This window comes from Streptomyces zagrosensis (assembly GCF_014203645.1).
Lineage (GTDB): Bacteria > Actinomycetota > Actinomycetes > Streptomycetales > Streptomycetaceae > Streptomyces > Streptomyces zagrosensis.
Genome location: NZ_JACHJL010000016.1, coordinates 57,672 through 115,342, shown reverse-complemented (window position 1 = coordinate 115,342; position 57,671 = coordinate 57,672). Strand labels below are relative to the sequence as shown.

General features: G+C 69.9%; 43 protein-coding genes and 5 pseudogenes (1 of these 48 only partly in view). 28 read left to right on the top strand and 20 right to left on the bottom strand.

Features of this window, described 5'->3' with window-relative positions; all coding sequences use genetic code 11:
* Positions 1-2,995: the 3' portion of a TIGR02680 family protein gene (locus FHS42_RS26480; protein WP_184576206.1), read on the top strand. It extends 1,250 nt beyond the left edge of the window; only the last 2,995 of its 4,245 coding nucleotides appear in the window; its start codon lies off the left edge, out of view; the stop codon is at positions 2,993-2,995.
* On the top strand, positions 2,992-4,260 hold the full coding sequence (locus FHS42_RS26475) for a TIGR02679 family protein (protein ID WP_246495432.1): 1,269 nt from the start codon (positions 2,992-2,994) through the stop codon (positions 4,258-4,260). Before FHS42_RS26480 ends, FHS42_RS26475 begins: the two co-directional genes overlap by 4 nt.
* An 88-nt stretch (positions 4,261-4,348) precedes the next feature.
* Here FHS42_RS26475 and FHS42_RS26470 read toward each other — a convergent pair whose 3' ends face one another.
* The 3 genes from FHS42_RS26470 to FHS42_RS26460 all read right to left on the bottom strand — a co-directional run bounded on the left by FHS42_RS26470 (position 4,349) and on the right by FHS42_RS26460 (position 7,090).
* Positions 4,349-5,617 (bottom strand): NAD(P)/FAD-dependent oxidoreductase, encoded by a 1,269-nt coding sequence (locus tag FHS42_RS26470; protein WP_184576202.1) that lies wholly within the window; start codon positions 5,615-5,617, stop codon positions 4,349-4,351.
* Positions 5,617-5,940, bottom strand: coding sequence for a 2Fe-2S iron-sulfur cluster-binding protein (locus FHS42_RS26465; protein ID WP_184576200.1), 324 nt, complete (start codon positions 5,938-5,940; stop codon positions 5,617-5,619). The genes FHS42_RS26470 and FHS42_RS26465 overlap by 1 nt, the downstream gene beginning before the upstream one ends.
* Positions 5,941-6,160: 220 nt before the next feature.
* Positions 6,161-7,090, bottom strand: a complete 930-nt coding sequence (locus FHS42_RS26460; protein WP_184576198.1) for a LysR family transcriptional regulator — start codon at positions 7,088-7,090, stop codon at positions 6,161-6,163.
* Positions 7,091-7,325: 235 nt separating this feature from the next.
* Here FHS42_RS26460 and FHS42_RS26455 point away from each other — a divergent pair, with 235 nt between their 5' ends.
* The 4 genes from FHS42_RS26455 (at position 7,326) to cydC (ending at position 13,225) form a co-directional block, all read left to right on the top strand.
* Positions 7,326-8,618, top strand: a complete 1,293-nt coding sequence (locus FHS42_RS26455) for a cytochrome ubiquinol oxidase subunit I (protein WP_184576196.1) — start codon at positions 7,326-7,328, stop codon at positions 8,616-8,618.
* Positions 8,619-8,706: 88 nt separating this feature from the next.
* Positions 8,707-9,738: a cytochrome d ubiquinol oxidase subunit II gene (gene cydB / locus FHS42_RS26450; protein WP_184576194.1), complete on the top strand. Its 1,032-nt coding sequence runs from the start codon at positions 8,707-8,709 to the stop codon at positions 9,736-9,738.
* Positions 9,739-9,767: 29 nt separating this feature from the next.
* The gene (gene cydD, locus FHS42_RS26445) at positions 9,768-11,519 is read left to right on the top strand and encodes a thiol reductant ABC exporter subunit CydD (RefSeq protein WP_184576192.1); all 1,752 of its coding nucleotides are present in this window, start codon (positions 9,768-9,770) and stop codon (positions 11,517-11,519) included.
* Complete coding sequence (gene cydC / locus FHS42_RS26440; RefSeq protein ID WP_184576190.1) at positions 11,516-13,225, top strand: thiol reductant ABC exporter subunit CydC; 1,710 nt, start codon at positions 11,516-11,518, stop codon at positions 13,223-13,225. Before cydD ends, cydC begins: the two co-directional genes overlap by 4 nt.
* Before the next feature lie 84 nt (positions 13,226-13,309).
* Here cydC and FHS42_RS38305 read toward each other — a convergent pair whose 3' ends face one another.
* A complete protein-coding gene (locus tag FHS42_RS38305) occupies positions 13,310-13,444 on the bottom strand; it encodes a hypothetical protein (protein ID WP_281392870.1) in 135 nt (44 codons plus the stop codon).
* 89 nt (positions 13,445-13,533) lie between these two features.
* Here FHS42_RS38305 and FHS42_RS39410 point away from each other — a divergent pair.
* A pseudogene (locus FHS42_RS39410) lies at positions 13,534-13,759 on the top strand (IS110 family transposase); the annotation flags it as partial.
* Between the two features lie 113 nt (positions 13,760-13,872).
* On the opposite strand, the gene FHS42_RS26435 reads toward FHS42_RS39410, so the two are convergent.
* The gene (locus tag FHS42_RS26435; RefSeq protein ID WP_184576188.1) at positions 13,873-14,364 is read right to left on the bottom strand and encodes a hypothetical protein; all 492 of its coding nucleotides are present in this window, start codon (positions 14,362-14,364) and stop codon (positions 13,873-13,875) included.
* A 260-nt stretch (positions 14,365-14,624) separates the two neighbouring features.
* On the bottom strand, positions 14,625-15,095 hold the full coding sequence (locus FHS42_RS26430; RefSeq protein ID WP_184576186.1) for a hypothetical protein: 471 nt from the start codon (positions 15,093-15,095) through the stop codon (positions 14,625-14,627).
* A gap of 278 nt (positions 15,096-15,373) precedes the next feature.
* Between FHS42_RS26430 and FHS42_RS38730 the strand changes: the two genes are divergently transcribed.
* Complete coding sequence (locus FHS42_RS38730; RefSeq protein WP_184576184.1) at positions 15,374-16,357, top strand: ArsR/SmtB family transcription factor; 984 nt, start codon at positions 15,374-15,376, stop codon at positions 16,355-16,357.
* A gap of 41 nt (positions 16,358-16,398) precedes the next feature.
* Here FHS42_RS38730 and FHS42_RS26420 read toward each other — a convergent pair whose 3' ends face one another.
* Positions 16,399-16,548: a hypothetical protein gene (locus FHS42_RS26420; protein ID WP_184576182.1), complete on the bottom strand. Its 150-nt coding sequence runs from the start codon at positions 16,546-16,548 to the stop codon at positions 16,399-16,401.
* Positions 16,549-16,563: 15 nt separating this feature from the next.
* On the opposite strand from FHS42_RS26420, the gene FHS42_RS26415 reads away from it, so the two are divergent.
* Positions 16,564-16,800, top strand: coding sequence for a hypothetical protein (locus tag FHS42_RS26415; RefSeq protein ID WP_184576180.1), 237 nt, complete (start codon positions 16,564-16,566; stop codon positions 16,798-16,800).
* A 360-nt stretch (positions 16,801-17,160) separates the two neighbouring features.
* Here FHS42_RS26415 and FHS42_RS26410 read toward each other — a convergent pair whose 3' ends face one another.
* Positions 17,161-24,729, bottom strand: a complete 7,569-nt coding sequence (locus tag FHS42_RS26410) for a type I polyketide synthase (RefSeq protein WP_184576178.1) — start codon at positions 24,727-24,729, stop codon at positions 17,161-17,163.
* A 259-nt stretch (positions 24,730-24,988) separates the two neighbouring features.
* On the opposite strand from FHS42_RS26410, the gene FHS42_RS26405 reads away from it, so the two are divergent.
* The gene (locus FHS42_RS26405; RefSeq protein WP_184576176.1) at positions 24,989-26,137 is read left to right on the top strand and encodes an SDR family oxidoreductase; all 1,149 of its coding nucleotides are present in this window, start codon (positions 24,989-24,991) and stop codon (positions 26,135-26,137) included.
* Between the two features lie 79 nt (positions 26,138-26,216).
* Complete coding sequence (locus FHS42_RS26400; RefSeq protein WP_221476895.1) at positions 26,217-27,140, top strand: class I SAM-dependent methyltransferase; 924 nt, start codon at positions 26,217-26,219, stop codon at positions 27,138-27,140.
* A 476-nt stretch (positions 27,141-27,616) separates the two neighbouring features.
* Here FHS42_RS26400 and FHS42_RS26395 read toward each other — a convergent pair whose 3' ends face one another.
* The 3 genes from FHS42_RS26395 to pflB form a co-directional block, all read right to left on the bottom strand.
* Positions 27,617-28,477 carry a universal stress protein gene (locus FHS42_RS26395; protein WP_184576174.1) on the bottom strand — a complete coding sequence of 287 codons (861 nt, stop codon included), beginning with the start codon at positions 28,475-28,477 and terminating at the stop codon, positions 27,617-27,619.
* Between the two features lie 201 nt (positions 28,478-28,678).
* Positions 28,679-29,479: a pyruvate formate-lyase-activating protein gene (pflA, locus tag FHS42_RS26390; protein ID WP_184576172.1), complete on the bottom strand. Its 801-nt coding sequence runs from the start codon at positions 29,477-29,479 to the stop codon at positions 28,679-28,681.
* A complete protein-coding gene (gene pflB, locus FHS42_RS26385; RefSeq protein ID WP_184576170.1) occupies positions 29,476-31,737 on the bottom strand; it encodes a formate C-acetyltransferase in 2,262 nt (753 codons plus the stop codon). The genes pflA and pflB overlap by 4 nt, the downstream gene beginning before the upstream one ends.
* 477 nt (positions 31,738-32,214) lie before the next feature.
* Here pflB and FHS42_RS26380 point away from each other — a divergent pair, with 477 nt between their 5' ends.
* A complete protein-coding gene (locus FHS42_RS26380; RefSeq protein WP_184576168.1) occupies positions 32,215-33,114 on the top strand; it encodes a universal stress protein in 900 nt (299 codons plus the stop codon).
* A 213-nt stretch (positions 33,115-33,327) separates the two neighbouring features.
* Positions 33,328-34,332 (top strand): 2-hydroxyacid dehydrogenase, encoded by a 1,005-nt coding sequence (locus tag FHS42_RS26375; RefSeq protein ID WP_184576166.1) that lies wholly within the window; start codon positions 33,328-33,330, stop codon positions 34,330-34,332.
* Here FHS42_RS26375 and FHS42_RS38725 read toward each other — a convergent pair.
* From FHS42_RS38725 to FHS42_RS26360, 3 genes and pseudogenes are all read right to left on the bottom strand, one after another.
* A complete protein-coding gene (locus FHS42_RS38725) occupies positions 34,329-34,664 on the bottom strand; it encodes a universal stress protein (protein ID WP_184576164.1) in 336 nt (111 codons plus the stop codon). The genes FHS42_RS26375 and FHS42_RS38725 overlap by 4 nt on opposite strands.
* Positions 34,606-35,091: pseudogene (locus FHS42_RS26365) on the bottom strand (RNA-guided endonuclease InsQ/TnpB family protein); the annotation flags it as partial. The gene FHS42_RS38725 and the pseudogene FHS42_RS26365, both read right to left, overlap by 59 nt.
* 114 nt (positions 35,092-35,205) lie before the next feature.
* Complete coding sequence (locus tag FHS42_RS26360; protein WP_184576162.1) at positions 35,206-36,432, bottom strand: MFS transporter; 1,227 nt, start codon at positions 36,430-36,432, stop codon at positions 35,206-35,208.
* Positions 36,433-36,509: 77 nt separating this feature from the next.
* Here FHS42_RS26360 and FHS42_RS26355 point away from each other — a divergent pair, with 77 nt between their 5' ends.
* Both FHS42_RS26355 and tnpA read left to right on the top strand, forming a co-directional pair.
* On the top strand, positions 36,510-36,881 hold the full coding sequence (locus tag FHS42_RS26355; RefSeq protein ID WP_184576160.1) for a MerR family transcriptional regulator: 372 nt from the start codon (positions 36,510-36,512) through the stop codon (positions 36,879-36,881).
* Between the two features lie 861 nt (positions 36,882-37,742).
* A pseudogene (gene tnpA, locus FHS42_RS26350) lies at positions 37,743-38,021 on the top strand (IS200/IS605 family transposase); the annotation flags it as partial.
* 109 nt (positions 38,022-38,130) lie between these two features.
* Here the strand turns inward: tnpA and FHS42_RS37470 are convergent.
* Positions 38,131-38,262: pseudogene (locus tag FHS42_RS37470) on the bottom strand (universal stress protein); the annotation flags it as partial.
* 457 nt (positions 38,263-38,719) lie between these two features.
* Between FHS42_RS37470 and FHS42_RS26345 the strand changes: the two are divergent.
* The 5 genes from FHS42_RS26345 (at position 38,720) to FHS42_RS26325 (ending at position 44,764) form a co-directional block, all read left to right on the top strand.
* Positions 38,720-39,943 carry an arginine deiminase gene (locus tag FHS42_RS26345; RefSeq protein ID WP_184576157.1) on the top strand — a complete coding sequence of 408 codons (1,224 nt, stop codon included), beginning with the start codon at positions 38,720-38,722 and terminating at the stop codon, positions 39,941-39,943.
* A gap of 96 nt (positions 39,944-40,039) precedes the next feature.
* Positions 40,040-41,041 (top strand): ornithine carbamoyltransferase, encoded by a 1,002-nt coding sequence (argF, locus tag FHS42_RS26340; RefSeq protein ID WP_184576155.1) that lies wholly within the window; start codon positions 40,040-40,042, stop codon positions 41,039-41,041.
* A gap of 5 nt (positions 41,042-41,046) precedes the next feature.
* Positions 41,047-42,000: a carbamate kinase gene (gene arcC / locus FHS42_RS26335; protein ID WP_184576153.1), complete on the top strand. Its 954-nt coding sequence runs from the start codon at positions 41,047-41,049 to the stop codon at positions 41,998-42,000.
* Positions 41,997-43,550, top strand: a complete 1,554-nt coding sequence (locus FHS42_RS26330; protein WP_184576151.1) for a YfcC family protein — start codon at positions 41,997-41,999, stop codon at positions 43,548-43,550. The genes arcC and FHS42_RS26330 overlap by 4 nt, the downstream gene beginning before the upstream one ends.
* Before the next feature lie 341 nt (positions 43,551-43,891).
* On the top strand, positions 43,892-44,764 hold the full coding sequence (locus tag FHS42_RS26325) for a universal stress protein (RefSeq protein WP_184576149.1): 873 nt from the start codon (positions 43,892-43,894) through the stop codon (positions 44,762-44,764).
* Positions 44,765-44,965: 201 nt separating this feature from the next.
* Here FHS42_RS26325 and gap read toward each other — a convergent pair whose 3' ends face one another.
* Positions 44,966-45,994: a type I glyceraldehyde-3-phosphate dehydrogenase gene (gap, locus tag FHS42_RS26320; RefSeq protein WP_184576147.1), complete on the bottom strand. Its 1,029-nt coding sequence runs from the start codon at positions 45,992-45,994 to the stop codon at positions 44,966-44,968.
* Between the two features lie 336 nt (positions 45,995-46,330).
* Positions 46,331-46,954 carry a hypothetical protein gene (locus FHS42_RS26315; RefSeq protein ID WP_184576145.1) on the bottom strand — a complete coding sequence of 208 codons (624 nt, stop codon included), beginning with the start codon at positions 46,952-46,954 and terminating at the stop codon, positions 46,331-46,333.
* A 337-nt stretch (positions 46,955-47,291) separates the two neighbouring features.
* Here FHS42_RS26315 and FHS42_RS26310 point away from each other — a divergent pair, with 337 nt between their 5' ends.
* From FHS42_RS26310 to FHS42_RS26290, 5 genes are all read left to right on the top strand, one after another.
* On the top strand, positions 47,292-50,027 hold the full coding sequence (locus tag FHS42_RS26310; protein WP_184576143.1) for a bifunctional acetate--CoA ligase family protein/GNAT family N-acetyltransferase: 2,736 nt from the start codon (positions 47,292-47,294) through the stop codon (positions 50,025-50,027).
* 38 nt (positions 50,028-50,065) lie between these two features.
* Positions 50,066-50,794, top strand: a complete 729-nt coding sequence (locus FHS42_RS26305; RefSeq protein WP_184576141.1) for a CBS domain-containing protein — start codon at positions 50,066-50,068, stop codon at positions 50,792-50,794.
* A 185-nt stretch (positions 50,795-50,979) separates the two neighbouring features.
* Complete coding sequence (locus FHS42_RS26300; protein ID WP_184576139.1) at positions 50,980-51,438, top strand: cyclic nucleotide-binding domain-containing protein; 459 nt, start codon at positions 50,980-50,982, stop codon at positions 51,436-51,438.
* Positions 51,439-51,471: 33 nt separating this feature from the next.
* Complete coding sequence (locus FHS42_RS26295; RefSeq protein WP_184576314.1) at positions 51,472-51,615, top strand: respiratory nitrate reductase subunit gamma; 144 nt, start codon at positions 51,472-51,474, stop codon at positions 51,613-51,615.
* A 52-nt stretch (positions 51,616-51,667) separates the two neighbouring features.
* Positions 51,668-52,867 carry a globin domain-containing protein gene (locus FHS42_RS26290; protein WP_184576137.1) on the top strand — a complete coding sequence of 400 codons (1,200 nt, stop codon included), beginning with the start codon at positions 51,668-51,670 and terminating at the stop codon, positions 52,865-52,867.
* Between the two features lie 23 nt (positions 52,868-52,890).
* Here FHS42_RS26290 and FHS42_RS38300 read toward each other — a convergent pair whose 3' ends face one another.
* Positions 52,891-53,019: a hypothetical protein gene (locus FHS42_RS38300; RefSeq protein WP_281392869.1), complete on the bottom strand. Its 129-nt coding sequence runs from the start codon at positions 53,017-53,019 to the stop codon at positions 52,891-52,893.
* Between the two features lie 487 nt (positions 53,020-53,506).
* Here FHS42_RS38300 and FHS42_RS26285 point away from each other — a divergent pair.
* Positions 53,507-53,770: pseudogene (locus FHS42_RS26285) on the top strand (universal stress protein); the annotation flags it as partial.
* Positions 53,771-53,898: 128 nt separating this feature from the next.
* Here the strand turns inward: FHS42_RS26285 and FHS42_RS26280 are convergent.
* Positions 53,899-54,630: a response regulator gene (locus FHS42_RS26280; protein ID WP_184576133.1), complete on the bottom strand. Its 732-nt coding sequence runs from the start codon at positions 54,628-54,630 to the stop codon at positions 53,899-53,901.
* 345 nt (positions 54,631-54,975) lie between these two features.
* On the opposite strand from FHS42_RS26280, the gene FHS42_RS26275 reads away from it, so the two are divergent.
* Positions 54,976-55,305 (top strand): STAS domain-containing protein, encoded by a 330-nt coding sequence (locus FHS42_RS26275; protein ID WP_184576131.1) that lies wholly within the window; start codon positions 54,976-54,978, stop codon positions 55,303-55,305.
* 143 nt (positions 55,306-55,448) lie between these two features.
* Entirely contained in the window at positions 55,449-55,943 is a 495-nt protein-coding gene (locus FHS42_RS26270) for a pyridoxamine 5'-phosphate oxidase family protein (RefSeq protein WP_184576129.1), read from the top strand.
* Positions 55,944-55,960: 17 nt separating this feature from the next.
* Here the strand turns inward: FHS42_RS26270 and FHS42_RS26265 are convergent, their stop codons facing one another.
* A complete protein-coding gene (locus FHS42_RS26265; protein WP_246495450.1) occupies positions 55,961-57,652 on the bottom strand; it encodes a sensor histidine kinase in 1,692 nt (563 codons plus the stop codon).
* Positions 57,653-57,671 lie beyond the last annotated feature (19 nt).

Genomic DNA, 57,671 nt, shown 5'->3' with positions numbered 1-57,671 from the left:
CCATCTCGGGGACGGGGTGGCCCTTCAGCACAGCGATTTGTGCGGGGCGGCGGAGCTGGAGCTCCCCGGCCCGGCCGATGAGACACAGACCGTGCACCATCGGCGCGTGACCGTCCCGGATGTGGCGGCCACCGATTCGGGCCTGGGCGAGTGGTGCGGCCGGTTGGAGAACGCGCAGTCGGTGATGAAGCACCGCCTGCGCATGGCCCAGGAAGTGGAGGGCCTCGCCGCCGCGGCTCGTACGGCGCAGGCCGATGCTTCGCGCGCGGACGCCGAACGGGAGCGTCTGGAAGGAGAGGTGGAGGATGCGGCCGAACGTCGCGTCGTCAGCCGGGCCCGCGTTGTCGAGGAGAGCCAGACGTACGCCCATGAGGTGATCGCGTGGACGGAGCGTACGAGCACCGGCGTCGGACCGCACTGCCCGTCGCTGCACGCCGTCCAGGAGGCGGTCAGGTGTGACGCCTCCTTGGACGCGCCGTTCGCGGACCGCGTCTTGCCCGCGAGCGTCGATGGGCAGGCGCAGCAGGTTGCTCACGACGCTTTGGACCCGCACGCCGATGACCTCGGCCAACGGCGGGACGCCCTCGCGCTGGGGGTGAGCAGGCTCGTCGACGAGCGGGACCGGCTCATCACACAGCACAGTCAGTGGGAGCAGCGCACGGACCCGCAGCCGCCCGTTCCCTACCATCGCGTTGCGGAACGGTCGGCCGGCACGGGGGCGCCGCTGTTTCGACTGGTGGACTTCGCCGAAGGGCTCTCTGCCACCGAAAGAGCCGGCCTGGAAGCGGCGTTGGAGGCCAGTGGTCTGCTGGATGCCTGGGTCATGGCGGACGGCGCTGTGCTCGATGCCCACACGCGCGACACGCTGCTCGACCCGATGCTGCCGGTGCCACGCGGGCCCACGCTCGCCGATGCGCTGCGTCCCGTGCAGCATCCCGTGTCGCACCCAGCGAGCGCCGTCACAGCGGAGCAGGTCGAGCGAGTGCTGCGGGCCGTCGCGCTTGCACCGGCCGCGGCAGCCGCGGGGGTCAGCACCGTGTTCTACGACGGCAGTTGGCGGCTCGGCGCCATGCGCGGCCGGCATGCGAAGGACGGTGCCGAGTATGTGGGTGCCGCGGTGCGGGCCGAGACCAGGCGCCGGAAATTGGCCGAGTTGGAACACGCACGGCAGGAAGTGGAGCACCAACTCGTTATCGAGCGCGGAAGGCTGGAGGAAGTTGAAGCGTGGCGCCGGGCCCTTGGCACCGCCGTGCGGGAGTTTCCGCACGCCAGGCGGCTGGCGCGCGCCTGGTCCCAGCTCGATGACGTCGAGTCCGCCGTGCGGACGCTGACCGGCAAGGCGGCCCACGCCGCCCGAGCGGCCGAGGACGCGCGCACCCTTGCCGTTGCCGCCCGCGGTGAGGTGGAGGCCACCGCGACCGCCCACGACCTACCGACCACCCCCGACGCCCTTGCGCGGGTGCGCGCCGCGCTGGCCGCGCTGCAAAGCGGCACCGGGCACCTGATGCGGGCCATCCGCAACACAGCGCGGGACCTCGGCAGCAACCGGGCAGAGCGCACGGCGTATGAGCGCGCCCATGACGACCGGCTGGTGACGGAGCGCAACTACCAGCTCAGCCTGGACGCGCTGCGCCCCGCTCGGCAGGTCCTGCGCACGCTTGAGGAAACGATCGGCTCAGCCGAGGACGACATCTTGCGGCGCGACGCGCAGACCCAACACCGGGTCGCCGCCGCCCTACGGGCCCTACCGGAAGCGCGCCGCGCCCTGGAGGCGCTCCACGATGCGCGGGTGCGCGCAGAGGAGCAGGAGGCGAGCCAGCGCGAGCAGTTGGTGGTGCAGGAAGCCGCCGTCATCGCGGCCGGCAGCACCTTGCGCCGTGCGCTCGCCAGGCCCGAGGTGCTGCGGGGCGTGGGGTTGGAGCGCTCGGCGCTTCCCGAGCACCCCGCGGAGGAGGCCCTGACGGATGCCCGCAGCCGGATTCGGGCGCTGCGCGAACTCGCCGATGCGGTACGCGGTCGCCTCGAACGGTCGAAGAGCGAGGTATCCGATACGGCGCTCCTCAACCGACACACCGAGCTGCGTGACCAGCTCGCCGGCGGCTTCGACGCGCAGCTCGACGAGCTCGACGGAATCAAGGTTTGCCGGCTGCTCGACGACCACGGTTCCCATGACGTGGCCCTCGTCGGGGAGCGGATCGCCGACCAGGCAGCGGTGGCTCGCGGTCGGCTGACCGAGCGGGAGAGCGAGGTCTTCCAGCGGTTCCTCGCCGGTGAACTCGGCGACCATCTATCGACGCAGGTCATCGCCGCGGCGAACCTGGTTGCCGCGCTCAACGGCACGCTCAAGACCGTCCGCACCTCGCATGGGCTCGGTGTCGAGTTGCAGTGGAAGCTTGACGACGATGCCGACGCCGACGTGCGAGCAGCGGTCGAGTTGCTGCGCAGCCCCTCCGGGCTGCGCACCCGCGAGCAGACCGAGCAGCTTCGCGAGGTGCTGCAACGACGGGTCGAGGACGCCCGCAGGGCCGATCCGTCCGCCGGCTACGCCGCCCACCTGCGCACGGCTTTGGACTACCGAGGTTGGTTCCGCTTCCACACCTTCGTGGTGGACGACGCTGCCCCGGGCCGTAAACGTAAGCTCACCGGCCGCACCGGACTCAGCCAGGGCGAGCAGCGCGTACTGTCCTACCTCGTGCTCTTCGCCGCAGCCGCAGCCCACTTCACGACGCTCGGCGAGGCCACACCGCACGCGCCGCGGCTGATCCTTCTTGACGACGCCTTCGCCAAGGTGGACGAGCCCACCCACGGTCGGCTGGGCCGGATTCTCGTGGACCTGGATTTGGACTTCGTCCTCACCAGCGAGCGGCTCATGGGCAACTGGGCCGAGGTTCCCTCGCTGGAGATCTACGAATGCCTTCGCGACCCGCTCGTGCGTGGCGTAGCCACCCTGCACTACACATGGAACGGCCGCCATCGGCGGTTGGTGTCCGTATGAGCGCGCTTCGGGCCGAGACCCGGGACTGGCTGACGGGCCCGGGCCTGGATCGGCTGTGGGCCGCGGCCCGAAAGCGTCTGGAGTCCAACGGCCTGCAAGCCACCGGCACCCTGCGCATGCCAGACCTCGACGCGCAGGAGAAGACAGCACTGTCCCACCTGTTGGGCAAGGCCGTGACGGGTTCTACGGTGACCCTGCGACTTGACGCGCTCGATGCTCGGCTTCGCGCATCGGCGGCCGACCTTGGCCTGGTGGAGACCCTGTGCGCGCTCGGCCCCGCGCTCATCGACCGCCGTGCGGCCCGGGCAGGCGCCGAGGCGCGGCGCGAGCAGGTGTGGTCATCGCTCGCCGCCCACGTGGACGCCAGCGCCCTTCGTGCGGACCCGTGGGTGCACCAGTGGCAGGAGGTCGTACGCCGCGCGGGCACGCCCAGGGGAACCACCCCACAGGCCGCGGACCGAACGCTCCAACAGGCCGTGCAGGTACTCACCTTGCTGCTTGGTCCACAGCGGTCGGGCCCCCGTGGCCGGGGCGAGCTCGCCGTCGAAGCGACCGGATCTGCGCACGGACTAGACGATGGAACGTGGCTCGCACGCCTCGTGCAACGAGGCATCGCCCTCGCCCAGGGTGCCGAGTTCCCCGAGACCGCCGCCGGCCGGCGCGCTGTGTGGCGCCAGGCCGGCGTCACCCCGGACGAGGTGTCCAGCACCGTACTGTCCTACGGGCTGCGCCCATTGGGAGACGGTTGGCGCGAGCGCGCACTACGGGAACGGACAGAGCACCACGCGGAGGCTCAGCTGACCCTGCGCGACCTCCACACCCTGCAACTGAGGCTGCCGCCGGGCACGGTGATCCATGTCTGCGAGAACCCCCGCGTTGTGGAGGCCGCCGCCGACGCCGCCTGTGCGCAGCCGCTGGTGTGCACATCGGGCAGCGCAGCCACGGTGGTCCTCACCCTCCTAGATGCCCTCGCCGCCAGCGGCTGCCGCTTCGCCTATCACGGCGACTTCGACTGGCCCGGCATCACGCTGGCCAACCGCGTCATCCGCCGGTACGACGCCCGGCCCTGGCGGCTCACCGCCGAGGACTACGAACAACTCGCCGCCCGCACCCAGGCGCAGGGCATACCGCACCTGCCCCTGGCCGGCCTGCCCGTTGTGGCGGACTGGGACCCCGGCCTGACCCCCGCCATGCGCGCCCTGGGCATCGCCCTCCACGAGGAGGCCACGCTCGACCTCCTCGTAGCAGACCTCCATGGCACATGAGCTCAACGAGGCTGCTGAGCCCTGCCGTACGGGCCCGCCCATCGCCCAGCGGCAAGGCCGGGGTGGGTTCCTGTGGGCCGGGCCCTGCTCAGCCGATGGGCGCTCCTGCGCTGTGCCTCGCGAGGTGGCCCTTGAGCGTGAACCCCGGTGCGGTGACGTCGCTCGGGCTCAATGTTGCTTGGGTGGTGAGGAGTTGCCTGGCCGCCAGGTGGTCGGCGGGGCGGTTGATGGACTCGACCGCCACCAGGTCATCGCCACGAAAGAGAAGCACCGAGAACGCATCGGGGTGGTCACCGAGCACCACCTCGGCGTCGTGGCCCTCGTCCAGCCCAGCGATCTGTACGGTTGTGGCGAACTGATCGCTCCAAAACCAGGGCAGTTCCCCGTAGGCGTGGGCCGCCCCGGTCAGCCGCTCGGCGACCAGTCGGGCATGGCCCACGGTGTTTTGCACCGATTCGATGCGCCGCCGATTCCCCGAGCGCACCTGCGGGAAGGCCGCGCAGTCGCCGATGGCTGAGACGTGTGGATCAGCGGTCATCAGCCGAGAGTTCACGGTGATGCCGTCGCTGACCGGCAGGCCGGCCGCGGCGGCCAGTTCCGTGCGCGGGGTGACGCCGACGCCAATCAGGACCAGATCAGCCGGCACTCGCCGGCCATCGGCCAACTCCACTGCCGCCACGCCTCCGCGGCCATCGCCGTGCAGGGCCGCAACTCCCTGGCCGAACAGCAACCGGGTGCCCTCCCTTTGGTGCAGTTGCGTGAAGTGTTCGGCGGTCCGCGCCGTTACGACCCGGGCGAGCGGTCGGTCGAGAGCTTCGATGACCGTCACCTCACAGCCCGACGTCCGTGCCACGGCCGCGAATTCGAGGCCGATGAACCCGGCGCCCACTACCACCGCGCGCCGAGCGGCACGAAGGGAGACCCGTAGCGCGGTGGCGTCCTGCGCGGTACGCAGGGTGTGCACGCCGCGCAGCCCGGCTCCTGGCACGGCGAGCGTGCGCGGCCGGGCCCCGGTGGCCAGCACGAGATGGCCGTAGCCGTGCTCGGAACCATCGGCGAGGCGGACCGTGCGGGCGGCCGGGTCGATCTCGGTCACGGTTGCGCTGAACAGGTCGATCGACTGGCGTACGTAGTACGTCGCCGGCCGCAGCCACAGTGGTGCCGCACCCTGGAGGTACGCATCGCCCATGAGGTACGTCTTGGACAGCGGCGGACGCTCGTACGGGAGGGTGTCCTCGGCACTGATAAGCGTGATATGCCCCGCATAGCCGCGTTCGCGTAGCGACGCTGCCGTTTGGTAGCCGCCCTGTCCGGCCCCCACGATGGTGACGGAGGTGGGCGGTGTGTCATCGGCCATCAGTTCTGCCGCTCGGGGAGGTGGACGATCAGGCCATCCAGCGCGCTGGTCACCTTGAGCTGGCAGCTCAGCCGGCTGTTGGGCCGGCGCTGGCAGGCCGTGAAGTCGAGCATGTCGTCCTCGTTCGGCTGTGCGGGTTCCAGCTTGTCGATGGTGGCCTCATCTACGTAGACGTGGCAGGTGGCGCACTGCGCGTTGCCGCCGCACTGGGCGACGATGCCGTCGATGTCGTTGGATGTGGCGCCGCGCATGACGCTCGTGCCGGCGGGGACTTCGACCGAACGCGCGGCCCCATCGACGGTGACGTATGTGATGTTGGGCATGACGGAACTCCTCGATGGCGTCCGATTGCGCGCGAGAGTGCGCCGCAGCACGGAGGCCGGTCAAGTGGGAAACGGGAAGATGCAGATGGCGCCGCCGTGAGTGATGGGGGACGCGACACCCCTACCAACTCGCCATCAGATGCCGGCCGTACGGACACGCGATGTCCTTGGCCAGGGATCGGGCGGCGCGTCGGAACATACCAAAGGAGTGGCCTGCGCGCTAGGACGGATCGTGGGAGTGCTCGCGGCGCGGGTCGGGCAGGCGGTGTGTCATGAAGGGCCTGCTGGTGGTGAACTCCCGGAACTTCAGGGCGGCTTCGGAAAGATAGCTGTCCCGGTTCCACACCAAGGTGAGCACGCGGTGGCAGTCGGGTGCGCCCATGCGCACCCAGGCGACCGGGACGCGCACATGCGTACCGACCTGACGGGACACCACCGGGATGAGACCAATGCCAAGGCCCGCGCTGATCATGTCCTGGCTGGCGCCCGGTTCGTCGCCCTCACAGGACAGCAGCGGCGTGAGGCCCTCGGCGGCGAACAGTCGGTCGAGGAGAGTGCGCTGCCAGTGGCCGAGGCGCGTGGTGACAAAGGGCTCGTCGGCGATCTCGGGGATCGTCACGCTCTCCCGGCCGTCGAGCCAATGGCCATGCGGAACCGCGAGCAAAACCTCCTCGCGGGCGAGCTCGACCGACTCGAATGGCGTTCCGGTCAGCGGCTGCGACGCCACGCAGAAATCCACTTCCCTGGCGCGCAGTCGGCGGTCCATCTCCTCCGCAGTGGATTGGAAGAGACGCACGTCGGCACGGGGGTAGGCGGCGCGAAAGCCGCCAAGGAGTGGGATGACGGTCAGGAGGGTCTCGGAGGCCACACTGACCCGACCAAGCCCCGTATCGCGGGCCTCACGGACGGCCCGGCGGCCGTCGTCGAGCTCGCTTAGGGCGCGATCGACATGGCGCAGGAACATCGCGCCGTACTGGTTGAGCCGGACCCGGCGGCCCTGCCGGTCAAAGAGCGGGGAGCCCAAGTCGGCCTCCAGGCGCGCGATGGCGCGGCTGAGAGAAGGCTGGGCGACCCGCAACTCCTCCGCGGCCCGGCTGATGTGCTCGAAGCGGGCTACGGCCTGGAAGTAACGCAGTTGTAGAAGATCCACGGTCCACCTTCGCTTATGCCTTCTGAGTCATCTTCACATGACCAAACCGGTATTGGAATGCATAAGCAATTGTGCCTACGGTCTCCATCGAGGTCACCGCACGGGTGGCGGGCAACAGCGCCCGGCATCTGTACACGCGAAGCGGGGACCTCGCACCCACCCAACATCCACCGACCCGGACCCGGGCCGCATGTCGAATCCCGTCCAGAGCACCCGCCGCAAGAAAGGTCGCATCATGAGCGCTGCGGAGCTGGCTCGACTCCAGTTCGCGGCCACGACCGGCATCCACTGGCTGTTTGTGATCCTCACCATGGGACTCGTCCCGATCGTCGCGATCATGCACACCCGAGCCGCTTACACCCGTGATCCCGACAAGAGAGCCACCCGGGAGCGCATGACGCGCTTTTGGGGTCAGCTCTACGTCATCAACTACGCGGTCGGCATCGCCACCGGCCTCGTCATGGAGTTCCAATTCGGACTGAGTTGGAGCGGCCTGAGCAAGTTCGCGGGCAACGTCTTCGGCGCCCCGCTGGCGCTCGAAACCCTCATCGCCTTCTTCGCCGAGTCCACCTTCCTCGGCATGTGGATCTTCGGTTGGGGCCGCCTGCGCAGGGGCGTGCACGTCACGCTCATCTGGCTGGTCACGCTGACCGCGTACGCCTCCGCGTACTGGATCATGATCGCCAACGGCTTTATGCAGCACCCTGTCGGTTACGAAGTGCGCGGCGGCGAAGCCTACTTGACCGACTTCGGGGCGCTACTCACCAATCCCCATGCCCTGCTCGCGCTCGCCCACATCACGCTCGCCGCGCTGACGACCGGGGGCGTCTTCGTCACCGGCATCAGCGCCTTCCACTTCGCGCGGGGCACCAAGGAGATTGAACTCTTCCGCAGCTCCCTGCGCCTGGGCCTGTGGATCGGCGCGGTCGCCTCCTTTTTCGTCATCATCGTCGGCGACCTCCAGTTCCCCGTGCTCGAACGCACCCAGCCGATGAAGATGGCCGCCCTGGAGAACAGCGGCGTCGCCGAACTGCAAGCGCAACTCGTCACGGAGCACGGGCCCGCCGACTACGCGCCCCCACACGGCTGGCTACGCGTCTCGATGGACACGATGACGATCATCGGCAACACCGTGTCGACCGTGACCCTCATCGCCGTGTGCCTGCTGTGGAAGGACTGGCTGGTGCGCCGGCGCCCTCTCGCCTATCTGATGACAGCGATGATCCCGCTGCCCTTCATCGCCTCAGCGGGCGGCTGGGTATTTCGCGAGGTCGGGCGCCAACCCTGGCTCGTCTACGGCGAACTGACCGTCAATGACGCGCTCTCCCACGTCAGCCGCACCTCACTGGTCGTGTCCTGCACCGCGTTCATCACCGTCTTCGTCGCCCTGGCGGCGGTGAACTGGAGCCTGATCGCCCGCTTCGCCCGCCGCGGCCCGCACGCCACCCAACTCGGCGCCACCGAACCACTCCCCCATGACGTACCAGGTGACGGCGCCGACGAGAAACAGCCGGTCCCGACCTACTGAGCCGACCCTGCCGGTACGTACCGAGATCGCCTCCCCTGCGTGCGGGCTCCCCTGTGCAATCCCCTTCTGTGATGGAAAGTTGAGCAAGATGAGTTTGGAGACCTGCTGGGTGGCCCTCCTTGGCCTCCTTCTCGCCGGGTACTTCGTGCTCGGCGGTTACGACTACGGCGTACAAATGCTGCACCCCTTCCTCGGTGGCCAAGCCCAAGCCGGGCCCGCGGTCGAGCGCACCAGCCGCAACGCCGCCCTCGACGCCATCGCACCGTTCTTCTTGGGCAACGAGGTGTGGCTCGTGGCCTTCGCCGGCGTCATGTTCGGGGCCTTCCCGCACCTGGAAGGCGACCTGCTGCCCGGCCTTTACCCGCTCATCGTGGCGATCCTCGTCGGTTTGGTCCTGGGGAACGCCGCGGTCCAACTACGCGGTCGAGCCCATAGCGCCCGCGGTCGCCACTGGTGGGACATCCTGATCGTGTTCGGCGGCGCGCTGCCCGCCCTGTGTTGGGGGCTCGTCGTTGGCCTGCTGCTCCACGGCGTACCTCGCCGGACTGACGGGACCTTCCACATTGGACCCGGTGACGTGCTCACGCCGTTCGTGCTGGCTTGCGGAGTCACCACCGCACTGCTCTTCGCAGCACACGGGGCAGCCTTCATCGCCCTACGATCGGCTCCCGAACTCGCGCGTACTGCGTGCCAGTTGGGCTCCTCCCTACTGCGGGCTACTGGTGCCGTAGGTTCTCTCGCGCTGCTCCTGACACTCTTCGGGGCGGGCGCCTCCATGACCAACCGGGCGACCTCGGCGGCCCTCGCCGCCCTGCTGGCGGCGGCGCTCGCCGGCGCCTGGTGGCACCTGTCGCGCGGCCACCACATCCGGGCGTTTGCGGCCACCTGTTGCGCCACCGCGCTGCCGGTACTTCTGGTGGGGGCCGGCCACTACCCGTACGTCCTGATCAGCTCGTCGGGCGCGGGAATGACCCTCCACCAGGCCGTGACAGACGGTGCCACCTTGACCATCTTGACCGCCTTCGGGGTCGTGCTGATCCCGGTGATCCTCGCGTATCAGACGTGGAGCTGGTGGGCCTTTCGAGGGCGGACGGGCCGCCGTCACCCCAGCTACTTCTGAGACACACAGGCGAGGAGAGAGGCCCCAAGATGAAGCCGGTCGAACGCCGCCTGATACGAGAACTCCCGGCGCTGCGACGCCACCTGATGTGCTCCGCGGTGCTGGCCCTGGTGGGCGCTGGGCTCATCGTCGCCCAGGCGAGCCTGCTAGCGACGGTCCTCGCGAACGGCTTCGCCGGGCGCCCGCATCCCAGCACGCCGCTGGCCGCGTTGGCCGCCGTCATGGCGCTGCGCGCGCTGCTGACCTGGGCACGCGGGCTACTCGCTCAGCGCGCCGCGGCCGACGCCAAACACGCCCTGCGCGGCCGGATCACCGCCCGGCTCCAGCACACCAGTCCCCTGCGGCTGATGGCCCACCGCCACGGTGAGACGGCCACACTGCTCACTCGCGGCCTCGACGCCCTCGACCCGTACGTCGTCGGCTATCTGCCCACGATGGCGGCCACCGCGGTGGTGCCCCTCACGGTCGTCGCCTGGTTGGTGTGGACCGACTGGACCTCGGCACTGATCATCGTCGTCACGCTGCCGCTGATCCCCGTGTTCGGTGCGTTGGTCGGCCTGCACACCGCCAGGCGCACGGCCCACCAATGGCAGTTGCTGTCGCGGCTTGGTGGGCACTTCCTGGATGTGGTGGCCGGGCTGCCGACGCTGCGCGCTTTCGGCCGCGAGCAGCACCAGACCCGGGTGGTGGGCGAGATGGCGGAGGCCCATCGGCGGGCCACCATGCGCACGCTACGCGTAGCGTTCCTGTCCTCCTTCGTCCTGGAAACGGTCGCCACCCTCTCGGTGGCGCTGGTGGCCGTCCCGGTCGGGTTGCGGCTGCTTGGCGGCGAACTGGACCTCCGCACGGCCCTGACCGTTCTGTTCCTCGCCCCCGAGGCGTATCTGCCGCTGCGCGCCGCGGGCGCGGCCTTCCACGACAGCGCCGAGGGCATCGCGGTGGCCGAGCGGATCTTCACCGTGCTCGACGACAAGGACACGCCCGCCGCGCCCACAACGCCCACCGTGCCCGCCGTGCAGACAGCGCAGACAGCGCAGACAAAACAGCCAGCGCGCACCGGTCGCGTACCGGCTCCCGATGCCCGCACGGGGCAGCTACGCCTCGATGAGGTCACGGTCCACTACCCGGGTCGGGCCGCGCCCGCCCTGCGACAGGTGTCCCTCTCCGTACGTCCCGGCGAACACGTGGCCCTGGTCGGCCCGAGCGGCGCGGGCAAGTCCACCCTGTTGGCGCTGCTCCTGGGCTTTGTGGCGCCCGAGTCGGGCCGCGTCACCGTCGGCGCAACCGACCTCGCGGACCTCGACCCCGACCAGTGGCGCGCCCAGGTGGCGTGGGTGCCGCAGCGCCCGCACCTGTTCGCGCAGTCCGTTGCGGACAACATTCGCCTCGGGCGCCCCCGCGCGAGCGACGCCGAGGTACGGCAGGCGGCCCGCGCCGCGTCGGCGGACCTGTTCATCGAGGAGTTGCCGAAGGCGTACGGCACCGTGCTCGGCGAGCGCGGCACCGGGCTCTCCGCCGGTCAGCGCCAACGCATCGCCCTCGCCCGCGCGTTCCTCAAGGACGCCCCCGTACTCCTCCTGGACGAGCCGACCGCTCACCTCGACCCCGTGCACGAGGCCGCCGTCACCCGGGCCACGGTCAACCTCATGCACGGCCGAACCTCGCTCGTGGTCGCACACCGCACGAGCCTGCTCCCCCACGCGGATCGGATCATCACGGTACGAGCAGGCAGCCTCACCCTCCCCCGAACGCCCTTCACACAGGAACTGCCGGTCTCATGACGTCCCACGTCGAGGCCGCCGCAGCGGCCCGTACGCGTGGGCCGCGGCCCACGGTTCGCCTCCTGCGCCACCTCCTCCCCTACTGGCGCAGGCTGCTGCCCGCCGCGCTCGCCTCGGCCGGCAGCGAACTGGCCGCCGCCGCGTTGCTGGCCACCGCTGCGTGGCTGATCACCCGCGCCGCCGAACAGCCCCCGCTCGCCTCGGTGAGCGTGGCGATCGTCGCCGTACGCGCCCTGGCCCTGGGCCGCGGAGCGCTGCGCTATACCGATCGGCTCCTCGGTCACGACGGGGCACTGCGGGCCATCGCGGGCTTTCGCACCCGGGTGTACGAGGCGCTGGTGCCGCTCGCCCCCGCGGGCATTCCTGCCTTTCGCGACGGCGATTTGCTCACGCGCCTCGTCGATGACGTTGACGCCGCCCAGGACCTGCTACTGCGGGTCTTGATCCCATCCGCAGCCGCCTACGCGGTTGCCACGACCACCACCGCGGTAGCCGCACTGATGCTGCCGCAGGCAGGTCTCCTGCTCGCGCTGCTCCTGACCGTGGCGGGGCTTCTCCTGCCCGCTTTGGTGCTCGCGCTGTCCCGCCGTACGGGCCACGCGGAGAAGGCAGCGCGCGCCGAACTCGCCACGTACACCGTGGACTTACATCGGGGGGCGGCGGACCTGGCCGCTTACGGAGCCCGGGGCCGCGCCCACGAGCGGGCCCACCGCGTCGGCGCCCAGATCGCCGCGCTGGAGCACCGCAAGGCCCTGACGACCTCGCTCGCCTCGGCCGTGGTACTGCTACTCCAGAGCGGGGCGACGGTCGGCGTGAGCTGGCTCGCGCTGCACGCACATGAGGCCGGTGCGCTGCCTGCCGTGCACCTCACCGTCCTCGCGGTCCTTGCGCTGGTGTCCTTCGAGGCCCTCGCGCCGCTACCCGCCGCCGCCCGCCGCCTCGCTGAAGTACGGGCGTCGGCGCGCCGGTTGGCCGAACTGTTCGACACGCCGCCTCCTGTCGCTGACCCGCCAGCACCAGTCCCGCTCCCCACCGATGAGCCGATCGGCGTGGACATCACCGACCTGCGGGTGCGCCACCGCGCCGGCGATCCCCCAGCCCTGGACGGGGTGAACCTCCGACTGCCGCCCGGCCACCGGGTCGTACTGATCGGCGCCAGCGGCTCCGGCAAGTCCACGCTGATCGCAGCGCTCATGCGGTTCGTCCCGTACGAAGCCGGCAGCATTCGCGTCGGCGGACGCGAACTTCGCGACTGCGCAGCCGCCGATGTCCGCCGGGTGATCACCGGCGTGACTCAGGACGCGCACGTGTTCCACACCACGATCCGTGCCAACCTCCTGCTGGCCCGGCCCGAAGCCACGGCCGCCGACCTGCGCGAAGCGGCCCGCAGGGCCCGACTCCTGAACTGGATCGAGACGCTGCCCGACCGCTGGGACACCCTCATCGGAGGGGATGGCGCCACCATGTCCGGCGGCCAGCGCCAGCGCCTGTTCCTGACTCGCGCACTCCTCGCTGACCCGCCCGTACTCGTCCTGGACGAACCCACCGAGGGGCTCGACCCGGACACCGCCGCCGCCGTGCTAGCCGACATCCTCGACGCCACCCGTGGCCGCACCACGCTCCTGATCACCCACGATCGGGCGGGCCTCGCCGCCGCCGACGAGATCGTGACCCTCGACCGCGGCCGGATCGTCCCCGTCGCTTAGTGCTCGCCGCGGGGGCGGGTCGGGGGCGAAGGGCCGACATTCCCGCCAGGAATACCCACCCCGGCCTTGCCCTTGACGCTCATGTCAAGCCGCTCCCAGCGCCGTCGTCACGTCGCCGGACCACAGCAGATGCAACACCGCTGCCTTCACCAGCGGCCGGAGATACGGCGGCACCAGCTGGAATGCCTCGCCCAGCGACATCCCGTCCAACCCCACCAACCGCGGAGCGTTGACCAGTTCCGCGTCGAAGAGCCAGCCCCGGCGGTAGCCGGCCAGGAACCGGATGTTCTCCAGCAGGTGCGGGCCTCGGGTTCCAGACCCCGGCCGCGATCCACCGCTCGGGCGTCACCCATCTGACCAAGTGGCTGGCCAACCGCAACGTCCGCAACGCAAAGGCCCTTGCCGCAACGGCGGTTGAGGTCGCCGGGCGTCAGCACACCCCCCGTTCCCGGGGAGAAGACCATCGCGAAGCTGGTCCACACCCTTGCCGAGAAGATGATGACCCTCAACGAGCACATCGCCGAGATCGACGAGGAATGTGGCGTCGGCCTTGGTGTCGGTGCGGAGGGTGAAGCCGTTGTGGCCGCTCTTCTTCTCCAGGTCGGATTAGTCGGTGAGCACGTCCGGGTAGATGCTGGTGCCGTTTCTTATCGGGTGAACTCGCCAGTGGTCTCCAGTGCCAGTCGATTGCCGGTGTGACTGCTGTACATTTCACCCTTCGCGAGAAACGTGTAGCGACCGCTCAAGCCGGTGAACTTCGGCGTCCAGCAGACCCGCTGGTTCGGCATGACCTTCCCGTTTCCGCCACTGCTGTCACAGTTGATCGAGGTGGTGGTGCTACCGTCACGCTGGCGGTACAGCGTCGCCTGTGCCCACTGGCTGGCCGTGAGCTTTTCCGCGAATCCTACGTATCCCCAGTAGTTGTGCGCGTCGTCCCGGCAGACCGCGATCCTGCCGACAGAGCCGAGTTCGGGAGCGTCATTCCGATAGATATACGCGCTGGCCACAATTCTCCCGGTGTCGTTGCCGAACTGGCATGTGGATGCAACCAGCGTCTGCGCCGACGCCGATGGCGCGATGAGCGTGACTGCGGAGCACACGAGCGCGAGCACGGCCGAAGCTCCAGGGATGCACTTCATTCGTTTTTCATCCTCTCGAAGTTTTTAACTCAGATCTGAAGCGAGCTGACGGCATCGTTGAAACCGTAGCGAGGCGCGAGCGGGGCCCTGCCACTCGCCCGAAATACGCAACGGATACCCCACAAATTGTGCGTCCTTGAAGACACGCCACACGCGCTGCGATAGCGACCATGATCAATCTCAGCGCTGCATCCTGTACCGCAACTACTCAGGCCCGGTGCTGAAGTGTGCGGGGTTCAATCCATCTGATGGGGTGTGGTTCAGATGTTGGGTGACTGGCCGAGGTAGGTCTCTTTGAGCCATCCTACGGAGTACACCTTTACGGAGCTGGGCTGGCTGAGGGTTTTGCCGAAGCATACTGACCACGAGTTCGGCCCGACCCCCGATGACGCGCACTCCCAAGAGCCCAGGAAAAGGCCAGAGGAGGCGGTATACAGGTTCACGTATGCGCTCGCACTGTAGAGGCTGGATCGGTTGTTACGGACGATCACTGCCGCCTGGACGCTGCCCCCGCCTGACGACCTGATCGCACAGACCTGCGCGATTACGGAGGTGGCGACCGTCTTGCTGCCGGCGCATGCCCACGTGGCGGGGCTGGAGGTGATCGGGTTGGTGTTGCCGTAGGCACGCCAGGTGCCGGCATCGGTGGTGGTGGCGGGGCCGGCATCGGTCGCGGTGGCGGGGCCGGCGGTTGCCAGGCTCAGTCCGAGTACGGCAGTGATGGCGAGCATTGAGCCTGCACCGGTTCGCCTGAATCGCGAACTGGCCGCCTTCGTGCGGCTGTTGGCCCTGCTGGCGTCGTTCAGTGTCACGATGACAATCACTCCCAGGTTGTTGGGTTTTTGGAGTTACGGGGCACAACCTCACGTCGTACGGAGATGACCGTCTCCGGTCGGGCGCTAGCGGTGCCAGCGTTGTTTACCGCGCCGACTCAACCACGCGTGGGCCTCGCGGCGGAAAGTATTCAAGGCCGTTTGAATCCATCGCGGCGGCTGCTAGCGTCGGCATGGTGCTCTCTGTGCGTGTGGATGCCGACACCATGGCCAGGACGCGGTGGGCTCCTTCCCCCGCAGCGGAGTCCCTGGCGTGGCTGAGACTCACTGCCGCCTCAAGACGGCACCCGGTGTTCGGCGATCCCGGGCCGTTGGCCCGCGCCTGTCTTGCCCATCCGGATGTTGCCCTGCTCGCGGACCTGTTGCCGCGAGCCGGTGACACCTACACGCCTGACCTGCTCACCCCTCAGCCAGGTGCGTACGGGCAGGGTCGTGACCTGCTGGGCGAGCAGATCGCGCAGATCGAGGCCGCAGCGCAGGACGCCCTGGAAACCCAGGTCTTCACCTACACCCGGACCCACTGGAACAGGCCGCTGCTGGCCACGACCCGCCGGATCGCCGAGTCGGGGCGGATGCAGCGACGTCTCGCCAACGGTCTCGCCCGGTTCTGGCGTGATGCCCTCGCCGAAAGCTGGCCCGAGTTACGCTCGATCCTCGATCAGGACATCGCCCACCGCGCGACGGCCATCGCCACCCAAGGCATCGGCCGGGCGCTCGGAGCACTCCACCCCGACATGGGGTGGGCGGGCGACGCGGTCACCCTCGCCACCTCGTGGGAGGGTGAAATAGATGCCACCGGCCGGGACCTAGTCCTCGCCCCGGGCGTGCTGAACTGGCCCAACGTCATCGTCCAGGTCGACACCCCCGGACAGTTCGTCCTGTACTACCCGGCCCAGCGCATCGGCGCCGGCAGAGGCCACCGGCCTGGAATGATCGCGCAGGTGGTCGGCGACACCCGAGCGGCGTTGCTGGCGGACTTGGAAACCCCCCGATCCACCACGGAACTCGCCGCCCGGATCGGATGCGCACAGGGCAACGTCTCCTACCACCTCAGTGCCCTGCACCGCGCGCGCCTGGTCACCAAGGTCAGAGACGGCCGCTACGTGCTGTACCAGCGGACCGCACATGCGGCAGTTCTGCTGGAAGAAGCCCGCAACTGACATGGTGTCCCGCCCAGCGGAACGTCCGGGTGGACCAGTTGTCACGGACGCTGCCGCCAAGTCAGCTCCCCCACGCTGAGCTGGCGGTCCTCAAAGCCGTGGAAGGCGATACGGCCGGAGCCCAGCGCCTGTCCGAGGCTGCGCCGACGCGAGAGCAGCGAGCCGCAGCTCTGGCCGCTGTTGCCACTCATCTGGCAGGGGCACCTGTGGTGCTCGCCACCGACCGCGCGGCGCAGGGCGCCACAGTCCGCCTTTGCTTGGCGCTGGCCCACGCCGCAGGTGACGGCAACGCGCCCAACGAAGGGGCTGCCCGGTTGATCGTGCGGCAGCTGCTGACGGGCGAGGGATGGGCGTACGCGATCCCGCTGCTTCCCCAACTGGCCCCCAAGGCACTGGTTCCTGTCGGCGAGTTGGTATGGGCCCATGGCCCGGGCGAGCGGTGACGGGCCTCGCGCTGAGTGGTATCGCTTCGGTGCGGGATGTCCACGTTCGTGTCGCCGTACGGGCTTGGTTCTCACATGGTGAGCGACCGGCCCTGGTCAAGATGTGTTCATGAGCGTCGCACTCACAGTGGACGCGGTCGCGCTGTCCGTGCGGGGCGCGGCTCGAAGCAACGATCCGGCAAGGTGCTGCCGATCTGGGGATCGGTTTCAAGGTCTCGGACGCCGGCGGGCCTTCGGAGGTGTGACCTCGTCTGGCCGAGCGAGCCCGTCCGCGCTCTGGTGGTTGTTGAGTGAGGTCGTGAACGCGAACGCGGCCCCCGCCGGCCGGGGTGAGTGCGGCTGGCGGGGGCCCGCTTCGGTTCAGTCGATGGGTGCGTTGGTCGGATCGCCGTCTGGGCTCTTCGCCTGGTGCGGGATGGTTGCCTCGAAGGTGGCGTCGGCCGTGTGGACTCCGAGGCGCAAGTACACCGTCTGAGCGACGTCCGCGAGGGTTCCGGTGGAGCTGCGCAGCAGCTCCATGGGCGGAATATCGACGGCGAAGCGCTCGTTGAGGGTGACCAGGAGTTCGGTGGCCATCAGGGAGTCCAGCCCGTAGGTGTCTAGGCGGCGGTGGGGGTCGAACTGGCTGCTGTCCATGTGCAAAATGTCCGTCATGACAGTGACGAGGGCGTCGGTCAGGTAGACGAAGGAATCCTCGGTCTGCATCTCAGCCAGCGTGTGCACTAGTTCCTCCCTGTCAAAGCCCCCCTCGGTGTTCTTCGGCACCAGCGCGCTCAGCCGGGGAGTGGTCATGGACGCAGCCAGCATCTTCATGCCGCGGCTCCAGTTGCAGCGCAGGACGCCGGCCACTTCGATGTCGGTACCCATGAGCGTCGTGGCGGCGGCGAGGGCCTCTTGGGAGGTGAACGCTTCGAACCCGATGGCGGTCAGGGTCTTGTGCAGGTTGCTGCGGGCCACGTAACCGGTGTCCCCGATGGCGCCCCAGGCGACGGCCAGCCCCGCCAGTCCTTGCCGACGGCGGCGGCGCACGAGGGCTTCCAGATACACGTTGCCGGCCACATAGGCCGCCTGCTTGATGTTGCCGACGGTGGCTGCTGCTGAGGAGTACATCAGGAACAGGTCGCAGTCACTGTCTCGCAGGAGCAGGTCCAGCACGGCCGCGCCCGTGATCTTGGGCGCCAGCACTGCGGCGATCCGGTCTTCGTCCAGTTCGGTGAACAGGGCGTCGTCCAGGTGCATCGCGCAGTGCACGGCTCCGCGCAGCGGGTGCCCCGTCGCAGCGATGCGGGCGGCGACGGCCCGCATGGCTGCGAGGTCGGTGACGTCCGCCGAATAGGCCGTGGCCGTCACGTGGCGGGCGGTGAGTGCGGCCAGGACCTCGTCGGCCTCGGGTGACTGGGCACCGCGGCGGCTGACCAATGCCACATGACGGGCACCGTGGTCGGCGAGCCATCGGGCGGTGGCTGCGCCGAATCCGCCGGTGCCGCCAGTGACGAGATACGTGGCGGCCCCATCCAGCCGGAAAGGTGGGCTGATGGGTTCCACGAGGGGTGGTTCGTCCAGCGGGTCGAAGGCGACGACGACCTTGCCGATGTGGCGCGAGTGCTGCATGAGCTGGAATGCCTCAGCCACGCGCGCGGCGGGGTACACGGTGTGGAGCAGCGGACGAAAGCGATCCTCTTTGAGGTCCTCGAACAGGTCGGACAGCGCCGCTTGGGCCTGCTGCTTGTCCAACAGCAGCTTGGTGAGGTCCACGCCGAAGAAAGCGATGTTGTTACGGAACGGGCGCAGCGCCAGCGGCTTGTTCTCATAGATGTCCCGCTTGCCAAGTTCCAGGAATCGGCCGCCCGGCCGCAGCAGTTCCAGGCTGCGGCCGATGGCTTCACCTGCGAGCGAGTTGAGGACGATATCGACGCCGCGTCCTTCGGTGATTTCCTGCACGTGGACGGCGAAGTCCAAGGTGCGGGAGTCCAAGACGTGTTGCACCCCCAGACTGCGCAGCAGCTCGCGCTTGAGGTCGCTGCCGGCCGTGGCGATGACGTGAGCGCCATGAGCGTGTGCGTACTGGATCGCGGCGAGGCCAACACCACCTGCGGCACCGTGCACGAGGACGGTCTCACCGGGTTGCAGGCGAGCGAGATGTCCGAGGCTGTAGTGCACGGTGGTGAAGGCGACCGGCATGGTGGCCGCTGCGGCGAAGGGCACCTGGTCAGCCAGCGGCCAGACGGAATCGGCGTTGGTCACGGTGTGGGAAGCGAGCGAGGCTGGCGCCATCCCTGCCACGCGGTCGCCGGGCGACAGTTGGGTCACACCCTCCCCGCAGGCGATGACGACGCCTGCGCACTCCAGTCCGCAGCCTTTGGCGGACGGTGTGCCCTCGATGGCTTCTGTGGGGAGTAGGCCGACGGCCTGCATGAGGTCTCGGTAGTTGAGCGCTGCGGCGCGTACTTCGAGCAGGATCTCGCCGGGGCCGGGCTGTGGCGTCTCCTGCTGTTGCCAGGCAAGCCGGTAGGACAGGCCAGGGTTGTCCACTCGCAGGGTGAACGAGGCGTCCGCGTTGACAGGCCGGGCCGGACGCCGGTGGCTTTCCCGGGGGACGAAACGGTCCGCGGCGGTCAGCAGGACCTCGTCCTCCTCGGTGGCACGGAGCAGCTCCTCGGTAAGCCGGTCGGCGTCATGCTTGGTATCCGCGGTGCGTTCCAGGGCAATGCGGTGACTGGTCAGCCCGGGGATCTCGTTGACGAGGCTGCGGGTCATGCCCCAAAGGGCGGCGTCCAGTTCCTGCGGGGTGCCGGGGGCGGGCATGGTGCCACAGGGGCGCGTGACCAGCCACAGTTCCGGCGGGGTGCGCTGTGGGTCCGCGTTGACCGCGAGCATCAAGGCACGTAGGGCTGCGGCCCGTTGGCCGGCCACCGCGGTCAGCTCCTGTGGCGCCTCGTCCATCGTCTGCGCCAGGATCAGGACGACCGCGCGGCGTTCGGTGCCGGTAACGGTGTGAACCTGCGACAGCATCTCCGTCCAGTCGCCGTCGTTGCTGGTCATCTCCGCGGTGCGGGCCGTGCCACCGGCTTGGGTGATCGCTGCGCTGACGGCCTCGGCAAGCTTCCGCTCAGCAACCGACTCGACGGCCAGGACGAAGGCACTGGTGTCGGCCCTCTGCGGTGTGGGGTTCGGTGGCTGGGCCAGGGGCCGGGGCGAGGTCGCGGCGAGCAGGACGGAGAAGTCTTCGCGTAGCGGGCCCTTGTCGTGCCCGGTTTGCAGGACGTCACTGAAGCCGCAGCGACGCAGCAGGTCCGGCCATGAGTCACGGGACAGTACGCGTGAGTGGGGGCGCAGTTCGGTGTCCGTGGTGCTGTAGAAGCTATCCAGAAAGCCGAAGTAGGGCAGCAGGTATTGCGGGTTGTGCGCTTCGGTGGCCAGCAGGTGTCCGCCAGGTGCCAGGAGGTCGGCCACGTTGTGCAGGGCATCAGCAAGGACGGGTGCGGTGTGCAGGCATACTCCGGCGACGACGAGGTCGAAGCTGTGTGGCGTTAGGCCTTGAGCGGCGGGGCTCTGGGAAAGGTCGAAGGTGCGGTACTCGACGAAGTCGTATGCGGTGAAGCGGTTTTGCGCCCGGGGGAAGACGGAGGCGGAGATATCGCTGAAGCAGTAGCGGGTTCGATCGGGCGGCAGCAGCGGCAGCATTGCCGCCGCCGTGGTCCCTGTTCCGGCGCCTACTTCCAGGACGCGCAGTGTCCGGCCTTCGGGCCACTTCGCAACGATCTCCCGCAGGAGGGCCTGAGCGACACGGTTGCAAAACCGCGTGGGAGGCAGGAGATCGTAGAAGTGTTCCAGCGCCTGCGCGGTGTGCTCCTCCACGATGAGGTCGAGAGGATCTTGTGCACCACGCAGTAGTGCTTCGAAGTTGGCGTTGAGGCGGGCGCAGAGGCTGACGGCCGCGGTGGAGTCCGGAGCGTTGTTGACGATGTCCCGCAGCAGGTGGTCCGTGCAACGGTCGGTTGGTGTCAGCTGCCACTCTCCCGGGTCGTTCGCGACGACCAGGCCCAGCCTTTGCATCTCGGGCAGGACGAGCGCGAGCAGGCGTGTGTGCTTCTCCAGCACGCCTGCTGTCACCAGGCAAGCCATGGTGAAGGGAGCCGCCGGGTCGGCCAGCATGGCGGCAATGGCTGAGGCTGTCCGACGGGCAACCACCTCCCCCGGCATCTGGAGGAGTTGAGCGCAGCGGTCCGGCAGTTGCTCCCTCAGTTGGGCGATGCGGTGTGCGGCTGCCTGGCCGATGTCTTGCGGTGCGGGCAGCGGGGAAAGGGCTGCGGGGCTGTCGGGGCGCGGTGCCGCCCTGAGCTCTGTTTGGTGAACGGTGATGGGTGTGCGGCCCGTTGCCGTGACGCGGCGCAGTCGGCAACCGTCCAGTTGCGCGGTCACCTGTCCCTCGTCGTCAGCGACGACGATGTCCCAGCACACTTCGTGTGCGGTGCGGCTGCGTTCACGTACTCGCATCACGCCGGTGGGGGTGGGGTCGCCCCAGACCCGCAGGGCGCCAATGCTCGCGGGCAGAAAGACGGCCTGGTCGGCGGCGAAGTCCGGCAGCAGTGGAGCTCCGGCCTGGAGCGCGCCGTCGAGGAGGGCAGGGTGAATGGTGTAGGGCTGCCCCGGCGCGTCGTGGCGGTAGCGGGCCAGTGCTTCGCCGTCACCGACGTCGAGGCTTGTCAGCACCTGAAACGTGGGCCCGTACGTGAGGCCCGCGGCGGCGCAGGCCGCGTAGTGCTCCTGGCCGTTGAGGTGGCGCGGGCAGCGGGCGCCCAGCGTGTTCAGGTCCAGGTTTGCGGGACGGGGGTGCAGCAGCGCACGGATGCGGGCCTGGACGTGCGTGCGCGGTTGCGGATTGCCCGTGGTGGTGCTTGTGAGGGTGAACGTTCCGCTGTCGGGGTGTAGGGCTGCCTGGATACTGACGGTCGGTGCTTCGGGCCAGGGCACGACGAGGGCGGACTGGATGTCCAGATGCTCGACCTCGACGGGCGTGCCGAGCGCCTGGCGGCCTGCGGCGAGGGCCATCTCCGCGTAGCCGGTGGCCGGCATGACGACAGAGCCTGCAACGCGGTGGTCGGCGAGCCAGGGGACCAGGCCCGGCTCGACAGTGCCTTCCCACACCGGGTGGGGTGCGCCGACGCGTGAGCCCAGCAGCGGGTGTACGAGGGCACCGTGCCGGTACCAGGTGTCGGGATCGCCGTTCCAGTGGCGTTCGCGCTGCCACGGGTACGCGGGCAGGGTGGTGACGTGTCCGGGGCGCGGAAAGTATCGCTCCCAGTCGGTGTCCGTTGCCCCGGCCGCGATCAGCGCAGCCGGCACCACGCTCAGGGCGCGGCGGCCTTCCGTCTTTCGGCTCAGCGTGGGAATGAGGGTCGCGCTTGTACCCGGTTGTGCGGTGGAGATGCGCCGCAGGTAGGTCCGCAGTACGGGATGGGGCCCGATCTCGACGAAGATGTCGCCGCCGTCGTCGATGACTCGTTCGACGGCTGCCGCGAACAGAACCGGTCGGCGTACGTTGTGCCACCAGTAGTCGGCATCCAACGCGCTGCCCGGCAGGCTACAGCCGGTCACCGTGGAGTACAGGGGGACGTCGCCCTCACGGGGCTCAAGGTTCCTCAGCGCCGTGGTGAGGGGCTCGCGTTGGGGGTCCATGGCGCGGCTGTGGAAGGCGTAGTCGAGTTCCAGGTCGCGAAAGAAGACACCGCGGTCGGTGAGCCGGGCGCCGAGCTCCGCTAGGGCCTCGGCATCGCCGGCGACGGTGACGTCCAAAGGGCTATTGACGGCGGCGATCTCCAGTGCCCCGTCCCATGTGGCGATCTCGTCGGCCGCGTTCTCGGCGCAGAGGCCGACGGCTGCCATCCGGCCCGTACCTGCTGTCGCGGCCTGCACCCGGCTGCGCTCGGTGATGACCTGTGCGGCCTCGGCGAGGGTCAGGGCGCCGGCGCTGTAAGCGGCGGCCACTTCACCCACGCTGTGGCCGAGGACCATCGCGGGGACGATGCCCTGTGCGCGCAGCACGGCTGCGATGCCCACCTGCACGGCGAACAACAAGGGCTGGGCGATTTCCGTGGCGTCCAGCCGCCACGTGTCGGCGGGCAGGCCGAGTGTGTCGAGGACCGACCACCCCAGCCGTGGGACGAGTTCACGGTCTACGTCCTCCACAGCCGTGCGGAAGACGGGGTCCGCAAGGAGGTCGGCGCCCATTCCTGCCCATTGAGACCCGTTGCCGGAGAAGACGAACGTGACGTGGCCGCCGCGTGCCTCTTCGGCCACTGCCGCGGACGCTGGGGCCTCAGCCTCTACGGTGCCCGCGGGCGCTTGGAGGGTGTCCTGGCCGAGGTGTCCGGCGAGGGCGGCGAAGCTCTGGGCGGCCTCCTTGGGCGAGTGTGCCAGGACGGTGGCTCGGTGTTCGTGCAGGCCGCGGCGCCGGCAGGAGGTGTAGGCGAGGTCGTAGAACTCCTCCTCGTCGGCGTGGGACAGCCGTTGGGCCATGGCGACCGCGGCGGCCACCATCGCCTGCGGGGTACGGCCGCTGGCCATCAGGGGCAGGCCCTCGGGCGGTGGTGCCGGCGCGGCGGAAAGGTGACGCGATGGTGCGGCGGTGAGGGCCACATGGGCATTGGCGCCGCCGAATCCGAAGGAATTGACGCCCACAACGGGCCGCGCGACGGTGGGCAGTTGTTGTGTTCGGGCATTCAGGCTCAAGCCGAGCCCGTCGAAGTTGATGTCCGGATGCGGGGTCTCGGCATGCAGCGATGCGGGAGCGACACCGTGCCGCAGAACCAACAGCGCCTTGCACAGGCCCGCCATGCCCGAGGCCGGCTCCAGGTGGCCGACGTTGGTCTTGATCGAGCCGATGGGCAGCGCGCCGACGATGCGGCGGACACCGAGAGCACGGCCGATGGCCTGTGCTTCCAGCGGATCACCGACCGGTGTGCCGGTGCCGTGGGCTTCGAAGTAGACCACGTCGTCCGGGTCGATTCCGGCCTCGGAATAGACGCGGACCAGCAGTTCCTCCTGCGCTGCGGCGCTGGGCAGAGCGAGCCCCATCGTGTGCCCGTCGCTGTTGCTGCCGCTGCCGAGGATGACACCGAGCACTCGGTCCCCGTCAGCGAGGGCGTCCGGTAGCCGCTTGAGTACGACCACGCCGCCACCTTCCGCGCGGACGAAGCCGTCGGCGTCCGCGGAGAACGCCGCGCAGCGGCCAGTTCTTGACAGCATCGACGCCTGGGAGAACGCCACGTAGTGGTAGGGGCTGAGGAGAAGGTTCGCACCGCCGCACAGTGCTGTGCGGCTACTGCCTTCCCGCAACGTGCGGCACGCGCGATCCAGTGCCACGAGCGAGGACGAACAGGCGGTGTCCACCGCCAGGCTGGGGCCACGCAGGTCGAAGGCGTGGGACAGGCGGTTAGCCGCGACGGAGGATGCCGCGCCTGACATCGTGTAGGGGTTGACCGTGTGCAGCGACAACATCTGCATCATGCCGTAGGAGGCGTCGGAGATGCCGACGTACACGGCGGTGTCACTGCCGGCGAGCTGATCGGGAGCGAGGGCCGCATCGTCCAGCGCCTCGGCAGTTAGTTCCAGCAGCAGCCGGTGCTGCGGGTCCATGTGTGCGGCTTCCTTCGGGGAGATACCGAAGTAGGCGGCGTCGAAGCCGGCCACATCGTCGAGGAAGCCGCCGGCCGCTGTGTAGCTCTTCCCGGTGCGGGCCATGTCAGTGGTCACGATGCGGCGGGCGTCGAAGCGGTCGGCCGGAACCTCACCGATCGCGTTGCGCTCTTCCAGCAGGGCGTCCCACAGGGCGTCGAGGCCGTGGATGCCCCCAGGCAGGCGACAGGAGGCGCCGATGATGGCGATGCCTTGGCGGAGAGCGTCGGGGTGCGCCGGTTGCTGTGTCACGTGCGACCTTTCACTGTGCGGACTCGGACAGCAGCGCACGGTAATCGCCAGCACGGTGTAAAACGCGCGAAATGCACGCAGCTCCCGGTGTCCTGGCAGAGAAAGAACCCGGACGAGTGGTCGGGTGCAGCGGGTGACCGCTCGCTCATGCGGGTGATCGTGAGTGATCGTGCCGGACTCACCCGAAGTTGTCGGCTGCGGCCTGTAGCGTCCTTCCCCTCGCCGCCTCCCGGCTTCGCCCCTCAGCGAGGAGACTCCCGTGTCCGTTCTACTCACCGGTGCCACTGGATTCCTCGGCTGCCGCCTGCTGCGCGAACTACTCGCCCACGGCCAGGACGAAGTGATCGTCCTGGGCCGCGGCACGCCCGAAGACTTGCGCCACCGCGTGGAAGCCGCGGTGCGGTGGCTGCGCACCCCGCCCCTCACCCCCGACGCCCTCGCGGCCGTCCGTTACGTCAGCGGCGACCTGACCAGGCCGGGCCTGGGTTTGCGGCCGGCGGAACGGGCCCAACTCACGGGCAACTTGTCCGCGTTGTGGCATTGCGCGGCCCTGCTCCAGTTGGGCAGCGACCCAGCGCCCCTGCACCTCGCGAACGTCGTGGGCACCCGTCGCATCCTGGACCTCGCCGACGAAGCCCCCGAAGCCCGTCTGCTGCATGTCAGCACCGCATACGTCGCCGGGCGGCGGGCAAGCGGCGTCGTCATGGAAGACGACCTGCTGCACACGGCAGGATTCCAGGTTCCCTACGAAGAGTCGAAGCACACCGCGGAGCGCCTTGTCCACGCCTGGGCGCAGCGCGGCGAACGCGCTGTCACGGTGTTCCGCCCCAGCCTGCTGGTCACCGACCGACCCGTCCCCGACGGTCTGCCCAGCCAGCCTGCCGACGCCATGCTTCGCCCGCTGGAGCGTCACTTGGGTAGCTGGGCGAAGCAGGTCTCACCGGTGCGCGGACTACTGCACCGGCCGCGCGGTGAGGTAGACCGCCCGAGGGCCATGCACTTGGGCGTCACGGGTGATCCGCAGGGCAGCCTCAACATGCTTCAGGCCGACTACGCTGCGCACGCCATGGTGCGAGCCGCAACTCGCCTCACACCGACACCAGGCGTACGCACCCTGCACGTCACACACCCGCACAACGTGCTGTTCGCGACCGCCGTAGCGGCCCTGCGGACCCGTTTCCCGGACCTGACCGTGACGATGACGGAGCAGCTGTCCCGTCCGACCCTGCTGGAGCGCCAAGCCGCCCGCCTCGCCGAGGCCTCGCTGCTGGCGTACAGCACGCACCGGCGCACCTACGACCGCACCAACCTCATCGCCGCGCTCGACGGCCTGCCCGACCCCGCCCCGGTCGATGAGAGCTATCTGAGCCGGGCCTTCGGCCGCGCCGAGGTACCGGTGGCCGGCTGAGCATCACCCCCCGCGTCCGAGTCGGCCACTGGCGCGCCGTCAGCACCGTGCCTCGCTCGGACCAGCAGAGAGATCCCCAATGGTCACACGCGTACGAAAGCTTGCCGACGCCTACAACGACACCAGCATCATCTTCCGCTTGCTCCGTCACTTGGGCTGGGGAGACCTCGTCAACCTCGGCTATTACACCCTTCCCTCGCTGCCCGCCGTCTGCGGCGGACTGGCCTTCTTCCAACGGTCCCTGGCACGCCGGTCGTTGGCGCTGCTGGATGCGGTACCCGGTGATGTCGTGCTGGACGCCGCCTGCGGACGCGGCCACACCACGGCGGCCTTGGCCGACACGTCATGCCACGCACTGGGCATCGATCTCCAGCCCCAGCAGATCGAGTTGGCTCGCGCACGCTTCGGTCACCGGCCTCGAACCTCCTTCGCCGTCGCCGACATGACCCGCCTGCCGGCGCAAGCCGCAGGCGTGCGACTCACCCCCGGCAGCGTTGACCGCGTTCACTGCCTGGAGGCCGCCTTCCACCTGGGCCCAGCCGGCCGCCGTGCCTTTCTCGACGAGAGCTACCGGGTGCTGCGCCCCGGTGGCCGCCTGGTGCTGGTAGACCTGACCTGGCCCGACACAGCGCCGCGGACACTCGCCGAGTCTGATCCACACCGGCTGGTGCGCGACACGTGGCAGTTCGAGGACTTCAACAGTCCCGAGCGCTACGTTGCTCACGCCAGCGCCGCCGGTTTCGACGTTCGCGCGATGCTGGATTGGACCCATCCGGTCGTCCGCCGTTCCACCGGGCTCCTGGGCTTGTGCAGCCTCCTCGTGTCCTCCCCCACCGGCCGCCACATGCTGCGTCTGCGATGGCCCGGTCTGAAAGACCTCACCCCTCAGGACTGGCAAGACCTCGCTACCGTCCTACGAGCCCACCAGGCACTGGGGCAAGTGGCGGGCTACCACGCCCTGGTCTGCAACAAGCCCGGGCCCTCAGCCACGCACAGGCCGTGACAGCCATGTGAGGCGTCAAATGAGCGCACCACAGCGAGCGTTGTCCCTACATCGCTGTCCCGACATTGTGGATACGGCCATGACCGGCCATGCGGCAGCTGTCCATGTAAGGGGCGATGTCTCGACGCTGTCTCGTATCGGCTGGGCGCAGCTGGGCCTGCACGGGCCCTTACGAGCGTGGCCGGGAAGCTGCGTGATCCGGGACTTCGCCAGGTACCCCGGTTTGAGCACCACCGACGGACGACGGGGCGATCGCGGTCGGGTGAGCGGCGCCCCCGTCCGACTCTTTGGGCGCCCCCTCGCCACATGCGGCGAGGGCCAGCGTCAACGCGGTCGCCAGCACGGCGGCGCGCGGCGCACGCCGTCTTCGTCTCGGCCCTCCCCTGCGACTCCCCTTGTTACGCGTCGAGTTGGTGGGTGACATCGGCGACGATGGCACGTGCCCGCGACCGGCACCACAGCAATCGAGGAACTCCTCAGACCAGCCGCGCGCCGGATGGAACCATGACGACGGGGGCGTGGGAGTGGTGGAGCAGGGCGTGTGTGACCGGGCCGAGTTGCATGCCAAGGCCCGTGGTGCGGCGGTGTACGGCGATGACGATGGCCGTCGCCTCTTGCGTCGCCTCGACCAGGGTGCGCGCCGGATCGCCCCGTACCGTCCGTGTTTCCACGTCCACGTGTGGGTACGTCACCCGCCACTCGGACCCCGCCCAGTCCGGCGGCCCTGCGGCCTGGTCGGCTGCCGCCGGAGGGTCACCCGACACGCTCCCGACGGGGCCGGGCCGGGCATGCACGGTCAGCAGTCGTGCCTGCTGCCGCACGGCCTCCTCGAAGGCGAAGGCGGTGGCGGCCGAGTCCGCTGCCGTTCTGACGCCCAGCACGACCGTCCGCTCGCGCGGCTGCTCGGGCCGGCCAGGCTGGTCGGAGGTGCCTCGTACGACGAGCAGCGGGCTGTGGCAGTGGGCGGCCACCCGGAGTGTGACCGAACCCAGCAGGAGCCCGGTGAAGCCGCCGCGCCCGCGCGTGCCGAGCACGGTCAGACGCGCGTCGCCGCTTCGGCGCACGAGCACGCTTGCGGCGTCCTCCGGGACTGAGGTCGTCACGACTGGTAGGGCGGGGTGCTGGTCGGCCACCCGCCGCAGGGCCGCGCCCAGGATGGCCGACGAGTCGTCGGTGGGTTCGTAGGCCCCTCCCCAGGACCAGCCGTGCACGATCTCCAGCGGTACCGCGCGGCGCCGGGCCTCGGTCGCCGCCCGGTCCAGGGCCGCCATCGCGGGAGGCGAACCATCAGTGCCGACGACTACGTGGTCACGAGGAGCTGTGGTGGATGCGTTCATCGCGCCCTTCCCATCCGAGAGTGGCTGGCCGGGGCGGTACAGCCGGGTGGTCGTGTCGGTCGGCCCAGCCACGACGACCGCCCGCACCGCCGTTCCTGGGTGCCAAGCCAACGGTGTCCGGCGAACCGTGTCACCGGAATTGGGCCACAGGCGCACCGCCCCCGGCGCACTGGCCGTAGCGCGGGCCCGGCCGCGCCCGCCTCAGTCGGCCCGCAGCCCATGGGCCCGGAACTGCGCGCGGACCCGGGCGGTGGTCTCGGCGTTGGGCGGTGGCGTGTTCGCCAGTGGGAAGGGGATGCCCAGGGCCTCGTACTTGGGGGCGCCGAGCTTGTGGAAGGGCAGGACGCTGACGCGTTCGACCTCGTCGAGGCCGGCGATGAACTGGGCCAGACCGTCGATGGCCGCCGGGTCGTCCGTCCATCCGGGTACGAGTACGTAGCGCACCCAGGTGCGGATGCCGAGGCGGCTCAGTCGGGTGGCGAAGGACAGTGTCGGCGCCAGCTTTCCGCCGGTGAGAGATCGGTAGGTGCCGGCGTCGAAGGACTTGATGTCGAGCAGCACCAGGTTGGTGTGGGACAGCAGCTCGTCGTCGGCGCGGGCGCCGAGGTAGCCGGAGGTGTCCAGGGCGGTGTGCAGCCCCATCTCCGTGCAGCGCCGCAAGATCTCGCCGGTGAAGTCCGGTTGCAGGAGCGGCTCCCCACCGCTGATGGTCACGCCGCCGCCCGCCGCGCGGAGGAAGTCACGGTACTTGGCGATCTCGGCCACCACCTGGTCCACGGTCATCGAACGGCCGTCCCGCATGCGCCAGGTGTCAGGGTTGTGGCAGTACAGGCAACGCAGCGGGCATCCGCTGGTGAAGAGCGTGAACCGGGTGCCGGGGCCGTCAACGCCGGTCGCCAGGTCCCACGAGTGAACACTCCCTGTGCTCCCTTCCCCGCCGCGCCCGCCGGCGGCGGCCCGGGCGCGCTCCGACCGGGCCGCCGCCGTGGGTTGGGCGTTCACGCCGCACCGTGGAAGGTGCGGCTGATGACGTCGCGCTGCTGCTCGCGGGTGAGCCGTACGAAGTTCACGGCGTAGCCGGAGACGCGGACGGTCAGGTTCGGGTAGTTCTCGGGGTGCTCCATGGCGTCTTCCAGGGTGTCCCGGTCCAACACGTTGACGTTCATGTGGAAGCCGCCGGACGCGACGTAGGCGTCGAGGAGGCCGACGAGGTTGCTGGCCCGCTCGTCGGCGCGACGGCCCAGGCCGTCTGGGGTGATGGTCGAGGTCAGGGAGATGCCGTCCCGGGCCTGGTCGTAGGGGATCTTGGCGACCGAGAGGGCCGAGGCGGCCATGCCGTGCAGGTCTCGGCCGTTCATGGGGTTGGCGCCCGGCGCGAAGGGTTGGCCGGCCCGGCGGCCGTCGGGGGTGTTGCCGGTGTGCTTGCCGTAGACGACGTTGGAGGTGATGGTGAGCACCGACTGGGTGTGCTCGGCGTCGCGGTAGGTGGGGTGCCGGCGGATCTTCTCCATGAAGGAGCGGACCAGGTCGACGGCGAGGGTGTCGGCGCGGTCGTCGTTGTTGCCGTAGGCCGGGTAGTCGCCCTCGGTGACGTAGTCGACGGCCAGGCCGGTATCGTCGCGGATCACCTTGACGCGCCCGTACCTGACGGCTGACAGGCTGTCGGCCGCGACGGACAGGCCGGCGATGCCGCAGGCCATGGTCCGATGCACGGGGTGGTCGTGTAGTGCCATCTCCAGTCGCTCGTAGGCGTACTTGTCGTGCATGAAGTGGATGACGTTGAGCGCGTTGACGTAGGTCTCGGTCAGCCAGTCCAGCGTCCGGTCGAAGGCCGCCGCAAGCTCCTCGTACTCCAGGTACTCGCCGGTCAACGGGGTGGTGGCCGGGGCGATCTGCTCGCCGCTAACCTCGTCGCGGCCACCGTTGATCGCGTACAGCAGCGCCTTGGCGAGGTTGACGCGGGCGCCGAAGAACTGCATCTGCTTGCCGACTGCCATGGCGGAGACGCAGCAGGCGATCGCGGTGTCGTCTCCGGTGCGCGGGCGCATCAGGTCGTCGGACTCGTACTGGATGGAGCTGGTGTCGATGGAGACCCGGGCGCAGAACTCCTTGAAGCCGCGCGGCAGTTGCGGCGACCACATGATCGTCAGGTTCGGCTCGGGCGCGGGTCCGAGGTTGTAGAGGGTATGGAGGAAGCGGAAGGACGTGCGGGTCACCAACGGGCGGCCGTCCGTGCCGATGCCGCCGATCGACTCGGTCACCCAGGTGGGGTCGCCGGAGAAGAGTTGGTCGTACTCCGGGGTGCGCAGGAAGCGCACGATGCGCAGCTTGATGACAAAGTCGTCGATCAGCTCCTGGGCGCGCACCTCGTCGATCCGGCCTTCAGCCAGGTCGCGCTGGAGGTAGACGTCGAGGAAGGTCGAGGTGCGACCGAGCGACATCGCGGCGCCGTTCTGTTCCTTCACGGCGGCCAGGTAGGCCAGGTACAGCCACTGCACGGCCTCGTGGGCGTTCCGGGCGGGCCGGGAGACGTCACAGCCATAGCCGGCCGCCATCTCCTTGAGCTCGTTCAAGGCCCGGATCTGCTCGGCGATCTCCTCGCGGTCGCGGATCACCGGCTCGGTGGAGGGTTGTTCCGCGAGGCCCGCCACCGCGTCCCGCTTGTCCGCGATCAGCCGATCGACGCCGTAGAGGGCGACCCGACGGTAGTCGCCGATGATGCGGCCCCGACCGTAGGCGTCGGGCAGTCCGGTGATGATGCCCGCCTTGCGGGCCGCCCGCATCTGGGGTGTGTACGCGTCGAACACGCCGTCGTTGTGAGTCTTGCGGTAGGTGCTGAAGACGCGCTGCACGAAGGGGTCCGGCTCGTAGCCGTAGGCCCGCAGGCCGTTCTCCACCATGCGCAGGCCGCCGCCCGGCATGATCGCGCGCCGCAGCGGGGCATCGGTCTGGAGGCCGACGATCAGCTCAAGGTCCCGGTCGATGTAACCGGGGGCGTGGGAGGTGATGGTCGACGGGGTGGCGGCGTCCACGTCGAGGATGCCCTTGCGGCGCTCCTCGGGGAACAGCGCCGTGAGCTTGGCCCACACGGCCCGGGTGCGCTCGGTCGGCCCGGTCAGGAAGCCGTCGCCTCCCTCGTACGGGGTGTAGTTGGCCTGCACGAAGTCACGCACGTCGATGTGGCTCCGCCACCGCTCCCCCACGAAGCTTCGCCACTGCTGGGCGAGGTCACGTCCATCGGTCTGTGCCACCACGGTCATCGCTGCCTCCACGTCCGAAGCTGTCCGCGGGAGGGCGAACATGCTCTCGTTCTCGATACTGGTTCACCGCTCGCGGCCGGCCCCAGGGCCGGGTGGGGCGCCCCGCGGTGCCCTCCGGTCCGTTCCCCGCCCCCGGTCCGGGCCATAGGTCCCGGCTTTGCCGGGACCGTCGGGCCGCCGCCGTCGATGGCCGCGAGCCGGTGGCGATCGGCTCGCGACGCCGTGCGGGGTGCACCGGTCCGCGCCGGTGGCCGCCGGTGGCTGGCTCCGGGAAGGGCTCCGTGGCCATCGGCGGCGCGGTGCTCGTCCGGGGCCCTGGTCTGTGCTGCGAGGGGCCCGCGGCAGGGTCGTTCAGCGGGGGACGGGGGTCCTGGTGGCCCTTAGCGGGGGTGGCATCGACTGGCCAAGCTGGTTGGCGTACGGGCTCGTTGGGCCGACTACCGGCCACCCGTGCCATCCCGTCTCGGAGGTGCCCTCATGCTTCGTCCTGTCGCCGTTGGCTTCGATGGTTCACGGGAGAGCCTGGCCGCCGCTCACTGGGCCGCACGCGAGGCGTTGCGGCGTGGCCTGCCGCTGCGGTTGGTGCAGGCGTACGAGCCGCGGCCGGACGGCCGTGGGGGCAGCGTGGCCGACACCAGGGCATTGCAGGCCCAGGGGCGGCTACGCCTCGCCGAGGCGGGCCTGCGTCAGTGCCACCCCCGTTTGGCGGTCGCCCCCGAGCGACCTGGTGCGCCGGCCACGCAGGCTCTGTTGGACGTCGCCGAGCGGTCGGAGATGCTCGTCATCGGCTCCCGCGGCCACGGTGGTGTGACCGGGTTCCTGCTCGGTTCGGTCAGCCTGGCCACCGCCGCGCGGGCGGCCTCGCCGGTCGTGTTCGTACGGTCGAGTGAGTCCTCGGTCGACGAGCACCTCGCGGACGAGGACGGGTTGCCGTCCGTGGAGACCCCCTACCGTGACGTCGTCCTGGGCCTTGACCTTCGCCGGCCGTGTGACGAGTTGCTCCGGTTTGCCTTCGAGACGGCGGCGGCGCGCGGCAGCGGGCTGCACGCGGTCTACGCCTGGCACCTGCCGGCGGAGTACGGCTACGAGGCCGGACCGCTGGTCGAGCGGACCGGGCCGCGCTCGGGCTCCGAGGCCGCGCAGGCGTTGGCCGGCACGCTGCACCGTTGGTGCGCCAAGTTTCCGCAGGTCACCGTGGTCGAGCAGGTCACCGCGGGCAGGGCTTCACGGGCGCTGCTGCGCGCAGCGTCCGAGGCGGGCCTGCTGGTCGTCGGGCGCGGCACGCGCCGCTCGGTGGTCGGCATGCGGTTGGGGCCGGTCGCGCACACGGCCATCCACCTCGCCCGGTGCCCCGTCGCCGTGGTGCCGCACGACTGAGGGTCAGCGGGCCGCCCCGCGCGTGGTGGTGAGGTGGGTCGGCCGCGGGCGCCTCGCCGGATCGGCCCGCCTGGGGGTGCGGCCTGGCCACAACCGCCTGGCCACAACCGGCGGCCCCGGCCAGACCGCAAGGACCAGAAAGCGTCCACTTTGGGCGTATTTGCTCTACGCGGTGCACACTCACGCCAAGAACCGACGAGACAGAGAGTCCCCATGGAAATCCTTGCGTACGGCGTACTCGCGGACGAGCGCCCACTGCTGGAGCGGGCGTTCGCGGGCGCGCACGATCTGTGCTGCCTCGACCTCTTCCTCAACCGGCACACCGCGTCGGCGGCGGCCGGGCACGAGGTCGTCAGCAGCAGCGTCAACGACGTTCTGGACGCCCCCACCCTGCGCGCCCTCGCTGATGGCGGCACCCGGATGATCGCTCAACGCTCCACCGGCTACAACAACATCGACCTGGAAGCGGCGCGCGCCCTGGGCATGGGCGTGAGCCGGGTCTCCTGCTACTCGCCCTACGCGGTCGCGGAGTTCGCGTGGACCCTGGCGCTGGGTGTCAACCGCAAGACGGTGCGGGCCGTGAGCCGCACGCGCGAGTTCGACTTCCGCCTCACCGGCCTCATGGGCCGCGACTTCCACGGCCGCACCGTCGGCGTGCTGGGCACCGGCCAGATCGGTACCGCGTTCGCGCGCATCGCGCACGGCTTCGGCATGCGGCTGCTCGGCTGGGACGTCATCGAGAACCCCGAGTGCCGCGCACTGGGAATGGAGTACGTCGACAAGGACCGGCTGTTCGCCGAGGCGGATCTGATCAGCCTGCATGTGCCGCTGCTCCCGGAGACGCACCACCTGGTGGACGCGGCGGCGCTCGCCCGGATGAAGGACGACGCGATCCTCGTCAACACCAGCCGCGGCGGACTCATCGACGCCGGCGCGCTGGTCGAAACGCTGCGTGCGAACCGGCTGGCCGGGGTGGGACTCGATGTCTACGAGGAGGAGGCCGGGGTCTTCTTCTTCGACAGGTCCTTGGAGGTGATGACGGACGACACGCTCGCCCGGCTGATGTCCTTCCGACACGTCCTGGTCACCTCCCACCAGGCGTACTTCACGCAGGAGGCGGTGGGCCAGATCATCGAGACGACCGTACGCAACGTCGCGGACTACCTCGCGGGCCGGGACAGCGAGAACACCCTCGTCCGGCCGGGCGGGCGAAGCTAATTCCTCACCGCCAGGCTCACGGAGCCCAACAACACGCCGGCCAGCATCCCTCGTCCGCGGGAGCCAACGACCAGGGCATGGGCGTGGGCGCTCGCCCGTCGCAGCACGGGTACGGTCTCCTCCGGCAGCACGTCGGCCGTCACCTGCACGCCGGGCGCACGTCGCTCCACCCGCTCCAGAGCCTCGACGGCCAGCCGATCGACGGCCTCCTGGCCACCCTCGCAGTGCGGGCCCGAGGACTGGGTGAGCCCTTCTTGACTTCCGCTCGCCGGGCTAGAACCCGAGGGTTCCTGCCACGGTCGGGTGACCGTCTCGGTGGGTTCCTGCTTCACCGCGCTGGGCCGGTAGGAGTACCGGTCTCACCTGCGCTCCACAGGCTGACACCGCCAGTCCGGCGGCCTTGGCGACGTTGACCGCCGCGTTGATGTCCCGGTCGAGGACGGCCCCGCAAGCCCCGCACTCCCACACGCGAATGTGCAGGGGCTTGGGGCCGTCCTTGACGCCACACTGCGAGCAGACCTGGGAGGTCGGCTCGAACCGCCCGATGCGCAGGAAACTTCGGCCGAACTTCACGGCCTTGTACTCCAGCACCGTCACGAACGCGGACCATCCCGCGTCGTGGACGGACGTGGCCAAGCGCGTACGGGCGAGCGCCTTCACCGCCAGGTCTTCAACGGCGATCGCTTGGTTATCGCGAATGATCCTCGTCGAGAGCTGGTGGTGGAACTCGCGCCGTGCGTCGGCCACCTGCGCGTGCGAATCGGTATCGATCTCTATGCCACGGTCTTGTGTCTCGTTGCTCGCTACCTGGCGGCGGATGCAAGAGGAGACGCCACTGATTACGCCTGCGCGCCGTTCTCAAGTGTCTGATGGTCACGCATCCGGTGCGGAGGTGGTCACGTGTTCGAATGTGCGGCTGGTGAATCCGTGCCGACGCGTGCCGACGACGATAGCGAGCGTGGGGAGCAAGAGGGCGAGTGCGATCCAGCCCAGGGAGGGAGGTCCCAGCACGTTGAGGGTGATACCGCCGATGATCCCGCCTGCGGCGATCCCGATGTTCCAGCATGTGGTGAGGAGTGCTTGTGCGACGTCGCCTGCTGCACCCGCGGCGTCAGCGATCGCGGTTTGCAGCAGGGTTGAGGCACCGCCGTACGCGAGTCCCCACAGGGCTGCACTGGCGTACACGAGAGCGGGGGTACCGGAGAAAACACTCAAGATGAGAGCGGCTGTTGCCAGGAGCGTGCAGGCGAGAATCATGAGCGTGCGCAGGTGCCGGTCAATGAGTACGCCGGTGAGCCAGATGCTCACGAGTGAAACCAGACCGAAGGTGAGTAGCACCGAATCGACCTGACCTGCCATGTCGAGCGGGGCCAGGAATGGGGCGATGTAGGTGAAGAGGATGTTGTGTGCGAACACGAACGTCAACGTCACGACGAGGATCGGGGCGACCCCGGGTAGGCGGAACGTGTGGAGCAGCGGCAGTCGTGCGCCCTCGGATTGGCCGGGGAAGTTCGGAACGCTGGCGATCACCCATACGAGCAGTGCGAGAGTCACCAGCGTGATGATCCCGAATGCGAATCGCCATTCGACGGCCTTGGCGAGGAACGCTGCTGCGGGGACCCCGACGGACAGTGCAACAGTCCCGCCCGCCATGGCGATGGCCATGGCCTTGCCGCGCTGGTGCGCGGGAACCATCCGCCGAGCGTATCCGGCAAGGAGCGCCCAGAGCATGCCGCCGACGATGCCGCCGAGGAATCGCGCGGCCAGGGTGAGCGCGAAACTGTCGGAGATGGCGGTGACAGTGTTGGCGATCGCGAACCCCGAGATCGCGAACAGCAGCAGGTGCTTGCGTCGCCAGCCGATCGTAGCTCTCGTCAGAGGGACCGCCGCGAGAATCGCCCCGATCGCGAAGACCGTGACGCTCTGCCCCGCAGCCGCCTCACTCACTTCCAGGTCGCGGCTCATCTGCGACAGCATCCCGGCGGGCATCGTCTCGGTCAGGAGCGTGATGAACCCTGTGGCAGCCAGCGCCAGCAGACCCGCGATGGGGAACCGCGTCTCAGCGGCCAAAGGGGGTGGTGATGTATCCGTTCGCGTCATATCGTTATCATCAATGTGTGACATTAATGTGAGGGTCAAGTGCGGTTGCATCGCAGCCCAGACGCGAGGGGTGAGGGATGCAGATCGGGGAGCTTTCTCAGCGCACGGACACGCCGGTGCGGATGCTCCGTTACTACGAGGAACAAGAGTTGATCGAGTCCGAACGGCTCCCTAACGGGTACCGGCACTACGAGGACTACGTTGTCGATCGGGTGCGGCAGGTCCGGGGCTTGCTCGATGTCGGCCTGCCGACGCGGATCATCAAGCAGATCCTTCCTTGCTTGGACAGTCCGCAGGCGATACATCTGCCGTACGTCACCCCAGACATGATTGCGACACTCGAACACGAACGCGACCGGATGGCAGAGAAGATCGATTGCCTCACGAAGAATCACCGAGCCATCGACGACTATCTCCACGCCGTGAGCCACGAAATCCGAGCTTCCTGATGAGGCGCCCCCGTACGTCTGCTGACCGGCGGCGCCTGACAGCGTCGGAGCAGGACGGTGCGGAGTGACGGCCTGGATCGGGACTGATCTGCCGTTACGCGAACTGGAGTGCTTTGCGGTGCTCACAGTCGAGTTGCATTGCCCGCTCCGGCCGGGCCGGTGAGGACGAGCCGGGCGGGGCAGGTGGCGCGGTAGTAGGCCAGCATGTCCGGCAGCGACCCCGCTCCCGGCGACGGGTGCTCCCCGGCATGGATCTGCCCGGCGGGCAGGGCCGTCGCGGCGCGAGCCGGAGCGTGCTGTAGGACGTAGCGCAGGTCGATGTGCTGGGAGTCGTCGCCCAGCAGCTGCCGATGTACTCTGCCCTCGCCGTCGGCGACCTGCCGCTCCAGCGTTTTGGCCCGGCTGCTCGCGAGCTCCGCGTCGCACCTTCCACCGGCCTTCGCAGCGCCATGAGCGCTACGGTCAGACAGGCCGCTCCCAGAGGAACACCGAGCACGCCGGCTGCATCGCCACCCGCCAACCCTCCGTAAGCGATCTGCCAGACCGCGGAGACCACGCTGGCCAGCACCAGCACCAACACGGCACTCGCCGCGCCCACGAGTAACCATCTGCGCCGCTGACGGCGCCCCCGACCGGAATCACAGACCGATGATGCGCGAACGTCACCGCACTGCGCGACCGACGTTCCCCTTCCGTGCCGAAGTCCGCCAGATGCGCAGTCCACGATCACGGGGCCCGATCCCCTGCGCCTGACGCGGCTTCAGCGTGCCGTCTATCTCGCGAGTTCGAGCCCGTACAGACCTCATCAGATAGACGTCAAGCTTCAAGGACGCCCACCTGACGCGCAGGGAAGAGATCATGCGTGCCGTGTGCGCCGACTTCGAATGCGAGCTGGTCGAGTGCAACGGCGAGAACAACCACGTCCACCTGCTCGTGCACGTCCCGCCGGAAGTTGCCCCGTCCAAGCTGGTCAACAGCCTCAAGGGCGTCAGTTCCCGCAGGCTCCGCCAGGAGTATCCGCAACTGGTCCCACACTACTGGCGGGCACAGCGGCTGTGGTCCGGCTCGTACCTCGCCGGGTCGGTCGGCGGGGCTCCACTGTCGATCGTGAAGCAGTACATCGAGCAGCAAAACCGGCCCGTCCGAGCTGAGCTCGACAGTGCGGACCCGTGCGCACAGCGCGAGTCAGAGCACTTCCCACAATCGCGTCACCACCGGGCTAAAGCCCGGTGCACTGCGATTGAACCCGGTAGCGCTCCCACAGCGACGCGTGCAGCAGCCGCAGCGGCAAGCCAAGGCGGGGCCGCCTCGTCCACCGCCCAGTCCACGGCACGCAGGCTCGACCGCGTCCCGTCGCGCCTACGACCAGGGGGCGCTCCATCTCTCCCACCTGCCTTTCTCGGGTTTGGCGCCTGGAGTGCCGCCTCCACCATCGCGGCCGATTTGCCGTGCGGACGATGGCCGTTGGGCACAAGGGGCCTGGGGCCGGTCGGCCCTCGGTCCCCGCCGGCCGCGCACGGCGCGGGGCGGTCGCCGCCCCGGGCCGAAGGCGGGCGGGGTACGCGACCTCCCGCGCCCGGCCACACCACGTTTCCCCCGCCGCACGAATCCGGCGGGCCCGGTAGAGACGAACGGCCTTTCGCCCCGGCCTTTCGGGCCCGGCGCGAGTGCCGAACGGCCGGGCGGCCGGGACCTTTGCCGCCCGTCACGGAGCCGGTTCACCGGCAGAGTTCAGGTGTACGGCGCGACGCCTCACCCGCCACCGGCCCAGGGCCGCCGCGAAGAAGTTCAGCCCACGCGTACGGCGCCCACCACTTCCCTACCTTTCGAGGAGCACCATGTCCTTTCACGTCGACTCCGAGACCGGGCGCTTGAAGCAGGTGATCCTGCACCGCCCCGATCTGGAGCTCAAACGGCTCACTCCCACCAACAAGGACGCGCTGCTTTTCGACGACGTGCTGTGGGTCAAGCGCGCCAGGGAAGAGCACGACGCCTTCGCCGACACCCTGCGCGACCGCGGCGTGCGGGTCCACCTGCTGACCGACCTCCTCACCGAGACGCTGGCCAGGCCCGCAGCGCGGACGCTGGTCCACGATCGGGTCTTTGACGAGCGGGAGTTCGGCCCCCTGGCCACGGACCGACTCCGGGCGTTCTTCGACTCGCTCGCCCCTGACGAGCTGACCACCTGTCTCATCGGTGGGATCACCAAGCGGGAGTTGGTGCACCGCGCCGGGAACATACCGAGCGTCCGCCTGCACGCCATGGCCCCCGACGACTTCCTGTTGGCCCCGCTGCCGAACCACCTGTTCACTCGGGACACCTCCTGTTGGGCGTACGACGGGGTGAGCATCAACCCGATGAAGAAGCGGGCCCGCCGCCGGGAGACCGTGCATTTCGAGGCCATCTACCAGCACCACCCGCTGTTTGAGAAGGGCGAGTTCCAGCGGTGGGCGGATGGGCAGAGCGCCTACCCGTCCACCATCGAGGGCGGTGACGTCCTGGTCATCGGCAACGGTGCCGTACTGGTCGGCATGAGCGAGCGCACGACGCCGCAGGCCGTGGAGACCCTGGCGTTGCGCATGTTCGCCGCCGGGTCGGCCCGCCGCGTCGTGGCGCTCGACCTCCCCAAGAGCCGCAGTTTCATGCACCTGGACACCGTGCTGACCATGGTCAGCGGCGACACCTTCACCGCGTACGCCGGCCTTGGCATGCTGCCGTCCACCACCATCGAGCCGGGCCCCGACGGCACCGGGCTCCGCACCACGGCCAACGCCCCTGAGCAGATGCACGCGGCCATCGCTGACGCCCTGGGTCTGGACTCGATCACCGTGCTCAGCGCCACCCAGGACGTGCACTCCGCCGAGCGGGAACAGTGGGACGACGGCTGCAACGTGCTGGCCGTCGAGCCGGGCGTGGTCGTCGCCTACGAGCGCAACGTCACCACTAACACGTTCCTACGCCACCACGGCGTCGAGGTCATCACCATCCGCGGCAGCGAGTTGGGCCGCGGACGGGGCGGCCCTCGCTGCATGAGCTGCCCGGTCGAACGCGATGCCGTCTGACAGCGGCCAGGCACCCGCCGCCTTCTTCCCTCCCCCGCCACACCCACCACACCCGCCACACCCACCGGGCCCACGGGCCCGCAAGGAGCCTTCGACATGACCGTCAACCTGCGCAACCGTTCGTTTCTGAAGGAACTGGACTTCTCCAGCGAGGAGTTCCGCCACCTGCTCGACCTCTCCGCCCGGTTGAAGGCCGACCGCCTGGCGGGGGCCGAGCGGCAATGCCTGCGGGGCCGCAACATCGCGGTCGTCTTCGAGAAGACCTCCACCCGCACCCGCTGCGCCTTCGAGGTGGCCGCCCACCAGCAGGGCGCCCACGTCACCTACCTCGACCCGGCCGGCTCGCAGCTCGGCCACAAGGAGTCCATCAAGGACAGCGCCCGGGTCCTCGGCCGCTTCTACGACGGCATCGAGTACCGGGGCGGCGACCAGCGCCTGGTGGAGGAGTTGGCCGACTACGCGGGCGTACCGGTGTGGAACGGGCTGACCGACCAGTGGCACCCCACGCAGTCGCTCGCCGACGTGCTGACGATGTGGGAGCACACCGACAAGCCGCTGCACGAGGTGTCCTTCGCCTACCTCGGCGACGCCCGCAACAACGTCGCCAACTCCCTGCTGATCGCGGGGGCCATGCTCGGCATGGACGTGCGCATGGTGGCCCCGGCGTCGTTGCGTACCTCCATCGACGTACTCAAGGAGGCACGGCGCATCGCCGGCGCCACCGGAGCGCGCCTGACCTTCACCGACGACGTCACCGACGGCGTGGTGGGAGCGGACTTCCTCTACACGGACGTCTGGCTGTCCATGGGCGAGCCGAAGGAGATGTGGGACGAGCGCATCGCCCTGCTGAAGCCGTACCAGGTGACCATGGACGTGCTGAAGGCGACCGGTAACCCGAGGGTGAAGTTCCTGCACTGCCTGCCCGCCTTCCACGACAGCGCCACCACCGTGGGCGCCGAGATCTTCCAGCGCACGGGCATGACGGCCCTTGAGGTGACCGACGAGGTCTTCGAGTCCGCGCACTCCGTCGTCTTCGACCAGGCGGAGAACCGGTTGCACACCATCAAGGCCGTGCTCGTCGCGACCCTGGGCGACTGATCGCCATGCGCATCGTCATCGCCCTCGGAGGCAACGCACTGCTCCGCCGCGGCCAGCGCCCGGACGCCGCCACCCAACTGGCCAACGTCCGCGCCGCCGTCCGCGCCCTGGCCCCGATCGCCCACCAGCACGAAGTGGTGATCACCCACGGCAACGGTCCGCAGGTCGGCGTGCTGGCGTTGCAAAGCGCCGCCGACCAGTCCCTGACCCGCCCCTACCCGTTCGACGTGCTGGGGGCCGAGACCCAAGGCATGATCGGCTACTGGCTGCTCCAGTCGCTCCAAAACGCGCTGCCGGGCCGACAGATCTGCGCCCTGCTCAACCAGACCCTCGTCTCCGCCACGGACCCCGCCTTCGCCGACCCGACCAAGTTCGTCGGGCCCGTGTACACCCAGGCGCAGGCCGAGCGGATCGCCGCCGAGCGCGGCTGGACCGTCAAGGCGGACGGTGACCGCTGGCGTCGCGTCGTCCCCTCGCCGCGGCCCCAACGCGTGGTGGAGACCCGCCTGATCCGGTTGCTGCTGGCCTCCGGCGCGGTGGCCGTCTGCGCCGGAGGAGGCGGCGTGCCGGTGATCCGCGACGAGAACGGACAGCTCTCCGGCGTCGAGGCCGTCGTGGACAAGGATCTCACCGCAGCCCTGCTGGCCGAGGCGCTGGAGGCCGACGCGCTGCTGCTGCTCACGGACGTGCCCCACGTGCAGAGCGACTACGGCACCGAGCAGGCCGCGCCCATCACCCACACCACGCCCGCCGGGCTGCGGAGCCTTGACTTCCCGGCCGGATCGATGGGCCCCAAGGTCGAGGCGGTCTGCCGGTTCGTCGAACTCACCGGCGACATGGCGGCCATCGGCGCCCTTGCGGACGCCCAGGCCATCCTCGACGGCACCGCCGGAACCATCGTCACTCCCCGTGGCCGCTACCCCGAGTCCGGCCCCTACTCGCCACCGGACCCGACATGACCACGCACAGCACGACCTCCGCGCCCACCGCCCCGGACCGACCGCCGACCCGGCCCAGGCGGCGCCTGACCTTCCCCTCCGCGTTCACCGTCCTGGTCATCGTCACCATCGCCGTATGGGCGCTGACCTTCGTCATCCCGCCGGGGCGCTACGACACCAAGGACGGCAGCCCGGTCCCCGGCACCTACCACTCGGTCGAGTTGGGGACGGGCTTTTGGGACCGGCTCAAGGACCTCTTCCTGGCGCCCGTCAACGGGCTGTACGGGGTGACGGGCGCCGACTCGCACCTGACCGCCCCCGGCGGCAACGGAGAGTTCGCCGGCGCCGCCGGGGTGTTCCTCTTCGTCCTGGCCGTCGGCGCGTTCATCACCGTCACCCTGCGGACGGGGGCCCTCACCGCGGGCGTTGCACGCCTGGCGGAGCGGCTGCGCGACCACAGGGCGATGCTGCTCGTCGTGTTGCTGAGCGTCTTCTCGCTCGGCGGCACCACCTACGGCATGGCAGAGGAGACCCTCGGCTTTTACGGGCTGATCATTCCGCTCCTGCTCAAGCTCGGCTACGACCGCATGGTCGGCGCCACAGTGATCATGGTGGGCGCCGGGGTGGGGACGCTAGCCTCCACCGTGAATCCCTTCGCGACCGGTGTCGCCTCCGACAGTGCGGGCATCGGCACCGGCGACGGCATCGTGCTGCGGTTGCTGATGTGGGCCTGCCTGACCGCGCTGGCCGCCGCGTACATCCTGCGTTACGCCACACGCGTCGCCCACGATCCCACCCGCTCGCTGGTGCCGACCGGCGAGGACGACGTCCTCCTGCGGGACGACGTCCTCCTGCGGGACGACGTCCTCCTGCGGGCCGACGAGGACGCCACGGCCCGACTGAGCGTGCGCCAGCGGATCGTCCTGACGCTGTTCGCGGCCACCTTCCTCTTCATGATCTTCGCCGTGATCCCCTGGGCCGACCTGCACATCACCTGGCTACCGACGCTCGGCTGGTACTTCCCCGAGCTGGCAGCCCTGTTCGTCCTCGCCTCGATCGTCGTCGGCCTGGTCGGCGGCCTGGGCGAGAAGGGCACGGCGAACGGTATCGTCGCCGGCGCGGGCGACTTCATCGGAGCGGCGCTGATCGTCATGCTGGCCCGCGGGGTGACGGTCATCATGAACAACGCCGCGGTGACCGACACCATCCTCGACAGCCTGGAGAGCGCGGTATCCGGCACCTCGTCCGGCGTCTTCGGGGCGGTGATGTTCCTGGTCAACATCCCGCTGGCGTTCTTCGTCCCCTCCTCGTCCGGGCACGCCGCACTGGCCATGCCGATCCTGGCCCCCCTGGCGGACTTCGCCGGAGTCGACCGGGCGGTGGTCGTCACGGCCTACCAGTCGGCCTCCGGCTGGGTGAACCTCTTCACCCCCACCTCGGCGGTCGTCATGGGTGGGCTGGCCCTGGCCAAGGTGCGGTACGACCAGTACCTGCGCTTCATCGCACCGCTGATGGGCATCCTGCTGCTGGCCGTGGGCGCCTTCTTGGCCCTGGGCGCAGCCATGACGTGAGCGCGGCCCCTTCGAGCGTGTGTGGCCTCTGCCCGCCGGCCCGGCGGGCACGGGCCACACACCTGCGTATGCTCCGCCCTCCCGGAACGGTGCACGCCCTCCCACACTCACCGGGGCGCCGTAGCGTGCGCCCCAGCGGATCGTGCCGGATGATCCGTCAGCATGATGCCCCGTCCCTCGGCACGTGCTGGCCGAAAGCTCGCGCCAGGCATTCGTGGAACGGCCGAATGGCGCCCGGGCAGGGACCAATAGGCCCTGACCTGGGATGGCTCGTCACGTGATGCTGGGTCGTACGGGGGTAGGCGTTCCGTCCTTGCCCGTCCGTCACTTGGAGGCAGACCATGACTCGTCCGATCACCGTGGGAGTGGACGGCTCGCCCGCGAGCGAAGCCGCCGCCGACTGGGCGGCCGAAGAGGCGGTGCGGCGCCGACTGCCACTGCGCGTGGTGCACGCCTGGCAGTGGGAGCCCATGACAGTACCGGTCGTCAACGACAGAGACGAGCAGGCCCAATGGGCCCAGAGCCTGGTACGCGAGGCCGGACAGCGCCTGGCCGTCCGCCACCCGGGCCTGGAGATCACCGCTGCTGTCCTGTCCGGTGAGCCCACGACCGCGCTGGTACGAGCCAACGAGGACGCGGAGCTGCTGGTGCTCGGTTCTCGTGGGCACGGCGCGCTCGTCGGGTTCCTGATCGGCTCGCACGCTCAGCAGGTCATCTCCCGCGTCGCGCGACCGGTCGTCTCGGTCCGGGCACCCGAAGACCAGGAGGCCGCGCGCACGGACGGCGAGGTCGTCGTGGGCCAGCAGGGCTCGGCCGAGGACAGCGCCGCGGTGCTGCGCTTCGCCTTCGAGGCCGCCGCGGTACGCGGGGCGCCGCTGCGCGCCGTCCGGGCGTGGAGCCTGCCGCCCGTCTTCGCCTACAGCCCCCTCTCCTTGCGGCTGGCGGACGAGGCCGGCGGCTTGGAACCGTACGAGAAGCAGCAACTCGCCGAGGCCCTGGCACCGTGGCGGGAGAAGTTCCCCCAAGTCCCGGTGCGCGAGCACGTGGAAATCGGCTCCGGCGGCCAGGTGCTGCTCTCCCAGACGGCCCACGCGGAGTTGCTGGTCCTCGGGCGCCGGGTGCGACGCGCCCCCATCGGCACGCGCATCGGCTCCGTCGCGCACGCCGCGCTGCACCACGCCCGCTGCCCCGTCGCGGTCATCCCGCACGACTGAGCCACCTCCTCACGTCCACCGCGACGCGCCCTCGTCCGCCGCCCGGCCGCCCGGCCGCGCGGCGGACGCGCGCGTATCCCGCTGTGTGTTGAGGTGTGTTGAGTGGCACCTCACGGGCCTCGGTGCGTTGTTCACGGACACGGCACCGGCCCGGCCCGCGCGAGCGTGGGCCGGGCCGGTGCCGGTTGGGACAGGTGACCGTCAGGCGGGAGTAAGCCGCGCGGCCACGTGCTCGGTGAGGTCCAAGAGACGCTGGGTGTACCCCGCCTCGTTGTCGTACCAACCGAACGCCTTCACCAGGCTTCCATGCGCCTGGGTCAGCGGTGCGTCCAGAACGCAGGAGGCGGGGTCACCGATAATGTCCCGAGAGACGATCGGCGCGTCGTTGACGCGCAGGACGCCGCGCAGCGGGCCGTCGGCCGCCTCCCGGTAGGCGGCGTTGATCTCGTCGGCCCCGGCCGGTCGCTCAAGCACCACGCTCAGGTCCGTCAGGGAACCGTCCTCGACGGGTACGCGCACCGCGATGCCGTCCAGGACGCCTTCCAGGGCGGGCAGCACCAGGCCCACGGCCCGGGCGGCACCGGTGCTCGTCGGGATGATGTTCACCGCTGCCGTGCGCCCCCGCCGCGGGTCCTTGTGCGGGCCGTCGAGCACGACCTGGTCGTTGGTGTAGCCGTGGATGGTGGTCATCAGGCCGCGGACGATCCCGAAGCGCTCGTGTAGCACTTTGACCATGGGCGCCACGCAGTTGGTGGTGCACGACGCGTTGGAGATCACATCATGCTGGTCCGCGTCGTACACCTGCTCGTTGACGCCCATGACGATGGTGGCGTCCACGTCCTTGCCGGGCACGGACAGCAGCACCTTACGGGCCCCGGCCTTCAGGTGCCCGCCCGCCTGCGCGCGGGTACGGAAGCGGCCGGTGGACTCGATGACCACGTCCACCCCCAACTCGCCCCATGCCAGGGCCGCCGGGTCGCGCTCGGCGGTCACGGCGATGCGGTGCCCGTCCACCGTGATCGACGTGGCGTCGTGCTCGATCGTGCGGCGCAGCCTGCCGTACGTCGAGTCGTACTCCAGCAGGTGGGCCAGGGTGGCGGTGGGGGTGATGTCGTTGACGGCCACCACCTCGATGGGCGTGCCCTGCCCCGTCTGCGCACGCTCCAGCGCGCTGCGCAGGTACTGCCGCCCGATGCGTCCGAAGCCGTTGATGCCGATGCGTACGCTCATCGCGTCCATCCTTTGTGAAGTCGTCGTGGCCTGTGAGAACAGCCTGTGCGCGGCGGGCCGCGGGAGGCAGGGGCCAGTCGGGGGCGTTCGGCGGGACGTTGGGCCCCGCTTGCCGAGCCACCCGGCGCGCCCCTCGCGCCGGGTGTCGGACCAGGCCGCGCGGACCTGGACGGCGGCCGGCTGCCGCGCGAGGGCGCGCCGAATTGGTCCCTGACTTCGCCCGCAGCCACGCCCCGGCGCGCGGCCAGCGAGCGGAGGCTTGCCCGGCGAGGAAGACGCGCCGGGCAAGCCAAAAGGCCGGACGGTGCGCGCACCGTCCGGCCTGGCGAATCCGGCTCAGCTCAGCCAGCGGTTGTCACGCACGAGGGGCAACCGCTCCCATGCCCTGCCCAGCCCCCATGAGCGGCCGGCGTGAGCCGCTGCCAGCGCGACCAGGACGCCGGCGTACAGCACGTGGTAGTCGATGAGCGGGTTGGTCGATCCGCTCGGCGCCCCGTCCGAAAGGTGCTTGGCGGGTGGCCACTCAGCAACCCACATCAGCGCCATCATGGCCGTACCCCCGACCGCTGTCAGACGCAGCGCCACACCGGCCGCGAGGGCCAGACCGACGCCCAACAGGCCCATCATGAACGCCCAATCCACCCAGGCATCCCCGGCCCACGCGTGGAACGTAGCCTCCATCGGCCCCGCCGAGACACCGCTGAGGAAGCCCTTCGTCGGCGAGCCGCCATCGGCCCAACCCTTCTCCGATGGCGTCGCGTAGTTCCAGCCGAACGCCTTGTCGAAGAAGGCCCACAGGAAGACGCCGGCGGTCAGCAGGCGCAGCAGGGCCGCGCTGCGTGCGAGGCCGGCACTCGGCACCGACGTGTCCGCGTGGACAGCGTGCTTGACCGGCGCGGAGCCACTCCGCGAGCCGAAGCGGAGGCCGGAGTGCCGGTGGGAGTGCTCGTGCAGTGCCATGGTGACCATTCCTTGCCGAGTGCACACGCCGGTTGCGTGTGCCTCATCAGAGTGCCGGCGCCCGCGGCGTGGAAACGGGCCCCTGACGGTCCACACGTGGGGGCCGAACGTCCCGATGTGGGGGGCCGTTGCGTACCGCAGCGACCGGTCGCGCCCGGAGCCGGTACCGGGGCCGCCAGAACCAAGTCGGCGTCGGCCGGGAGCGCGGCGCACGCCGTTGGCCCCACGCGTCCCGCCCGCCCGGGACGAACGGCCCCTCTTACGGTCCCGGTCAGCCCATGGAGCCCGGATCGAAGCCGGCCCAGGCTGAGTGCAGACCCCGAACGGAGGCCGGTCAATGTCCGCTACGACGTACGCACCGCAGGCCCACGCGCTCCTCACCGACGGCAGGACCATCGAGATACGGGCAGCCCACCCGGAAGACCACGCCATGGTGCTGCGACTGCACGAAGAGATGTCATCGGAGAACGTGCGCTTGCGTTTCTTCTCGGCAGGCGGGCAGCCGGCGGCTCCGGCCGCGGACCGGGCCTGCGCACCGCAGCGCCCAGGCCACCGGACGCTGGTCGCCTTCCTCGACAGCCGGGAACACATCGTCGGCGTCGCCGAGTACGCGACCGGAGCCGACCCCGGATCGGCCGAGGTCGCCGTGACGGTCGCCGACGACTTCCACCACCAGGGCGTCGGCACGTTGCTGCTCGAACACCTGGTTCACGCGGCGCGCGAGGACGGTGTCCGACAGTTCACCGCCGTGACGCTCGCCGACAACCACGCCATGCTGCGGGTCTTCGCCGACCTTGGCCTGCGGGTATCGCGGAGGCTCGCCGAGGGAGAGGTGCACTGCACCATCCCCCTGAACGAGGACGAGGGCTACCTGACGGCGGTCGAGCAGCGCGGCAGGACCGCGGACGCAGCCAGTTTGCAGCCGCTGCTGCGCCCGCGGTCCATCGCCGTCGTCGGAGCGGGCCGCAAGCCGACGTCCGTGGGCCGCGCAGTGTTGAAGAACATGCGTAGGGCCGGGTTCACCGGCCGCCTGTACGCCGTCAATCCGCATGCGCACAGCATCGAACACACCCCGGTCTATCCCGATGTGACGAGCCTGCCGCACCCGATCGACCTCGTCGTAGTGACCGTCCCCGCTGCGGCCGTCACCACGTGCGCCGAGGAGTGCGGGCGCTCGGGGGCGCGAGCTCTCCTCGTCCTCACCGCCGGTCTCGACAAGCGACAGGCGGCCGAACTGCTGAGCACCTGTCGGCAGTTCGGGATGCGGCTCGTGGGCCCCAACTGCCTGGGCCTGGCCAACACGGACGCCGCGGCGCGGATGGACGCGACCTTCGCCGCACGCCGGCCCTTGCCGGGCACCGCCGGCGTCGCCGTGCAGTCTGGCGGCGTGGGCATCGCCCTGCTCAGCGGGCTGTCCCGGCTGGGCATCGGCGTCTCCACCTTCGCCTCACTCGGTGACAAGTACGACGTCAGCGGCAACGACATGCTCCAGTGGTGGGAGGAGGACGGCGTCACCGACCTCGCGGTGCTGCACCTGGAGTCGTTCGGCAATCCCCGCGCGTTCTCCCGCACCGCCCGCCGACTCAGCCGCCGCATGCCGGTGCTGACCGTGGACGCGGGCCGCTCCGAGGCCGGGCGCAGGGCCGCAGCGTCGCACACCGCCGCGGCGGCGACGCCCACCATGACGCGGCAGGCACTGTTCACCCAGGCCGGTGTGATCGCCACCCGGTCCGTGAGCGAGCTGCTGGACACCGTGGCCCTGCTGCACGCACAGCCGCTGCCCGGCGCCGGCGAGGGGCTGCCGCGCTCCCCCAGCGGGAGGGTCGCCATCGTCAGCAACGCCGGTGGAGCGGGTGTCCTAGCCGCTGACGCCTGCGTCGAGGCGGGTCTCACCGTCCCCGAACTGCCCGCCAAGCTGATCACCGACCTCGCCTCCGCACTCCCCGAGGGGGCGCGGCTGAGCAACCCGATCGACACCACCGCGACAGTGGGCGCCGCGGAGTTGGGTGACTGCCTCGACCGGCTGTGCGCGTCCCGGGCAGTCGATGCCGTCGTGGTGGTCCTGGTGCCTACCGCGCTGGCGGCGGCCACCGGCGATGATCCGCTGCGGGCACTCACTGATGCCGCCGACCGCCACCCCTTGACGCTGGCCGTGGTCCTTCCCGAGCAGGAGGCCGCCGTACGCCTGCTGCCGGTGGCTGAGGGCGGGCGGGTCCCCGCGTACGCCGACCCCCGATCGGCCGCACATGCCTTGGCCCACGCCGTTCGGCGGGCGCGATGGCTGGCGCGACCACCGGGCAAGGTGCTCGCACCGACCGTCACCGACCTGACGACGGCCGAGCGGATCACCGCGTCCTTCCTCGACGAGCAGCCGGACGAGGGGCGTTCGGGTGGCTGGCTGAGCCCTGCGGAATGTGCCGAACTGCTCGACTGCTACGGCATCCCCCACCTGCCCTGGGCCTGGGCCGGCAGCGAGGACGAGGCTGTTGCCGCGGCGGCGCGCCTCGCCGCCGAAGGCGGTCGTGTCGTCCTCAAGGCGCACTGGCCCGGCCTGGTGCACAAGAGCAAGCAGGGGGCCGTACTGCTCGACCTGGCCGGCGAGAGCGCGGTGCGGATGGCGTACCGCGATCTGGCCGGCCGCTTCCAGGGCGTGCTCAGCGGAGTGCTCGTCCAGCCCATGGCCGACCGGGGCTTGGAGCTGTTCGCCGGGGTGGTGCAGGACGAGGTGTTCGGGCCCCTGGTGCTCTTCGGGCACGGGGGGACGGCCACCGAATTGCTCGCCGACCACGCGGCCCGACTCGCCCCGCTGACCGACCAGGACGTCCAGGACCTGATCACAGGGCCGCGCTGCGCACCGCTGCTGTTCGGCTACGGGGGCGGCGGGGCCGTCGATATCGCGGGGCTCGAACGGCTACTAGTCGGCCTGTCCCAGCTCGCCTGCGACCTGCCGCAGCTCGCGGAGATCGACCTCAACCCAGTGCTGGCCACCCCCGACTGCGTCACCGCGCTGGACATGCGCGTACGGCTACTGCCCCGCCAGGCCCGTGACCCCTTCCTGCGGCAACTGCGCTGAACGAGGCCCAGCCCCAACAACGCGATGAGGAGAACACCATGAAACACCGCAAGATCGGTCATGTGATGACCGGCGACGTCGTCCGCGTACAAAAGAAGGCGACGTTACGGGAGGTGGCCGAACTCCTCGCCCGACACCGCATCAGTGGCCTGCCGGTCGTGGACGCCGACGACCGGGTCATCGGAGTCGTCTCGGAAAGCGACCTCATGCGCCGCCAGTCGGACCGCGCCACCCACCCCCGGCGCTGGCTGCCGGCCCTGACCGCACGGGCGCGGGCCGCGCGGGAGGCCGCTGGGACGGCACGCGCGATGACGGCCAGGGACCTCATGTCACGACCCGCCGTGTGTGTGCACCCCCAGGAGACCGTCGTCGAGGCGGCACGGACCATGGCCCACCACCGCGTCAAGCGACTGCCGGTGACGGACGAGGACAACCGACTGGTCGGCATCGTGACGCGGCACGACCTGTTGGGTGTCTTCCTCCGACCGGACGCGGAACTGCGCACCGAGGTGGTCGACGAGGTGCTGGTCGGTACGTTGTGGCTCGCTCCCCAGAACATCCGGGTCGGCGTCGCCGACGGCATCGTCAAGCTCGAAGGGCGGATGGAGAAGAAGAGCGAGATCGACATCGCGGTCCGGATGACCGGCCAGATCGACGGCGTACTCGCCGTCGTGAACCACCTGACCTATCGCACCGACGACTCGCACCTGCGACTCGACGACCGGACGCTACACGGCGTCGCGGACGACTGGATGCGCAAGCTCTAACCCGTCGCCGTCCGAGGGAGGCCGTGCGCGCCACCGGCCACGCACGGCCTCCGACAACCGCGGCGCGAAGCCCCCACCGCAGGCGGCGGTGGTCCGCCCTCGACCACAACCCCCACGGCATCCGTGCTCCCCCTAGATATCCATGCCTCCGCACCGCGAGGCGCAGAAGGAAAGGACACCCCACCATGCTGACGAGAAACGGCCTGCTCGAAGCCCTTCCGGAGGATCGGCGCGAGGCGCTCGCGGCCCTGTCCCACGAGGTGACATACGAGGCCGGAGCCCGCATCTTCAACGAGGGTGGCTCTACCGACCGCTTCTGGGTCATCCGCATCGGCAACGTGGCTCTCGACGTCCACGTCCCCGGCCGCCAAGCAGCCGCCGTCCAGTCACTCGGCGCCGGCGCCCTGCTCGGCTGGTCGTGGCTGATCCCGCCGCGCACCTGGCACCTCGGTGCCACCGCGCTCAGCGCCGTACAAGCCGACGAGTACGACGCGGCCCAGGTGCGCGCGCTCTGCGCCGATGACCCGGTGCTCGGGCAGGCGGTCGCGCTCTACGTCGCCGGCATCATCGGCGGCCGGCTGCGCTCCAGTCGCCGGCGGCTTCTTGACCTGTACGGGCCCTACGGCAGCGGGGCCGACCTCTGACAGACGGAGCGCACCGCGGCGCCGCGAGCTCGCCTGCTGCCGGTCAGGGGGTGGAAGAGCCGTGGCGCCGCCGGGCACGCGTGGCGCTACCAGAAGGACCGGTTCGGCTCGACAAGTCACGCCAGCCAGTTGCTGAAACGCCGCTGGCTGCGCCGAGGCAGTCCGTACACGTCCTGACGCCGCCAGCTTGGCATCTTCCCCCCTCTACACAACTCCACCGAGGAGACCCATGCTTTCCACCGAATCCGCGTCGGTGATCCGAGCCACTCTGCCCACCGTCGGCGGGGCCCTGGACGCGATCACCACGCGTTTTTACGCCACCATGTTCGCCGACCGACCCGAGTTGCTGGACGGCCTGTTCAACCGGGGGAACCAGGCCAGCGGAGTTCAGCGGCAGGCTCTGGCCGGGTCCATCGCCGCCTTCGCCGGTGCGCTGCTCGAACAACCGGATGTACGCCCCGACGCGCTCCTCGCCCGTATCGCGCACAAGCACGCCGCGGTCGGCGTCACCCCCGAGCAGTACACCCTGGTCCACAAGTACCTCTTCGCCGCGATAGCCGAAGTGCTGGGTGAGGCAGTCACCCCCGAGGTCGCGGCGGCCTGGGACGAGGTCTACTGGCTGCTGGCTGGAGCCCTCATCGCCTTGGAAGCGCGCCTGTACTGGGAGGCGCAGGTCCAGCCGGAGGCGCCCTGGCGACGGTGGACGGTGACCGAACGCCACGAGGAGACCCCTGACACGGTGTCCTTCCTCCTACGGCCCAGCGACGGGGGGTTGGCACCGGCGGCACGCGCGGGCCAGTACGTGAGCGTGCGGGTGCGCATGCCTGACGGCGTGCACCAGTTGCGCCAGTACAGCCTCACCTCGGCGCCCGGCGACGCCACATGGCGCATCACGGTCAAGCGCCTGCGCGGTGACGACGCTCCGGACGGCGAGGTCTCCGCCTTCCTGCACGACCACGTGCGCACGGGAGACCACCTGGCGCTCTCCGCTCCGTTCGGGGAGGTCACCCTGGACGAGTCCGACCGGCCCGTGGTGTTGGTGTCCGCAGGCATCGGCTGCACCCCGATGGTCGGCATACTCAGGCAACTGGCCGCCACCACCTCCTATCGGCAGGTCGTGGTGCTCCATGCGGACAGGTCACTCCCAGCTCACGCGCTGCGCGCGGACATGGCGCAGGCGGTCGCCCAACTCCCTGACGCGCGCGCCACCTATTGGTACGAGCGGTGCGCCGCGGACGTCCCCGAGGCACGCGGCGGCTTCATGGACCTCGATGGGGTGGACGTACCCGCCGACGCGGTGGTGTTCCTGTGCGGGCCGCTGCCCTTCATGCGCGCCGTCCGCGGTCAGCTCCTCGGCCGTGGCGTGGCCGCACGCGACATCCACTACGAGGTGTTCGGGCCCGACCTGTGGCTTGCCCAGGCGGCCTGACGGCCCATCCGGTCAAGCCCCGTTTACGAGCCGAGCACCAGCATGTCCGGCTGCTCGGCAGTCAGGTCCAGCACGGTGGCCGGGCTACCGAATACCCCCACCACTGCCGAGATGGACAAGTCGGGGTGGGCGGAGCGGAGTTCAACGGTCACTTGTCGTGGTGTGCGCGCGATGGGGCGGGATAGAGGACACCAGTCGGCTGGCCCTGCCGGGGGCCGCGCCCCCGGCGGTTCATGACGTACACCAAGCGCAGTGGGAGAGCACGGCGCGCTGCGCCTCGCGCGCGGCCAAGCGGGCGGCGGTCGAGCTCGCGGGCGGCCCGTCGCGCCAACGGAGAGCATAGGGAACACAGGCGTGCCTCCTCATACGACGTGCTGTGTCATACGCCGCGCTCTGCGGTGGGCAGTCGGGCCTCCAGCCTCGTAGTCGCTCGCCCGCCCGGTGGGGGCCACAGGTGCTGTACGGGCGGCCAACCGTGCCCGCCGCGAGTCGTGTTGCCGACTCCCCCAGGTCCGTAACGGCGGCGGAACGCGGGCCGGTCGGCGGCCGGACGCGGCCCAAAGGGCCCTCAGTCTCTGTTGTGACCTGGGGCGATGCTGTTGGCAAGCGGGCCGGCGGACAGCGGAGTTCGTGGTCGGGGCCGAGGGGCTACAGCCGTGGGAGGAGAAGGAGCTGACCGAGGTCCTGGCGCCGTGGCGGGAGCGCTATCCCGACGTTCCGGTGGTCGCGCACGTGGAGTTGGGCAGCGCGGGCCGCGCCTTGCTCTCGGCCGCCTCCACTGCCGACCTGGTGGTGATCGGTCGCCGCACCCGCCGCTCCCCAGTCGGCACGCGCATCGGCTCGGTCGCCCACGCCGTACTGCACCACGCGCCGTGCCCCGTGGCGGTCGTGCCGCACGGGTGAGCCGCACACCACGCGGCGGGGTGGGCGGGCCAGCTTCGGCATCCTGCCCCACCCCGCCACGCGGCCACTGCGGTAGACGCGACCGGTGCGCACCGCGCGACACGCAGGGCCCGGCCCGGCCGGTCCACTCAGCGGTGGTACGAGCCGCGCTCCTCCACTGGCCGGCCCCCGGCCTGCTGCCCGCGAGCGGCCCGGACCTCGGTCGCGATGACCGCTGCCTGTACCCGGCGTTCCACCCCGAGCTTGGCCAGGAGTCGGGAGATGTTGTTTTTGACCGTCTTCTCCGCGAGGAACAGGCGCTTGCCGATCTCCCGGTTCGTCAGCCCCTCCCCCACCAGGTCCAGGACCTCACGCTCGCGCTCGGTCAGATCGGGCAGCCCCTGCTGTTGCTTCTCGGCGTCGGCCCCGCCCCGCAGCCGCGCCATGAGTCGGGTGGCCGCCCCGGAATCGAGCATCGACTGGCCGGCGGCCACGGTGCGGACCGCGCTGATCAGGTCGGTGCCGCTGATCTGCTTCAGGACGTATCCGGAGGCCCCCGCCATGATCGCATCCAGCAGCGCCTCCTCATCGTCGAAGGAGGTCAGCATCAAGCAGGTCAAGTCAGGCATGCGGGAGCGCAGTTCACGGCAGACGCTGACGCCGTCACCGTCCGGCAGCCGAACGTCCAGCACGGCCACCTGCGGGCGCAGGGCCGGAATGCGCACCAGGGCCTGCTCGGCGGTGCCCGCCTCCCCGAGCACCGTCATGTCGGGCTCAGCGTCCAGGAGGTCCCGCACTCCGCGCCGTACCACCTCGTGGTCATCGAGCAGGAAGACACCGATCGGTGTCCGCGCGTCGCCACCAGACGTGCTTTCCGTCATCACACACTCCGTATCGCTCTAACCGGTCCGCACCAGCGGGCTTCCGCATGATTCCGCGCCAGGGCCGGGCGGCATAGGGCCGGTCGGCCCTCTTTACAGTCTGCGCCGCGGCGCGCCCCGCCCGCACCGGGTACATCGGTGCGCGCCCGCTTCGAGACCCCGGCGCGCCGGTGGCCGAGCTTCGGCGCACGAAAGCCGCCGAACATCCCGCCGTGATAGGGACCTTCGGCCCCGTGCCAGGGGCGGGCGGGCCTCCCGGGCCCGTGCTGCCTCTGATGGGCTGGGGGCATTACTTAGGGGATGCGACACGCCCCGCCACACGTTCCCTGCCGAGGAGACAAGCCCATGACCGCCCCATCGATCGTGTCGGCGGCCCGAGCGCCCGGCAAGAGCACTCCCGTCGTCCGCCTCACCGGCGAGCTCGACCTGCACACCGTCACCCGCATCGAACCCGTCCTGACGACGTTGGTGCTGCGCGGCGAAGAAGAAGAGGTCACGCTCGACCTGTCGGGCGTTCCCTTCTGCGACAGCTCCGGGGTCGCGCTGTTCGTGCGCCTGCACCGGCGGTGCGAGTCCGTGGGCACATGTCTCGGTCTGCGGGCCATCACTCCGGGGCCAGCGCGCGTCTTCCGCACCCTGGGCCTCGACCGCATCGTCACCTGCCACTTCCAGTAGGCCGGTACGGCACGAGGGCGTCCGGCCCCAGACCGCGGGACAAACAGGGCCCATCCGGCCCTCGTCCCGAGCGCTGACCGACACCGATGCTGGACGTAGCAGTGATGGCCGGCCGCAGCCGGGCCGGGCGAGAGGCAGGCGACATGAGCGAGCACGCCCAGCAGCAAACCCTGACGGGGCCCCGGCACCCGTTGGCACGGCGCATGGCAGCCGTGGAGCGGGGCGAGGCGCTTCGGCTGCTCGGCTCCGTTTCCGTGGGCCGCATCGTCTTCACCCAGCACGCCCTGCCCGCCGTGCGGCCGGTCAACCACCTGGTGGACGGCGACAACGTCATCATCCGCACCCACCCCGGCGCGACGCTGTCCGCGGTGACGGCCCCTCCCGGCGCACCCGATGTGATGGTCGCCTACGAGACCGACACCATCGATCCGGTCACGCACCTGGGCTGGAGCGTCATCGTCACCGGATACGCCACCCTCGTCACCGACGAGGAAGAGTTGGCCCACTACCTCCGGGTGCTCCACCCCTGGGCGCCGGAGCCCATGCCGTACGCGGTGCGCATCCGGCCCGATCTCATCACCGGCTTCAGGCTGCTGGCGGCTGACGCCTCGCAGGTTCCCAACGCCGGAATACCCTGAGCCAGGCCCGTCCCCGGCTACTCCTCTTCACGCAGCGGGGCCCGCCACACCAGTTGGCTGCCGCCCTCCGGCGGCGCGAGCGCCTCGAAGGTCCCGCCCGCGCCGCGTGCCCGCTCGGCGAGGTTCTCCAGACCGCTGCGCCGGCCGTCGCTCGGAATACCCACACCGTTGTCGGTCACCGCCAACACCACCTCCTTGCCGGTGGCCTGGAGGGCCACCTCCAGGCGCGTCGCCCGCGCATGCCGGGCGGCATTGCTCAGGGCCTCGTTGAGGACCGCCATGACGTGGTCGGCCAGCTCCGCGGGCACGTCGGTGTCCAGCAGCCCCTCCATGCTGAGCCGCGGCGGGAACCCCAACGAACTCGCCGCCTCGCCCACCGCTCGGGCCACCCGCGCCCGCAGCGTCGGCGCGTCCGCGTCGTCGCGTGCCCGCAGAGCGAAGATCGTCGAACGAATGATCTTGATGGTCTCGTCCAGGTCGTCCACGGCCCGTGCCACCCGATCGGCGGCTCCGGTGTGCTGGATGAACCGCCCGGCGCTCTGGAGCGTCATGCCCGTCGCGAACAGCCGTTGGATCGCCAGGTCGTGCAGATCGCGGGCGATCCGGTCACGGTCTTCGAGCAAGGTGAGCTGCTCGGCGTCCCGCCGGTGCTCGGCCAGTTCCAGGGCCAGGGCGGCCTGATCGGCGAAGCCGAGAAGGGGGCGGAGCTCGTCGTCGGTGAAGACCGGCTCGCCGGTGGCACGGGCCAACAGGAGCACACCTCGTCTCTTCCCCGCCGTGGACCCCAGCGGCACGGCGACTGCGGGCCCCAGCCCGTCGAACCGTCGCGGGCCGGCCGTGAAGCGCTCGTCGGTTGCGATGCTGGACGAGGTCACCGGCGTACCCGACTGGTAGGCAGCGCCCGACAGCGTTCCCTCCACCGACATCACCAGCCCCCGGCGCACGTCGCTGTCCGCGCCGCTGGCCAGCTCCACGACGAGCTCGTCCGTGCCGGTGACCGGAACGCACACGTCCGCCAACTCGGCGTTGGTGATCTCCCGGGCCCGGTGCCCGATCAGCCCCAGCACCTCCACCCGGCTACTGCCCGACAGCAGGCTGCTGGTGATCTCCGTGTTGGTCTGGAGCCACCGTTGCTGCCGCTGCGCTCCCTCATAGAGCCGGGCGTTGTCGATCGCGACGCCGGCCGCCACCGACAGGGTGGAGATCACGGTCTCGTCCTCGGCGTCGAAGGACGCGCCGCCGCGCTTGTCCGTCAGGTAGAGGTTGCCGAACACCTCGTCCCGAATGCGGATCGGCACCCCGAGGAAGGTGCGCATCGGGGGATGGTGGGCGGGGAAGCCGTACGAGGAGACGTGTTGGGACAAGTCGGTGAGCCGCAACGACTCGGGGTTGTGGATGAGTTCGCCCAACAGTCCGTGCCCGGCGGGCAACGGACCGATCTCAGCGATCTCCGGCTCGGTCAGCCCGACGGTCAGGAACTGCGACAGGGTCCGGCCGTCGGGTCCGATCACCCCGAGGGCTGCGTACTGGGCATCGACGAGCAGCGCCGCGGCCTCCACGATGCGTCGCAGCACCTGCGTCAGGTCCAGCTCCCGGCCCACCGAGACCACGGCCTCCAGCAGGCTGTGCACCCGGTCCCGGGTGCCGCGCACCGTATTGATACGTGCCTGCAACTCCTCCAACAGTTCGTCCAGCCGCATCTGCGGCATGTGCGATAGCCCCTCGCTC

Coding starts and splice junctions, on each gene's coding strand:
- FHS42_RS26475 (WP_246495432.1), top strand. CDS start 2,992: ATGAGCGCGCTTCGGGCCGAGACCCGGGACTGGCTGACGGGCCCGGGC.
- FHS42_RS26470 (WP_184576202.1), bottom strand. CDS start 5,617: ATGGCCGATGACACACCGCCCACCTCCGTCACCATCGTGGGGGCCGGA.
- FHS42_RS26465 (WP_184576200.1), bottom strand. CDS start 5,940: ATGCCCAACATCACATACGTCACCGTCGATGGGGCCGCGCGTTCGGTC.
- FHS42_RS26455 (WP_184576196.1), top strand. CDS start 7,326: ATGAGCGCTGCGGAGCTGGCTCGACTCCAGTTCGCGGCCACGACCGGC.
- cydB (WP_184576194.1), top strand. CDS start 8,707: ATGAGTTTGGAGACCTGCTGGGTGGCCCTCCTTGGCCTCCTTCTCGCC.
- cydD (WP_184576192.1), top strand. CDS start 9,768: ATGAAGCCGGTCGAACGCCGCCTGATACGAGAACTCCCGGCGCTGCGA.
- cydC (WP_184576190.1), top strand. CDS start 11,516: ATGACGTCCCACGTCGAGGCCGCCGCAGCGGCCCGTACGCGTGGGCCG.
- FHS42_RS26435 (WP_184576188.1), bottom strand. CDS start 14,364: ATGAAGTGCATCCCTGGAGCTTCGGCCGTGCTCGCGCTCGTGTGCTCC.
- FHS42_RS26430 (WP_184576186.1), bottom strand. CDS start 15,095: ATGCTCGCCATCACTGCCGTACTCGGACTGAGCCTGGCAACCGCCGGC.
- FHS42_RS26420 (WP_184576182.1), bottom strand. CDS start 16,548: ATGAGTGGCAACAGCGGCCAGAGCTGCGGCTCGCTGCTCTCGCGTCGG.
- FHS42_RS26400 (WP_221476895.1), top strand. CDS start 26,217: ATGGTCACACGCGTACGAAAGCTTGCCGACGCCTACAACGACACCAGC.
- FHS42_RS26395 (WP_184576174.1), bottom strand. CDS start 28,477: ATGAACGCATCCACCACAGCTCCTCGTGACCACGTAGTCGTCGGCACT.
- pflB (WP_184576170.1), bottom strand. CDS start 31,737: ATGACCGTGGTGGCACAGACCGATGGACGTGACCTCGCCCAGCAGTGG.
- FHS42_RS26380 (WP_184576168.1), top strand. CDS start 32,215: ATGCTTCGTCCTGTCGCCGTTGGCTTCGATGGTTCACGGGAGAGCCTG.
- FHS42_RS26375 (WP_184576166.1), top strand. CDS start 33,328: ATGGAAATCCTTGCGTACGGCGTACTCGCGGACGAGCGCCCACTGCTG.
- FHS42_RS26360 (WP_184576162.1), bottom strand. CDS start 36,432: ATGACGCGAACGGATACATCACCACCCCCTTTGGCCGCTGAGACGCGG.
- FHS42_RS26355 (WP_184576160.1), top strand. CDS start 36,510: ATGCAGATCGGGGAGCTTTCTCAGCGCACGGACACGCCGGTGCGGATG.
- FHS42_RS26345 (WP_184576157.1), top strand. CDS start 38,720: ATGTCCTTTCACGTCGACTCCGAGACCGGGCGCTTGAAGCAGGTGATC.
- argF (WP_184576155.1), top strand. CDS start 40,040: ATGACCGTCAACCTGCGCAACCGTTCGTTTCTGAAGGAACTGGACTTC.
- arcC (WP_184576153.1), top strand. CDS start 41,047: ATGCGCATCGTCATCGCCCTCGGAGGCAACGCACTGCTCCGCCGCGGC.
- FHS42_RS26330 (WP_184576151.1), top strand. CDS start 41,997: ATGACCACGCACAGCACGACCTCCGCGCCCACCGCCCCGGACCGACCG.
- FHS42_RS26325 (WP_184576149.1), top strand. CDS start 43,892: ATGACTCGTCCGATCACCGTGGGAGTGGACGGCTCGCCCGCGAGCGAA.
- gap (WP_184576147.1), bottom strand. CDS start 45,994: ATGAGCGTACGCATCGGCATCAACGGCTTCGGACGCATCGGGCGGCAG.
- FHS42_RS26315 (WP_184576145.1), bottom strand. CDS start 46,954: ATGGCACTGCACGAGCACTCCCACCGGCACTCCGGCCTCCGCTTCGGC.
- FHS42_RS26310 (WP_184576143.1), top strand. CDS start 47,292: ATGTCCGCTACGACGTACGCACCGCAGGCCCACGCGCTCCTCACCGAC.
- FHS42_RS26305 (WP_184576141.1), top strand. CDS start 50,066: ATGAAACACCGCAAGATCGGTCATGTGATGACCGGCGACGTCGTCCGC.
- FHS42_RS26300 (WP_184576139.1), top strand. CDS start 50,980: ATGCTGACGAGAAACGGCCTGCTCGAAGCCCTTCCGGAGGATCGGCGC.
- FHS42_RS26290 (WP_184576137.1), top strand. CDS start 51,668: ATGCTTTCCACCGAATCCGCGTCGGTGATCCGAGCCACTCTGCCCACC.
- FHS42_RS26280 (WP_184576133.1), bottom strand. CDS start 54,630: ATGACGGAAAGCACGTCTGGTGGCGACGCGCGGACACCGATCGGTGTC.
- FHS42_RS26275 (WP_184576131.1), top strand. CDS start 54,976: ATGACCGCCCCATCGATCGTGTCGGCGGCCCGAGCGCCCGGCAAGAGC.
- FHS42_RS26270 (WP_184576129.1), top strand. CDS start 55,449: ATGAGCGAGCACGCCCAGCAGCAAACCCTGACGGGGCCCCGGCACCCG.
- FHS42_RS26265 (WP_246495450.1), bottom strand. CDS start 57,652: ATGCCGCAGATGCGGCTGGACGAACTGTTGGAGGAGTTGCAGGCACGT.